The 57,671-nt window shown below is 64.9% G+C and carries 48 protein-coding genes (1 of these 48 running past the window's edge); 23 read left to right on the top strand and 25 right to left on the bottom strand.

Translation table 11 applies throughout. The features are described from left to right. Positions 1-463, top strand: the 3' portion of a protein-coding gene (gene ligA / locus EAX62_RS15815; RefSeq protein WP_121902702.1) for an NAD-dependent DNA ligase LigA. It extends 1,679 nt beyond the left edge of the window; the window shows 463 of its 2,142 coding nt (coding positions 1,680-2,142); its start codon lies off the left edge, out of view; it ends in the stop codon at positions 461-463. Between the two features lie 72 nt (positions 464-535). On the opposite strand, the gene EAX62_RS15810 is transcribed toward ligA, so the two are convergent. Both EAX62_RS15810 and EAX62_RS15805 read right to left on the bottom strand, forming a co-directional pair. Further along, positions 536-1,189 carry a hypothetical protein gene (locus EAX62_RS15810; protein ID WP_147454146.1) on the bottom strand — a complete coding sequence of 218 codons (654 nt, stop codon included), beginning with the start codon at positions 1,187-1,189 and terminating at the stop codon, positions 536-538. Between the two features lie 42 nt (positions 1,190-1,231). Then, the gene (locus EAX62_RS15805; RefSeq protein WP_121902700.1) at positions 1,232-2,461 is read right to left on the bottom strand and encodes a GNAT family N-acetyltransferase; all 1,230 of its coding nucleotides are present in this window, start codon (positions 2,459-2,461) and stop codon (positions 1,232-1,234) included. Positions 2,462-2,526: 65 nt separating this feature from the next. On the opposite strand from EAX62_RS15805, the gene EAX62_RS15800 reads away from it, so the two are divergent. Next, positions 2,527-2,973: a ribose-5-phosphate isomerase gene (locus EAX62_RS15800; protein WP_121902699.1), complete on the top strand. Its 447-nt coding sequence runs from the start codon at positions 2,527-2,529 to the stop codon at positions 2,971-2,973. Positions 2,974-3,002: 29 nt separating this feature from the next. On the opposite strand, the gene EAX62_RS15795 is transcribed toward EAX62_RS15800, so the two are convergent. The 3 genes from EAX62_RS15795 to EAX62_RS15785 all read right to left on the bottom strand — a co-directional run bounded on the left by EAX62_RS15795 (position 3,003) and on the right by EAX62_RS15785 (position 5,090). Continuing rightward, positions 3,003-3,638 (bottom strand): anti-sigma factor, encoded by a 636-nt coding sequence (locus EAX62_RS15795; protein ID WP_121902698.1) that lies wholly within the window; start codon positions 3,636-3,638, stop codon positions 3,003-3,005. Then, positions 3,631-4,194 (bottom strand): RNA polymerase sigma factor, encoded by a 564-nt coding sequence (locus EAX62_RS15790; protein WP_121902697.1) that lies wholly within the window; start codon positions 4,192-4,194, stop codon positions 3,631-3,633. The genes EAX62_RS15795 and EAX62_RS15790 overlap by 8 nt, the downstream gene beginning before the upstream one ends. Positions 4,195-4,277: 83 nt before the next feature. Then, complete coding sequence (locus tag EAX62_RS15785) at positions 4,278-5,090, bottom strand: DUF4397 domain-containing protein (RefSeq protein WP_121902696.1); 813 nt, start codon at positions 5,088-5,090, stop codon at positions 4,278-4,280. Between the two features lie 121 nt (positions 5,091-5,211). On the opposite strand from EAX62_RS15785, the gene EAX62_RS15780 reads away from it, so the two are divergent. The 5 genes from EAX62_RS15780 (at position 5,212) to EAX62_RS15760 (ending at position 11,835) form a co-directional block, all read left to right on the top strand. Further along, on the top strand, positions 5,212-6,039 hold the full coding sequence (locus EAX62_RS15780; RefSeq protein ID WP_121902695.1) for an Fpg/Nei family DNA glycosylase: 828 nt from the start codon (positions 5,212-5,214) through the stop codon (positions 6,037-6,039). Between the two features lie 82 nt (positions 6,040-6,121). Then, entirely contained in the window at positions 6,122-6,838 is a 717-nt protein-coding gene (locus tag EAX62_RS15775) for an HAD family hydrolase (protein ID WP_121902694.1), read from the top strand. 8 nt (positions 6,839-6,846) lie between these two features. Beyond that, positions 6,847-9,342 carry a glycoside hydrolase family 65 protein gene (locus tag EAX62_RS15770; RefSeq protein ID WP_121902717.1) on the top strand — a complete coding sequence of 832 codons (2,496 nt, stop codon included), beginning with the start codon at positions 6,847-6,849 and terminating at the stop codon, positions 9,340-9,342. 5 nt (positions 9,343-9,347) lie between these two features. Then, positions 9,348-10,637: a hypothetical protein gene (locus EAX62_RS15765; RefSeq protein ID WP_121902693.1), complete on the top strand. Its 1,290-nt coding sequence runs from the start codon at positions 9,348-9,350 to the stop codon at positions 10,635-10,637. A 121-nt stretch (positions 10,638-10,758) separates the two neighbouring features. Next, entirely contained in the window at positions 10,759-11,835 is a 1,077-nt protein-coding gene (locus tag EAX62_RS15760; protein WP_121902692.1) for a hypothetical protein, read from the top strand. A gap of 226 nt (positions 11,836-12,061) precedes the next feature. Here EAX62_RS15760 and EAX62_RS15755 read toward each other — a convergent pair whose 3' ends face one another. After that, the gene (locus EAX62_RS15755; RefSeq protein ID WP_147454145.1) at positions 12,062-13,189 is read right to left on the bottom strand and encodes a hypothetical protein; all 1,128 of its coding nucleotides are present in this window, start codon (positions 13,187-13,189) and stop codon (positions 12,062-12,064) included. Positions 13,190-13,522: 333 nt separating this feature from the next. Here EAX62_RS15755 and EAX62_RS15750 point away from each other — a divergent pair, with 333 nt between their 5' ends. Both EAX62_RS15750 and EAX62_RS15745 read left to right on the top strand, forming a co-directional pair. Then, a complete protein-coding gene (locus tag EAX62_RS15750; protein WP_147454144.1) occupies positions 13,523-15,220 on the top strand; it encodes a hypothetical protein in 1,698 nt (565 codons plus the stop codon). A gap of 223 nt (positions 15,221-15,443) precedes the next feature. Then, positions 15,444-16,361, top strand: coding sequence for a proteasome assembly chaperone family protein (locus EAX62_RS15745; RefSeq protein ID WP_121902689.1), 918 nt, complete (start codon positions 15,444-15,446; stop codon positions 16,359-16,361). Positions 16,362-16,511: 150 nt separating this feature from the next. Here the strand turns inward: EAX62_RS15745 and EAX62_RS15740 are convergent, their stop codons facing one another. Both EAX62_RS15740 and EAX62_RS15735 read right to left on the bottom strand, forming a co-directional pair. Continuing rightward, positions 16,512-17,003, bottom strand: a complete 492-nt coding sequence (locus EAX62_RS15740) for a DUF456 domain-containing protein (RefSeq protein WP_199711342.1) — start codon at positions 17,001-17,003, stop codon at positions 16,512-16,514. Between the two features lie 74 nt (positions 17,004-17,077). Continuing rightward, positions 17,078-18,508, bottom strand: coding sequence for a helix-turn-helix domain-containing protein (locus EAX62_RS15735; RefSeq protein WP_121902715.1), 1,431 nt, complete (start codon positions 18,506-18,508; stop codon positions 17,078-17,080). Positions 18,509-18,639: 131 nt separating this feature from the next. On the opposite strand from EAX62_RS15735, the gene EAX62_RS15730 reads away from it, so the two are divergent. After that, a complete protein-coding gene (locus EAX62_RS15730; protein ID WP_121902688.1) occupies positions 18,640-20,457 on the top strand; it encodes a phosphoenolpyruvate carboxykinase (GTP) in 1,818 nt (605 codons plus the stop codon). 121 nt (positions 20,458-20,578) lie between these two features. On the opposite strand, the gene EAX62_RS15725 is transcribed toward EAX62_RS15730, so the two are convergent. The 3 genes from EAX62_RS15725 to glpA are packed head-to-tail and all read right to left on the bottom strand — an operon-like array spanning position 20,579 to position 24,658. After that, positions 20,579-21,808, bottom strand: a complete 1,230-nt coding sequence (locus EAX62_RS15725; protein ID WP_121902687.1) for an anaerobic glycerol-3-phosphate dehydrogenase subunit C — start codon at positions 21,806-21,808, stop codon at positions 20,579-20,581. Next, positions 21,801-23,084, bottom strand: coding sequence for a glycerol-3-phosphate dehydrogenase subunit GlpB (gene glpB, locus EAX62_RS15720; protein ID WP_233558012.1), 1,284 nt, complete (start codon positions 23,082-23,084; stop codon positions 21,801-21,803). Before glpB ends, EAX62_RS15725 begins: the two co-directional genes overlap by 8 nt. Then, positions 23,084-24,658 (bottom strand): anaerobic glycerol-3-phosphate dehydrogenase subunit GlpA, encoded by a 1,575-nt coding sequence (gene glpA / locus EAX62_RS15715; RefSeq protein WP_121902686.1) that lies wholly within the window; start codon positions 24,656-24,658, stop codon positions 23,084-23,086. The genes glpB and glpA overlap by 1 nt, the downstream gene beginning before the upstream one ends. 312 nt (positions 24,659-24,970) lie before the next feature. Here glpA and EAX62_RS16580 point away from each other — a divergent pair, with 312 nt between their 5' ends. Then, complete coding sequence (locus tag EAX62_RS16580) at positions 24,971-25,180, top strand: hypothetical protein (protein ID WP_147454143.1); 210 nt, start codon at positions 24,971-24,973, stop codon at positions 25,178-25,180. Positions 25,181-25,228: 48 nt separating this feature from the next. Here EAX62_RS16580 and EAX62_RS15710 read toward each other — a convergent pair whose 3' ends face one another. The 8 genes from EAX62_RS15710 to EAX62_RS15675 form a co-directional block, all read right to left on the bottom strand. Continuing rightward, positions 25,229-25,894: a response regulator gene (locus EAX62_RS15710; RefSeq protein ID WP_121902685.1), complete on the bottom strand. Its 666-nt coding sequence runs from the start codon at positions 25,892-25,894 to the stop codon at positions 25,229-25,231. Positions 25,895-25,900: 6 nt separating this feature from the next. After that, a complete protein-coding gene (locus EAX62_RS15705) occupies positions 25,901-27,058 on the bottom strand; it encodes a sensor histidine kinase (RefSeq protein ID WP_121902684.1) in 1,158 nt (385 codons plus the stop codon). 104 nt (positions 27,059-27,162) lie between these two features. Beyond that, complete coding sequence (locus EAX62_RS15700) at positions 27,163-28,008, bottom strand: ABC transporter permease subunit (RefSeq protein WP_121902683.1); 846 nt, start codon at positions 28,006-28,008, stop codon at positions 27,163-27,165. Then, positions 28,005-28,934, bottom strand: a complete 930-nt coding sequence (locus tag EAX62_RS15695) for an ABC transporter ATP-binding protein (protein ID WP_121902682.1) — start codon at positions 28,932-28,934, stop codon at positions 28,005-28,007. The genes EAX62_RS15700 and EAX62_RS15695 overlap by 4 nt, the downstream gene beginning before the upstream one ends. Positions 28,935-29,362: 428 nt before the next feature. Continuing rightward, the gene (locus EAX62_RS15690; RefSeq protein WP_121902681.1) at positions 29,363-31,057 is read right to left on the bottom strand and encodes a dipeptide ABC transporter ATP-binding protein; all 1,695 of its coding nucleotides are present in this window, start codon (positions 31,055-31,057) and stop codon (positions 29,363-29,365) included. After that, complete coding sequence (locus tag EAX62_RS15685; protein ID WP_121902680.1) at positions 31,054-32,079, bottom strand: ABC transporter permease; 1,026 nt, start codon at positions 32,077-32,079, stop codon at positions 31,054-31,056. Before EAX62_RS15685 ends, EAX62_RS15690 begins: the two co-directional genes overlap by 4 nt. Then, the gene (locus tag EAX62_RS15680; protein WP_121902679.1) at positions 32,079-33,164 is read right to left on the bottom strand and encodes an ABC transporter permease; all 1,086 of its coding nucleotides are present in this window, start codon (positions 33,162-33,164) and stop codon (positions 32,079-32,081) included. The genes EAX62_RS15685 and EAX62_RS15680 overlap by 1 nt, the downstream gene beginning before the upstream one ends. A 117-nt stretch (positions 33,165-33,281) precedes the next feature. Beyond that, positions 33,282-34,952 carry an ABC transporter substrate-binding protein gene (locus tag EAX62_RS15675; RefSeq protein WP_121902678.1) on the bottom strand — a complete coding sequence of 557 codons (1,671 nt, stop codon included), beginning with the start codon at positions 34,950-34,952 and terminating at the stop codon, positions 33,282-33,284. Between the two features lie 639 nt (positions 34,953-35,591). On the opposite strand from EAX62_RS15675, the gene EAX62_RS15670 reads away from it, so the two are divergent. After that, positions 35,592-36,953 carry an NAD(P)/FAD-dependent oxidoreductase gene (locus tag EAX62_RS15670; RefSeq protein WP_199711341.1) on the top strand — a complete coding sequence of 454 codons (1,362 nt, stop codon included), beginning with the start codon at positions 35,592-35,594 and terminating at the stop codon, positions 36,951-36,953. A gap of 104 nt (positions 36,954-37,057) precedes the next feature. On the opposite strand, the gene EAX62_RS15665 is transcribed toward EAX62_RS15670, so the two are convergent. Together EAX62_RS15665 and EAX62_RS15660 are read right to left on the bottom strand one after the other, a co-directional pair. Further along, a complete protein-coding gene (locus EAX62_RS15665) occupies positions 37,058-37,321 on the bottom strand; it encodes an ATP-binding cassette domain-containing protein (RefSeq protein ID WP_325048841.1) in 264 nt (87 codons plus the stop codon). A gap of 4 nt (positions 37,322-37,325) precedes the next feature. After that, positions 37,326-38,357: a zinc-dependent alcohol dehydrogenase family protein gene (locus EAX62_RS15660; RefSeq protein WP_121902677.1), complete on the bottom strand. Its 1,032-nt coding sequence runs from the start codon at positions 38,355-38,357 to the stop codon at positions 37,326-37,328. A gap of 141 nt (positions 38,358-38,498) precedes the next feature. Between EAX62_RS15660 and EAX62_RS15655 the strand changes: the two genes are divergently transcribed. Beyond that, a complete protein-coding gene (locus tag EAX62_RS15655; RefSeq protein ID WP_121902713.1) occupies positions 38,499-39,497 on the top strand; it encodes an aldo/keto reductase in 999 nt (332 codons plus the stop codon). A 4-nt stretch (positions 39,498-39,501) separates the two neighbouring features. Beyond that, on the top strand, positions 39,502-40,479 hold the full coding sequence (locus EAX62_RS15650) for a LacI family DNA-binding transcriptional regulator (protein WP_121902676.1): 978 nt from the start codon (positions 39,502-39,504) through the stop codon (positions 40,477-40,479). A gap of 57 nt (positions 40,480-40,536) precedes the next feature. Here EAX62_RS15650 and EAX62_RS15645 read toward each other — a convergent pair whose 3' ends face one another. Next, positions 40,537-42,468, bottom strand: coding sequence for a glycoside hydrolase family 127 protein (locus EAX62_RS15645; RefSeq protein WP_121902675.1), 1,932 nt, complete (start codon positions 42,466-42,468; stop codon positions 40,537-40,539). A gap of 188 nt (positions 42,469-42,656) precedes the next feature. Between EAX62_RS15645 and EAX62_RS15640 the strand changes: the two genes are divergently transcribed. The 8 genes from EAX62_RS15640 to EAX62_RS15605 all read left to right on the top strand — a co-directional run bounded on the left by EAX62_RS15640 (position 42,657) and on the right by EAX62_RS15605 (position 53,351). Beyond that, a complete protein-coding gene (locus tag EAX62_RS15640) occupies positions 42,657-43,670 on the top strand; it encodes a LacI family DNA-binding transcriptional regulator (RefSeq protein WP_121902674.1) in 1,014 nt (337 codons plus the stop codon). 407 nt (positions 43,671-44,077) lie between these two features. Further along, positions 44,078-45,337: an ABC transporter substrate-binding protein gene (locus EAX62_RS15635; RefSeq protein ID WP_121902673.1), complete on the top strand. Its 1,260-nt coding sequence runs from the start codon at positions 44,078-44,080 to the stop codon at positions 45,335-45,337. 15 nt (positions 45,338-45,352) lie between these two features. Further along, positions 45,353-46,351, top strand: a complete 999-nt coding sequence (locus EAX62_RS15630) for a carbohydrate ABC transporter permease (protein ID WP_199711339.1) — start codon at positions 45,353-45,355, stop codon at positions 46,349-46,351. Between the two features lies 1 nt (position 46,352). Next, positions 46,353-47,171, top strand: coding sequence for a carbohydrate ABC transporter permease (locus tag EAX62_RS15625; protein ID WP_121902672.1), 819 nt, complete (start codon positions 46,353-46,355; stop codon positions 47,169-47,171). A 191-nt stretch (positions 47,172-47,362) separates the two neighbouring features. Continuing rightward, positions 47,363-49,417 carry a glycoside hydrolase family 31 protein gene (locus EAX62_RS15620; protein WP_121902671.1) on the top strand — a complete coding sequence of 685 codons (2,055 nt, stop codon included), beginning with the start codon at positions 47,363-47,365 and terminating at the stop codon, positions 49,415-49,417. 475 nt (positions 49,418-49,892) lie between these two features. After that, the gene (locus EAX62_RS17575; RefSeq protein WP_407703345.1) at positions 49,893-50,912 is read left to right on the top strand and encodes a tyrosine-type recombinase/integrase; all 1,020 of its coding nucleotides are present in this window, start codon (positions 49,893-49,895) and stop codon (positions 50,910-50,912) included. A gap of 648 nt (positions 50,913-51,560) precedes the next feature. Then, positions 51,561-52,043: a GNAT family N-acetyltransferase gene (locus EAX62_RS15610; protein WP_158600707.1), complete on the top strand. Its 483-nt coding sequence runs from the start codon at positions 51,561-51,563 to the stop codon at positions 52,041-52,043. A gap of 231 nt (positions 52,044-52,274) precedes the next feature. Then, positions 52,275-53,351: a YaaC family protein gene (locus tag EAX62_RS15605; protein ID WP_147454142.1), complete on the top strand. Its 1,077-nt coding sequence runs from the start codon at positions 52,275-52,277 to the stop codon at positions 53,349-53,351. Positions 53,352-53,554: 203 nt separating this feature from the next. Here EAX62_RS15605 and EAX62_RS15600 read toward each other — a convergent pair whose 3' ends face one another. Continuing rightward, the gene (locus EAX62_RS15600; RefSeq protein WP_121902668.1) at positions 53,555-55,192 is read right to left on the bottom strand and encodes a DUF6119 family protein; all 1,638 of its coding nucleotides are present in this window, start codon (positions 55,190-55,192) and stop codon (positions 53,555-53,557) included. Positions 55,193-55,541: 349 nt separating this feature from the next. Between EAX62_RS15600 and EAX62_RS15595 the strand changes: the two genes are divergently transcribed. After that, entirely contained in the window at positions 55,542-56,060 is a 519-nt protein-coding gene (locus EAX62_RS15595; protein WP_121902667.1) for an HNH endonuclease, read from the top strand. Positions 56,061-56,383: 323 nt separating this feature from the next. Here EAX62_RS15595 and EAX62_RS15590 read toward each other — a convergent pair whose 3' ends face one another. Both EAX62_RS15590 and EAX62_RS15585 read right to left on the bottom strand, forming a co-directional pair. Continuing rightward, positions 56,384-57,433 carry an ArdC-like ssDNA-binding domain-containing protein gene (locus EAX62_RS15590; protein ID WP_147454141.1) on the bottom strand — a complete coding sequence of 350 codons (1,050 nt, stop codon included), beginning with the start codon at positions 57,431-57,433 and terminating at the stop codon, positions 56,384-56,386. After that, a complete protein-coding gene (locus EAX62_RS15585) occupies positions 57,430-57,612 on the bottom strand; it encodes a hypothetical protein (RefSeq protein ID WP_121902665.1) in 183 nt (60 codons plus the stop codon). The genes EAX62_RS15590 and EAX62_RS15585 overlap by 4 nt, the downstream gene beginning before the upstream one ends. Positions 57,613-57,671: the final 59 nt, after the last annotated feature.

Raw genomic sequence — 57,671 nt, 5'->3', positions numbered from 1 at the left:
GGCCGCGCGCTTCGGCTCGCTGGACGCCATCCGCGCCGCCAGCCTTGAAGACCTGGCCTACACCGACGGCGTCGGCCAGGTGATCGCCGAATCCGTGAAGGAGTGGTTCGACGTCGACTGGCACGTGGCGATCGTCGACCAGTGGGCCGCCGACGGCGTGCGCATGGCCGACGAGGTGGACGAGTCCTCGCCCCGCACACTCGAGGGTCTGACGGTGGTGGTCACCGGCACCCTGCCCGGCTTCACACGCGACGAGGCCAAGGAGGCCATCCTGTCGCGTGGCGGCAAGGCGGCGGGCTCCGTCAGCAAGAAGACGGACTTCGTGGTGGTGGGGGACAACGCCGGCACCAAGGCCGAGAAGGCCGAACAACTGGGCCGCCCCATCCTCGACGAGGACGGCTTCCGCAAGCTCCTGACCGAGGGCCCGGAGGCGCTCAGGGCCCCCACCGTCGCGGGGGAGTGACCGCGAGGAAAGTGCGGCGCTGTTCTTCGAACCAGGCGGCTGGCCTCGTGAACATCCAGGTGATGTGTCGGGTCAGGTTCTGACGCGAATGCGGGGATCCTGGGCGCGGACGTACTCGGCGATGAGCGGCGCCAGCCGGGCGTAGGACGCAGGGCCGACGTCCAGAGTGAGGTCGAGAAACCCGCTGCGACCGTCGACGAGCTGCACTCGCAGCCATCGTTTGCCGTCGCGCATACCGAGTCCGAGCCCTGCTGCACTGTCGAGGCGCCGCTGAGTGGCCTGTCCGATGCGGTGACCGGCATCGAGTTTCGCCACGGTGCTCGATCGTCGTGCTCGGGGCGCCTGACCGTCGATGGCGAGCGACGTGATCGCGCTCCAGGGGAGGCAACCGTCCACACCCTCCCCGATGAGACCGGTGATGCCATTCGCATCGAGCGAGAGCAGCGGATGGGGCTGTCGGGATGACCGGATGATCCGCGTGAAGATGGCGGCGCTGGTCACCAGCACCATGAGAGAGAGGATGGTGAGCAACATCCCGATCCCGACACCCAGGATCGTCCCCGCCCCCTGCCACGACGCGAGGCTGGCGACGATCGAGACAACGCCGAGGGCTCCGACGCCGAGCATCAGGAGCGCGGCTCCGCCGAAGCCGATGAGTTGGCGAGCCGCCCGACCCGGGTCGTATCCCACGGTCACCGCCGATGGGGATGGGGGTGTGTCGTTCATCGTGGTGGCTTTCTCCGTGTGGTGGTGGCGGGAGGGTGCCTCTCAGAAGATCGACGCCGCGACAGGTGGGCGCACTTTCGCGAACAGCGTGCTCGTACGCTCCAGGTCCTCCGGCGAACCGGAGGCCAGGCCCGCGACCGCCAGTTCGGCGGCGCCCTGCAGGCCGGACAGCACCGTGGCGAAGGCCGCGACGTCGATGGTGACGTCCGGGGTCGCGGTGGTGGGCACGGCGGTGGCGCACCCATCCTCGACGGTGACCTGCCAGGTGCCGTCGCAGTAGCCGTGCGAGTCCTGCACGTGCAACGTGACGGATCCGTCGTGGTCAAAGGCGCGAAGCTCCACGGCCTTCTCGACGTCGAGGACCCGCACCCAGACGGTGTCGAACTCCTCCTTGGTGCGCACCACCCTGGGGTCGACGAGCGCCCACGGCAGCGGGTGGCGGGCGTCGTGGCAGCGCGGCCAGATGACCTTGTCGTGAGCCTCGCCGTGGCCCAGCAGTCGCAGGAGTTCGATCTCGGCGCCGGAGGTGAGGCCCAGCAGGTCGATGATCTCCAGGTGGTTGTCCTCCACGGAGAACACCAACGTGGCGTCCGGTTCGCCCTGTTCGTCGAAGTGCACGGCGGCGCGACGCGCGACCGACTGCTGCTTGCTCCAGTCGAAGCCTGAGGACCAGTAGTGGTGGGCGCGACCCACGGACCAGAACTGGCCGACGTGGAATCGTTCGAACAGACTCTGGCGGAGGTCGCTGATGGCCTCCGGGTCGGCGAAGACGGAATGCCCCACCGGTTCCGTGCGGACCTGGAACCTGGGTCCCGACTCGATCTCCAGTCGCCGAGCCGTGGCGGTGACCCCAAACCCGAACCTGCCATAGAGCCGCGCGTCGGTGGCGGTGAGGACGGCGAAGACGTCGCCGCGCGCCTTGGCCTCGAGGAGGTCGGTGGTCATCAGTGCGTTCATGAGCCCGCGGCGACGGTGCGACGCCTGGACGGTGACGTCGGTGATGAAGTTGGTGGGGGCCAGTCCGTGCCCGGGGTTGATGGTGCCGTTCCAGGAGGCGAATGTGGCCACCGGCTCTTCGGCCTTTCCGAATGGGCGTTCCGTGTCCCGCACCACCCGCAGTCGGGTGCCGTCGGCCAGGACGTGCCGCTGCCAGATCTGCAGCCCCTCCTCGGACATGGGGGATTCGAAGAAGCCGTCCCGCATGGCCGCGGCGTAGGCGCGCAGCTCAGGGGTCGGTGTGTCGGCAAGAGGGATCGTTTCCACGCGGTGCATCTGACCAACCTATATGGCTGTCATGCCTGTCCCGCAGTGCCGTTCCACATGGAATAGTGAGGGCCATGAGAGTTCACATTGCCACCGACCATGCCGCTTTCGAACTGAAGAACTACCTTGTGGAGCAGTTGACCCGGGCCGGCCACGACGTCGTGGACCACGGTGCGGAAACCTACGACGCCGTCGACGACTACCCGATGTTCGTGATTCCCTGCGCCGAGGCCGTCGCCGCCGAGGCCGGCATCGGCGTCGTGCTGGGCGGCTCGGGCAATGGCGAGCAGATCGCCGCCAACAAGGTCAAGGGCATCAGGGCAGCACTGGCCTACAACAGTGACATCGCGCGCCTGGCCCGTGAACACAACGACGCCAACATCATCTCACTGGGCGGCCGCATGCAGTCGCTGGAGGATGCCTGGGAAATGGTGGACGTCTTCCTCAACACCCCGTTCTCGGGGGACGAGCGCCACCAGCGCCGCATCGATCAGATCAGCGAGCACGAGAACAAGGGGTGAGATGAACCTGCGGGCCGGCCGACCGCAGGTCAGGCCCGCAGTTCTCCGCGCATGATGGTGTCGCCGGAGTGCCGTGGCTCATCATCGAACTCCTCGTTGGAGAGGTCCACGATCAGGTAGCCGGCGTCGATGAGTGCGTCGTCGATGAAGAAGTCGCCTGCGGTCCCGGCGGTGAAGATGCCCACCGAGATCATGCGCTTGCCGTCCACGTTGATGAGCCACACCTGGACGTAGCCGCCAGTGTGGGTGACGCCCTTCGGGACGTCCACGACCAGCGTGTAGCCAACCTTTTCGGGCCGCAGCTCGGCGATGCCCAGCTTCTCGTCGGCCTTGTCCAGCGGGGTGAGGACGGCGCGCTTCACGGCTGCGTCGCGTACATCGGCCACAGACCCCGCGAAACGGAAACCTGCCACGCCCAGGGCGGCGCCGACCACCAACCCACCCGCGCCGAAGAAGAGTGCCCGGCGGCCGGGGTTGGCGGGTGCCGAACCCTGCGGCGCAGGGGCGGAGGTCTCAGGAGCGGCGGGGGGAGAGAACGCCAGCTCCTTGGTGATCCTGTCCCACATACCCGGCGACGGGGCGGACCACTCTACGGGGGTGGACGAGGAACGGCGGAAGCGTTCGATGACGTCGTCCATCGACTGGTTGTCATAGATCTCAGGCATGTAGTGAATCCACCTCCTCAAAGATGTTGCGAAGTTTTTCCAGGCCACGTCTCACGTGGCTCTTGACGGTGCCCAACGGTATCCCCAGTTCCCTGGAAACCACATCATGGGTCTTGTCCTCGAGGAAGACCATCCGCAGGACCTGCCCGCGGGGATCTCCCAAACTTTCCAGTGCATCCCGCACCACCACCCGGTCCAGAACGTCATTGACGTGGGTGATGATCTCGGGGGAGGCGTCGAGTTTTGCTGACTCCTCCGCCCTGAAGGTGCGGGTCCGTGCCCGGAGTGCGTCTGTAATTTTGAACTTGGCTATCCCCAGCAGCCAGGCGGGTAATGCCTCATCGCTTGGCCTCAGGGTGGTGCGGGACTTCCAGGCGGCGATGAAAACCTGCTGCGTCACGTCGTCGGCATCAGCAGAGGATCCGAGGGCGGAGCGGGCGATGGTGTGGACCAGGCGTGACCACCTGGTGAACGCCTCGTGAAGGGCTGTTTCGTCGCCCGACGCCAGCCGCGTGGCCAGAGCAGCCACTGGGCTGGGAAACGACTCAACTGTCACAAGCCGCAGTCTGCCACAAGGTGTGCGGGGAAAAGAGAACTCCCGGCCCGCGGGGGGGTGCGGGCCGGGAGTCCGTGAAGATGTCAGGCCTTGGAGCTGGCCCGACGGCGGGTTGCGACCACAGCGGTGCCTGCCAGGGCAAGGGCGCCCAGCAGTGCGGCGGCGATGGGTGCCGAGGAGATCGGGCCCTCAGCGCCGGTGTGAGGCATGCCCGGCTTGGTGTCGCCGGACTTCATGAGGTCGACACTCTGGACCGCGAGGGCCAGGTTCTTGTCGGTGAGGCTGCCCCAGGCGTAGACGATGACGTTCTTGCCAGCGTCGATCTTGACGTCGGCGGGGCCGAGGACGACGGTGTCGGTGCCAGCGGCAACAACATCAACGTTCAGGGTGCCGGCGGCGATGTCCATCATGGCTTCCTTGGGGTTCTCAAGGCCCTTGATGACGGCTGTTCCACCTGCGCGGATGTCGACGGCCGGAGCGGCTGCCACGTGGCGGACCGTGATACGGCCACCGTCCTTGGAGGCGGAGGTGTCGTTGACGAACGCGTTCAGCGCCGGCTTGCCATCTGCGGTGAGGTTGGCCACGACGGTGATGTTGGCACCGGCCGGGACGGTGACGCCCTTGGCCTCGACAACGGCTGCGCCGTCAGCGCCTGCACCGGCTGCAACAACCTTGAGGTCGTAGTCACCTGCGGGGAGCATCTGCGGGTCGGTCAGGGTGCCGGGCTTGAAGTCCTTGAGGAGTTCGTTGCCGTTGGCGTAGACGTCGACGGTGGCGCCGGGGATGGCGTGGAGGATCGACACGGCGGCGGTGTCGTCGGCGTGCGCTGCTGGCACGGCGAGGAGCGAGGCGGACAGGGCAAGTGCGCCGGCTGCAAGAAGTCGCTGCAACTTCATGGGGACGTTCCTTTCGATCTTTTGGTGTGGGTGGTGAACACCACCCTCTGACCAGTACTTCGTCCGGCGGTGCCTGTTTGGATGCAGAGGTTCACAAGTATTTTCTGACTACTGTGGGCAGATGCCTGAAGGACACGTCATCCACCGCCTGGCCACCCACCTCTCTGAGAGGTTCAAGGACGCCCCGGTGCACGTCGATTCACCCCAGGGCAGGTTCGCCGTGGAGGCGCAACACTTCGACGGTGCCGTCCTGGTGGGCGCTGAAGCCCTCGGCAAGCACCTGTTCCTTGAGTTCGACGTCCCGGAGCCGCGCTGGATCCACATCCACCTCGGGCTGATCGGGAAACTGAGGATCGAGCCTGCCTCGGAACTCCGCGGCCAGATCAGGTTGCGGATCACCGACGGCGTCACCGAGGCACTGCTCAGTGGGCCGCAGTGGTGTCGTGGCGTCACCACCGCGGAGCGCGACGAGGTGGTGGCGGCTTCAGGCCCGGACCCGCTGCGTGAGGACGCGGACCCCGAGGTGGGGTTCCGGCGCCTCACCCGCTCCGGCAAGTCGGTGGCGGCACTGCTCATGGACCAGAGGATCGCGGCGGGCGTGGGCAACATCTTTCGTGCAGAGGTGCTGTACCGGCAGCACCTGCGGCCCACCACGCCCGGCCGTGAGATCGACCGACGCACATGGATGGCGGTGTGGGAGGACCTGGTCACGATCATGCACGCTGCGGTGGCCGCCGGCCGCATCGACACCGTCGTCGACGAGCACTCCCCGGCGGCGCAGGACCGCCTGCCCCGGGAGGACCGCCACGGCGGTGAGGTGTACGTCTACCGGCGTGCCGGCCAGCCCTGTCTGGTGTGCGGGCGCGAGGTGCGAACCTCGGTGTTGGAGGGGCGGAATCTGTACTGGTGTCCGGGGTGCCAGAACCGCAAGCGCGTGGCCCGGCGCTGACCCGCAGCACGACGGCGTGTCCCCGTTCTGGGGCGCGTTGGCGCACGAACCGTCGGGGCGCGAACGTTGTTAGGGTTGGGCCATGGACTTGACCTCTTATCGGGCCTGGTTGTTCGACCTTGATGGGGTCATAACTCCCACCGCCGAGATTCACATGCTGGCCTGGGCCGACATGTTCAACGACTTCCTCACGAGCCGGGGCCTCGAGGATCCCTACACCGACGCCGACTACTTCACCCACGTCGACGGCAAGCCCCGCTACGACGGCGTCCGCGATTTCCTCGCCTCCCGCGGCATCTCGGTGCCGGAGGGGACGCCCGGGGATGATCCCGCGCAGGAAACGGTCTGCGGTCTCGGCAACCGCAAGAACGACGCCTTCAACACCATCATCGAGCGCGACGGCGTGGCGCCCTACCCGGGGTCGGTGGCACTTCTGGACCGCCTGCGCGACGTCGGGGCACGGCTGGCCGTTGTCTCGTCGTCGAAGAACGCACCGCAGGTGTTGGCTGCCGCGGGGCTGGCGGATCGGTTCGAGCTCGTCGTGGACGGCACCGTGGCCCGTGATCAGGGGCTCCCCGGCAAACCAGCCCCCGACACCTACGAGTACGCGGCCGACTCCCTGGGCGTGGCCCATGAGCAGTCCGTCGTCATCGAGGACGCCATTTCGGGCGTTGCTGCGGGCGCTGCGGGGGCCTTCGGCCTGGTGGTGGGTGTCAACCGCGGGGTCGGCGAACCCGCCCTGACCCGCGCCGGCGCCGACGTCGTCGTGAGTGACCTCATGGAACTGGTGCGGCCGTGAAGCGCAACATGTCCTCGGACCCCCTCAACAGGTGGCGCTACCCCCTGGAGGAGTGGCGCCTCGTGGAGGTTGAGCCTCCCAGTGCTGATGACCTGGGCACCACGGAGACGCTCTTCTCCGTGGGCAACGGGTACCTCGGCATGCGCGGCAACCCGGAGGAGGGGCGCAAGTCCTACGCGCACGGCACCTTCATCAACGGCTTCCACGAGACGTGGCGGATCCGTCACGCCGAGGAGGCGTTCGGGTTCGCCGACACGGGCCAGACCATCGTCAACGTCCCCGACACCAAGACCATGAAGCTCTACGTCGATGACGAGCCGCTCATGTTGTCGCAGGCGGACCTCGAGGGCTACGAGCGCGCCCTGGATTTCCGCTCCGGCATGCTGACGCGCACCCTGGTGTGGCGGACGCCCTCGGGCAAGCGCGTGAAGGTGGACTCCAGCCGGATGGTGTCGTTCACGGACCGCCACCTGGCGCTGTACGAGCTCACTATCACCATGCTGGAGGGCGACGCCCCCATCGTGGTCAGCTCGCAGATCCTCAACCGGCAGGACGGGTTCGACGACTTCCGGCGACCGGAGGTCAAGCCCGTCGGTAACTTCGACCCGAGGCGCTCCAGCCGGTTCAACGGCCGGGTCCTGCAGCCGCAGGGCCACTGGTCCGTGGGGAATCGCACCGCACTGGGGTACGAGACCACGGACTCCGGCATGACGCTGGCTGTGGGCACGGACCACTACATCGACACCGACAACGAGTTCGAGTCCATCGCGGCTGCTGAGGACGACCTGGGACGTCAGATCTATCGCATCGAGGCCCAGCAGGGGCGCTCCATCGTGGTGCGCAAGGCCGCCGTCTACCACTCGTCGCGCGGCGTGCCCGTACCGGAGCTCTTCGACCGCGTCCGCCGCACCCTGGACCGTGTCCGGGACAAGGGGTTCGGCCACTACTGGAAAGCGCAGCGGGAGTGGCTCGACGACTTCTGGCGCAACACCGACGTGGTCATCGAGGGGCAGCCCCACGTCCAGCAGGCCGCCCGCTGGTGCATGCTGCAGCTGGCGCAGGCAGCCGCCCGCAGCGACCAGCACGGCATCGCCGCGAAGGGCCTGACCGGCTCGGGCTACGAGGGCCACTACTTCTGGGACACCGAGATCTACCTGGTGCCGTTCCTCATCTACACGAGCCCGCGGGTGGCCCGCAACGTGCTGCGGTTCCGCGTCGGTCTCCTCCCGAAGGCACGGGAGAGGGCGCGTGTGCTGTCCCAGGACGGTGCCCTGTTCCCGTGGCGCACCATCAACGGCGAGGAGGCCTCCGCCTACTACGCGGCAGGCACCGCGCAATACCACATTGACGCTGACGTGGCCTTCGCCTTCGCCAAGTACAGGGACACCAGCGGCGACACCGAGTTCATGTACCGCGACGGCGCAGCCGTGCTCGTCGAGACCGCGCGGTTGTGGGCGGACCTGGGGTTCTGGCGGACCGAGCGTGACGGGACGGAAACCTTCCACATCCATGGCGTGACGGGCCCCGACGAGTACACCACCGTCGTCAACAACAACATGTTCACCAACGTGATGGCCCGGGCGAACCTGCTCAACGCCGCCAACCTCATGCGGGAGATGCACGAGGCCGACCCCGTGGCGTACCAGCGAGTGGCGGAGTCGCTGGGGCTGCGGGAGGACGAGATCGACGAGTGGGAGCGTTGCGCCGGCGGCATGGTGGTGCTCTTCGACGACACGCTGGGGATCCATCCGCAGGACGACATCTTCCTGCAGGGGGAGTTGTGGGATCTCGAAAACACCCCCGAGGACAAGTACCCGCTGCTGTTGAACTACCACCCGCTGGTGATCTACCGGTTCCAGGTCATCAAGCAGGCCGACGTGGTGCTGGCGCTGTTCCTGCAGGGTGACCAGTTCTCGTTGGAGCAGAAGCGGGCCGATTTCGAGTACTACGACCCCATCACCACCGGTGACTCCACCCTGTCCGCGGTGGTGCAGTCCATCATCGCCGCCGAGGTGGGGTACCAGGACATGGCCATGGAGTACTTCAGGAGGGGGCTCTTCGTCGATCTGGCGGACCTGCACAGCAACGCCCGCGACGGTGTCCACATCGCCTCCACGGGTGGGGTCTGGAACGCCCTGGTGTACGGCTTCGCCGGCATGCGGGACTACCAGGGCGACATCACCTTCGACCCCCGCCTTCCCGCCGAATGGCCGAGCATGGTGTTCCCGTTGCGCATCAGGGGCGCCCGGATCAGGGTGTCGCTGCAACGCGACAACATCAGCTTCACCCTGGAGGAGGGCGACCCCGTCGAGGTGAGCGTCCGCGGTGAGAAGGTGTGCGTCAACGGGCCGGATCCGGTACGGGTGGAACTCGACGGCCAGGGCATCTGCCTGCCGTCCCTGGACGACACGCACCCCGTCACCGGCAACCGTCGGGCCGACGGGTCGGTCATCACGGCGCTGGTCCCGGAACCCCACCAGAGCGACAGCGTCGGAACGGACTGAGGGACTTGCTCGAGGACGACGGCGACCACGGTCGCATCGATGTTGATCTCTCCGCCACGCACCTGCGGCTGGAGTTCGTCGACAGCACCTGGGAGTTCTCCTTCCCCGAGTCGTGGCGCCGGGTGCCCGCCGACGAGGAGGACGTGTGGGGCTGGGAGCTGCCGGGTTGCGCTGCCGCCCGTGTGCGTCTGCGTCGCCATCCCCGGGTGCAGTGGGAGGTGGACGTGGTGAATGTGGGGGCCGACGCCGCCACCATGCCCACGCCCAGGATCGCCGTGACGAGCACGGGGACGCTCGTGCCATGGTTCGCCGGTTCCGCCGGGGAAGTGGTGGTGGCGCTGCCGGATGCCACCGTGGAGTGGTCGCAGAGGCGCGGATCCTGCTCAGGCGCCCCGGATGCCTTCTCCCCGTTCCCGGAGCCGCTGGTGTTGCGGGCTGGAGCGGCGGCCTCCGCCGCCTGGCGTCGGCAGGTACTGCCCGCCGCCGCGCTCGTCCCGCCGCCACCCTTCGTGCCACGGCGGCGATACCTTCCCGCCGGTGAACCCCTGGAGTTGGAGCACAGCGACGCAGGCCTGCTGGCGCCCGGGCTCCACGTCCTCACCACGGCTGACGGCAGCGACGTCCTGGGCGATGCCGGGCTGCACACCCTGTCATTCCTGGACGCGCGGGGGACCGCGACTCTCGAGGTGGGCTGGTTCTCGGACATGGGGGAGCTGGCAAGCTCTGCACTCGCCGAGCCGCACCTGCCGCCCAACCTCACAGCCTGGTTGCTGGCCTCCGATCCGCGGGGGATCAGCGACCTCGATGCCCTCGACGTCGCGTTGGCCGAGGCACTCGAAGAGCCCGATGCCTGGGGCGTCCTGGCCGGCATGCGCGCCGCCACGCTGACGGACCTGCCGGTGGCCGACGACGTACGTCGCGCCGCCCACCACGTCTGGGCCCACGAGGTGGACGAAGGCCTTCGGCAGTTGCTGGTCACTCACGCCCTCGTGCGCGGCTGGGAACCGGACGTCGTGGCGCAGTGGCTCCTCCCGGGCCCACCGGTCGCGGTCACGGACGCTTTCCGTGTGCTGGGCAGTGTGGGGCTGGGCCGCATCACGTCGGAACCCGTCAGCCACGGCGGGCGCGACGTGGTGCTTGCCCACATGTGGGTGGCAGCCCACGGCGAGTCCGCGGCCGCAGCCGAGTGGGAGTCGGCCGTCGACGGGGCCAGATGGCGGTTGCTGTGCCACCTGTCGCAGCACCCGGATCCTCTTGACGTTGCGTGGTTGTTGGCGGAAGTTCTGCGCGACTGACCCCAGCGAAGGGGATTTCTGGAGGTTTCTTCAGGTGTTATCGCGCCCCGATGAGGAAATCTCAGGAAGAAATGGCACCATGTGGGTGTCAGACCTCCTACCCCCCTATGGAGAAACACCGATGCTGAAGCATGCCCTCACCACCCTGGCCGTCGCGGCAATCGCGGTTGCCGCCGCCGTCGTCGCCCCCGCGCACGCCGAGGCCAAGGTGAACGTGTACATCACCCCCGGCCGCCACGTCGTGGACGGCCGCGAGTGGAAGACCACCTGCGATCCCTACGACGCCAACATCACGCGCTGCCGGGCCGAGATCAAGTCCGGCGGCAAGTTCGTGTTCAACAACCTGGCCTATTTGGCCGCGGACCGGAAGCTCTGGTTCGACAACACTCTGGCCCGTCCCGGCACCTTCACCTCCGGTGGCCGCGAGTGGCTGACCTCCTGCAACGACGACTGGACGGGTGCCTCGGCGTGTCGTTCCTTCATCAAGTCGGGCAGCAAGTGGCTGTTCAACAACATCGTGTACTTCACGCCCGGCACCGTGGACTACCCGAAGTTCGCGTTCAACCAGAGCACGGGGAAGCTGACCGCCACGGGCACGCCCACCACGCGTCGCTGGGCGATGGCGTCCATGCCGCTGTACTACGCGCCCCCCGGCGGCTCCGCCAGCGGGAACCTTGCCAAGGGTGAAGCCACCGTCATCACCCAGCGCACCAACGGACCCCTCAGCGAGGTGTTCCACAAGGGCGCCTTCCGCTGGGTGCAGACCAGCGCGCTCCTCACCGAGGGCGTCGAGCCGCCCAAGGAGGACCCTGTGGACCAGGGTTCGCTGAACCACGGCTCCTCCTCGGGCCTCGACCAGGTCAACGCCAACACCAAGAAGGTGGTGCGCCACATCTGGGCGAACTTCCCGCAGATCAAGACGATGTACGGCTGGCGCCGCGACGTCACCCCGGACCATCCGGCCGGCCGCGCCGTCGACGTCATGCTGCCCAACTACAAGTCGAACAAGGCGCTCGGCCGCGAGATCGCCGATTACTACAGGGCAAATGCCAGCGAGTTCGGCATCAGCTACATCATCTTCGACCAGAAGATCTGGTCCGTGGCCCGCAACAAGGAGGGATGGCGCGCAATGTCCAACCGTGGAGGCGACACCGCCAACCACCTGGACCACGTGCACGTGAACACCTACGACGCCTGACCCGGCCGCACCGGAAACGGTTTCTTGTTCCCTGAGTGCCGCCCGTGAGGAATGAACGGGCGGTGCATCGAAGGGCTCGTGAGGTGCATGCGTTCCTGCTCTGCGCCCTGGAGATTCATCTACATCCCCGGCGCTCACCCGGGTGCCCCACTGCGTATCGACTGAAACAGCTCTGCCCCCACCCAGTACTGGGTGGGGGCAGAGCTTGTCGTGGTGTGGCCCGGCGTCAGTCGGAGAAGTGGACGACGTTGTTGAAGACCCACTTTTCCGTGTCGCGGAAGCGACGGTTGCCCGACGAGTCCAGGTAGGACTCGATCACGGTTGTCCTGATGAACGCGCGGCAGGCGTCGGGGCCCGTCCACGTGTCGGCGCAGGACGTCTTCCAGTCGCGTCCCTGCGAGGAGAATTCGCCGTGCGTGGCCAGGGGGTTGCCCACCCAGTCGGCGCGGGTCGAGGGCAGGTAGGTGAGGTTGTTGAAGTTCCAGGCGTTCGTCTGCACGAACTGGCCGTCGACACGGGAGACCTGGGTGGACCAGATCTTGGCCGTGCACCGGTCGATGGTCTTGGAGTACGGCTCGCAGCGTGTCTGCCACTTGCGGCCGTTGACGGTGTGGTCACCCGCGGTGGTGTAGACGTTCACGGTGCCGACGGTGGTCGGCGTACGGCCTTCCATGAGGGTCACCATCTCCTCGACCACGGGGCGCCAGTACTCGTAGTAGTAGCGGTACTTGGCGGCCGGCACCTGCACGTCGGCGGCCACTTTCCACATTTCGTCGGTGCGCCAGTTCTTCTTCTGGAACACCCCGGGAATGATGTACCCGACGCGACCCGCGGCGCCCGGTGCGGAGATTGCCACACGGTGCCCCTCGATGAAGGTGCGGGTGGCGTAGGGGATGTCGTTGAGGATGCGGATGTTCTCCGCCTGCGTCCTGCCGTCCGCGTACCAGCCCACCAGCGAGCGCTGCTGGAAGGGACCGACGTCGTTGTTGCTGTCGGGCATCTGGGTGCGGGAGTTGGTGAAGAAGGTGGATTCCTGCGCCATGGTCATCAACGAGATGACGATGAGGCGGTCCTTGTCGCGACTGGAGACGCCTGACCAGTTGGTGGCCCGGATGGTGTCGATGACGACGCCGGCGTTGCGCTGCATCTGGGGCGTGATGGTGACCCAGACGCCATTGGATTTCTGGAGGCGCATGGATCCGGCGGCCAGTGGGGCGGCGGCATCGCTGACGGCTCCACCGTCCTGGGAAATGGGGTCGGCCTTCGCAGCGGGGGCAGATGTCATCACTGACAGCGCCGTCAGTGCCGCGAGGGGAAGAATGAGAAGGTTTCGGAGGGGGGAACGTAGCTTCACGCCGACACTGTGGCAGCAAATTCGCCGAAATAAAAATCGCGTTGAATTACATTGTTGTGACTCAGCAGCGGATATTACGGGCGATATGCGAAGAATTCCGACGTCGTGCCGGCGCGCGAAATAGCCACCCATTCGACGCCGTCAAGGGGACACCCACAGGTGCGGTGTCCCACTTTCGTGGGGGCGCCTCCTTCACGGCACAGCCGCTCGAACACCCCAGTGCGGGTGCTTCCCGGATGTCAGGGCTAAGTTCCCCCCAGGGCTGCTGCCGGGGTCGGGCCGCTACGCTTCAGCGGAAATGGCTGTGCTGGTTCCTCGTGGCGGGTAGTGCTCATGCGTAGGTCGCGGATTCTGTTGTCGTTGCTGGCGGCTGTGGTGATGGTGCCATTGATGTTGGTGGCGACACCTGCGAACGCGGAGGTGGACGTCTACACCACGCCGGGCCAGCACACGGTCAATGGCCGTCAGTGGCGTACGGCGTGCGAGCCGTACTCGAAGACGACGCGCTGCAGGACGGAGATCCTGGCCACCGTCGTCTCCCAGGTGAAAGGCCGGTTCGTGCAGACCAACGGGTGGGTGTTCAACAACCTCACCTACGTCGCCTCACCGCGGACCCTGTGGACGACCAACCCGCTGGCCGCCAATGGTGTGGTCGGAGGCAACGTCGCCTGGACCGCTACCGATGGCCGGAAGTGGCGCACCGAGTGTGACACGGCCACCACCGGCAAGAATGGGTGCCGCTCCTACTCGCAGGCCCGTGTCATCGCGTCCTACACGACGTCCTCCGGGGGCCGTGGGTTCCGGTGGGACAGCCAGTGGGTCTTCAACAACATGGTCCGTTTCACGTCGGGCCCGGGTGGTGCCACGGTGATCTACCCCACCGCGCCGCCCATGACGTCAGCACCTGCTTTCCTGAAGGGTCGGAGACACTTCACGCTGGGCACCCTCGTCACGCAGACCAACGCCGGCTCCCAGGCCAGGGGCATCGGGCGACTCTCCAACATCGAACTGGATCCGGGCGGTCAGCTCGGTACCTTCAAGGAGCGCTACTGGGCCTACACCTTCGACATGGCGGTGGAGAAGGACTACGGCCAGTTCCGGGCATCCATCCCGAACCTCCCCAGGGGGTGCCTGTCCAGTGGCAATGAGGCCGCGGACCGCAGGCTCCTCAACCTGTCCCCTCTGCCCTCCGGCGCATGCGACGTCCGCACCGCCCGGTCGTTCCTGGGCCAGCCGACGGTCCGCTCCGGCACCTACGAGGCCATCTCCGGTTCGGGTGGCAATCGCCTCCGGCTCTACTGGAAGAACAGTTCCGTCACGGAGACCTACCTCGATGCCACGCCACAGAACCAGGCGTTCAGCGAGTTGCGCCTCTCGGCCCACAACCACCCGGACGCCGTCAACGCCATCGGGTTCATGTTCGGCTCGACCAAGCCGCGAGGTGCAGGCCGCTCGCTCGCACCGGAGATCTCGAAGCGGCCGTGGCAGGCGCCTCGGTCGGTGAACCCGGTGAACGTGGCGCAGTCCCAGTTCCCGTACAACGCGGGAGGGGGCGACCAAACGCTCTGGACCCAGAGCGTCGGCAGCCCGAAGCTGGAGAGCGCCCGCCAGGCGTTCCAGTTCGGCCACTACGTCACCTCGGGAGCAGGGTGCATCGTCACACCGACGAGCGTCCGGGGCCGGGTCGCCTACGGGTGGCACTCCTACATGTGCCCGCTGGCCAGCGACGGCAAAATGGTGTGGCATCACATGGTCAGCTCACTGGTGGCCGAGGCCCATGGGCTGTGCCCCGCGTTCGTGCCGGGGGCGTCCTTGCCGGAGCACAGGAAGCGCTGCGAAGCAGCGAGCCCCAAGACCGTCAACTACTCGCTTCCCGCTCGTCCCGGTGGACACGTCAATGAGGCGCTGCAGGTCATTGATGACAACAACAACCTGGCCGGCATCGTCGGCCTGGAAAGCAGCCTCTACTCACACAAGTCGTCGTCGCAGTCGCAGCTGAGCCTGTTCGCTGCCATCAGCGGCGACAGCTGAGGGACCTCGGACCCAGTGGCGGTGTTCCGTCGTCGACGACGTCCGTGGCGATACCAGGTCGTGGGGTCCTTCGGTGGGTTCGGTGATCCGCCGATGGCGCCACGGTAGGCTCGGTGAACACCAGTTTTCATCCCCTGTCCCCAGGTGATGCGACCGCTGGGAACCCCCGGGGACCCGGGGTGTTGCCCCAGGATGATTCAACCGTCGTGAAAGGGCTTGTGTCATGCAGAACCCGTCTGACCTCTACCGCTTCGAGACCCACGCCGACCTCAACGAGTCGCGCCCCGGCGTGCTCGTGGTGGCACTGGGTGCCTTCGTCGACGCCGGAGGGATCCAGCGCATGCTCAGTGACCACCTCGTCGAGACCGGTAACCCCGAACTCGTGGCCTCCTTCGACATCGACCAACTCCTCGACTACCGGTCCCGCCGTCCGACGATGGTTTTCGACACCAACCGGTGGGCGGAGTACGAAAATCCATCGATGCTGCTGCAGCGGCTCACCGACCGTGACGGACACAGCTACTACCTCCTCACCGGACCGGAGCCGGACTTCCAGTGGGAGCGGGTGGTCGCGGCGGTCCGTGAGCTCGTCGTGGCTCTTCGAGTGACGCTGGTGGTGACCGCGCACGGCATCCCCATGGGAGTGCCGCACACCAGGCCCGTCGGGATGACCGCCCACGCAACGGACGCCACGCTCATCGGGGAGGTGCATTCACCCTTCGGTCGCGTGCAGGTGCCCGGCTCGATCGGTGCGCTGCTCGAGCTTCGGCTGGGGGAGGCGGGGCACCCGTCGGTCGGCTTCGCCGTTCACGTGCCGCACTACCTGGCCGGTACGGAGTTCGCCGAGGGGTCCCTCGCAGCTCTCAACGCCATCGTCGACGTGACGGGGCTCAACCTGCCCAACGACGCCCTCGTTGCCAGGGCGGGAGTCAACCAGCGCGCCATCGCCTCCGAACTGGAGGGCAACGACGAGGTCCGTGCGGTCGTGACTGCCCTCGAGCAGCAGTACGACGCGTTCCTCGAGGGGCAGGAGCATCCGAACCTCTGGGCCCCGGAGGCCTCCGAGATCCCCTCGGCCGACCAGCTTGGTGCGGAGTTCGAGAACTTCCTGCGCACGGTCTCCGACGACGACACCGACTGAACGCTTCCTGCTGCAGATCACGCCACGTTGTGCCGGTGACACCTCGGTGTACACGCGTGTACACGGTTGAACCATGTCACCATGGTCCGGGCGTGACCTGCCCGGCCGTCCTGCCGCGACGGCGCGCCAGCGGCTGCTGCCCCATCGTGTTCACCAGGCTGTGGCGATGCTCACCGCAAGGATGGAGGTGGCCACCATGGCGCACCCGAACTCCACGAGGATCCCGAGTCCGAGGGCCTTGATGGTCTCCCAGCTCGTGATCGCCGCCTTGCGGAGGTCACGCATCCGGTAGCACTCGGCGAGAAAGAGGCCCACGGCGAAACCGATGGGCAGGCCGAAGCCGGGGAGGAAGAACATTCCGACGATGCCGAGCAGGATGCCGACCGTGACGGGCCATTTCGGCACCTGGCGCTGCTTCAGCGACCGACCGGTGAGAAGCAGGCTGCTCGTGGCGCCGACGATGAGCAGGAACGCGGCCACGCCGAACGCGACCCATCCCCAACCGGAAGCGCCCCAGATGGCCCACACGAGGGCGCCCACGCCCACCAGAATGCTGCCAGGCAGGACAGGGAACACGATGCCGACGAGACCCACCAGGGCCAGGATGCCTGCCGCAACGGCGGCCACGATGTCAACTGTCACACACCCCAGCGTACGGGCCCCGCACGCTGGTGTTCTCCACGCAGGCACCGTCGTCCGGGAAGGCGTTGTCGTGCTCAGTCGTGCGAGTGGGCCTCGAGGAACTCATACATTTCGCGGTCATCCACGCCCGGGTACGTTCCCTGGGGCAGCGGAGCGAAGAGCTGGGTGCGCACCCGGGGTGACGCCCACCCCTGGCCCTTCCACCGCTCCGTGAGTCCGTCCTCTGGTCTGCGGCAGCACCGCGCGTCGGGGCACGTTGATACCTCGCGCTTCTGCGATTCGCGCCCCCGGAACCACTTCGACTCGGCGTAGGGGACGCCAAGGGTGATGGAGAACTCCGCGGTGGCGCCACTGCCGGTCTGTGTCGACTCGAAGAAGGTACCGGCGGGCGTGTCCGTGTACTGGTAGTGCTCGCTCGTGCGGGTGGCACGCGCGAACGCCTGTCGCGCGCTCAGGTGTCGGCAGACCACCTCGCCCTCGGTGGAGCCGGTCGCATCCTGTGGGAGCGGCAACCCGTCGTTCTCGTAGGCGCCCACCACGGTGCCGTCGCCGCTGACGCGCAGGTAGTGCAGGGTGATCCCCAAGTAGTGGGTCGCGAGGTTGGTGAAACGCAGCGCCGCCCCCTCGTGGGTGACGCCGAAGGAGTCGCGGAAGTCCTCGATGGCGATGTTGCGGTCCCTCTTGGCGCGTTCCAGGAACTCCACCGACGCGGTGCGCGGCATCAGGCACGCCGCGGCAAAGTAGCTGGCCTCGAGACGCTGGCGGAGGAAGTCGGCGTAGTCGACCGGTGCCTCATGCTCGAGCACCTTGTTGGCCACGGCCTGCAGCGCCAGTGAGCGCAGCCCGTGGCCGCCTGGAATGGAGGCCGGTGGGATGTAGATGCGGCCGTTCTCGCGGTCGACCACTGCGCGCGCCGAGTGTGGAAGATCATCGGTGTGAACGATGCTCAGCCCCACCCGCTCCGCCATCTCGGCGACGGTGCGGTGGGTCAGGGCGCCGGAGGTGTGCCCCACCGACGTCGTCGCCTGCTCCGCGATCAACTCGATCTCCGGCAGGTGATTGTTCCGCTCGCGCATGCGGGTGCGGTGCTGCGTGTTGGCACGTCGTGCCTGCTCCGGCGTGGCGATCGCCATCCTCGCCCGCCGGTCGAGTTCGCGGTGCAGGCCCACGATTGTTTTCAGCACCGCGTCCGACATGCCGCGGGTGGGGCGCAGCGTCGGGAGCCCCAGCTCCTTGTAGGCGGGTGAGGCCTGCGCCCTCTCCATCTCGATCTCCAGCGCGGCACGTGGCGACGGTGGTTCGGCGGCCAGCAGGTCCGCGGCGGTCACGTCCAGCGCGGTTGCGAGTGCTTCCAGGAGTGACAAGCGGGGTTCACGATGCCCGTTCTCGACCATGGACAACTGGCTGGGGGCAGTTCCCGTGATCTCTCCCAGTTCTTCCAGCGTCAGGCCCGCCTGGGTGCGGAAATGCCGGATGCGGTGCCCGAGCGTGGAGAGATCTGCCATGGACTTCACCATAGAGGAAGAACGGCTGATATTCACAGCCAATGGACTATCACAAGTCCCGAACCTCTACGTATGGTGAATCCAAGAGCACATCCCGCTGCAAAGCACACCCCACAAGGTTGGAGACACTCATGACCGCCACCGCCACATTTGTCCGCCACGCACCTGAAAATGCCGACTCCCGCATCGTCGAATGGGTGGAGGCGATCGCTGAGATGACGCAGCCGGATCGCATCATCTGGTGCGATGGGTCCGCAGAGGAGCGCCAGCGCATGCTGGATGAGTCGGTTGCCGCGGGCACGCTCATCAAGCTCAACCCGGCCAAGCGCCCCAACAGTTACCTTGCCCGCTCCAACCCGAGCGACGTGGCACGGGTGGAGGCGCGCACCTTCATCTGCTCCGAGGATGAGGACGACGCAGGCCCCACCAACAACTGGGCCCCGCCGGCGGAGATGCGCGAGACGCTGGACGCTCTGTTCCAGGGGGCCATGCGGGGGCGCACCATGTACGTGGTTCCGTTCTCGATGGGGCCCGTGGGTAGCCCGCTCGCACGTCTGGGAGTCCAGGTCACGGATTCGCCGTACGTGGTCATCAGCACCGGCATCATGACCCGGATGGGAGCCGACGCACTGGCCCAGATCGGTCCGCATACCGAGTGGGTTCCGGCGGTCCACTCCGTCGGTGCACCCCTTCTGCCCGGCGAGGACGACGTCGTCTGGCCGTGCAACGAGACCAAGTACATCGTCCACTACCCGGAGAGCCGCGAGATCTGGTCCTACGGCTCGGCCTACGGCGGCAACGCCATCCTCGCCAAGAAGGGATTCGCGCTCCGCATCGCCTCCAAGGTTGGTGAGGAGGAGGGATGGCTGGCCGCGCACATGCTCCTGCTGAAGGTGACGAACCCCCGCGGTCGTGCCTTCCACGTGGCCGCCGGGTTCCCCAGCGCCTGCGGCAAGACGAACTTCGCGATGCTGCGGCCCTCCATCCCCGGCTGGAAGGTCGAGACCATTGGGGACGACATCGCATGGATGGCCCAGGGTCCTGATGGCCGCCTGCGTGCCATCAACCCGGAGGCCGGATTCTTCGGCGTGGCACCCGGCACCGGCTACTCCACCAACCCCACGGCCATCGAGATGATTGCGGACGACACGGTCTTCACCAACGTGGCGCTGACCGATGACGGCGACGTCTGGTGGGAGGGGCTGACCAAGGAGGTCCCGGCGCACCTGACCGACTGGCAGGGCCGCGACTGGACGCCCGACTCCGAGAGCCCCGCGGCCCACCCCAACTCGCGCTTCACCGTCGCGGCCCACCAGTGCCACTCCATCGCGGACACGTGGGATGATCCCGCGGGTGTGCCGATCGACGCCATCATCTTCGGCGGACGCCGCGCCACCAACGTGCCGCTCGTGGCGCAGGCCCGGGACTGGGAGCACGGCGTCTACATGGGTGCGACGCTCGCCTCCGAGCGCACGGCCGCTGCAGAGGGAACACTCGGCGAACTGCGCCGCGACCCCTTCGCGATGCTGCCCTTCTCCGGAGTCCACATGGCCGACCACTGGCAGCACTGGCTGAACGTGGGGGAGAAGCTCAACCAGAGCGGCAACGCCCCCCAGATCTTCCAGGTCAACTGGTTCCGCCGCGGTTGTGACGGTCGCTTCCTGTGGCCCGGATTTTCCGAGAACTCCCGCGTCCTCGCCTGGATCACGGAGCGGATCGAGGAACGCGTCGACGCCGTGGAGTCCCCGTTCGGACTGGTGCCGGTGGAGGGTTCCATCGACTACGCCGAAGCCGGCGTGAGTGAGAAGGACTGGGAGGCACTGTTCGAGATCGACCCCGCAGCGCTGAGCGCCGAGGCGGACGACACGGACGTGTTCCTCACCAGGATGGGCCCCAAACTGCCGGATGCCGTGGTTCGTCAGCACGACGAGTTCCGGTCGCGTCTCTGAGTCGCGTGCCCCCGGCGGTCAGTCGCTGGGATCCACTTCGTTCACGACACAGGATGGCACCCGACCACACGGTCGGGTGCCTTCCTGTCTTCTTCGTACTCCGCTGCCTCGCAGCGATGCCTCAGCTGAGGCCGTAGGCCTTGTGGACCAGCCAGATGGGGTGCACGGTTTTGACGCCCGAGCCCTTCTCGATCTGCCAGCGGCAGGTCTCGGTATCGCAGACGGCGATGCCCTCGTTCTTCTCCTTGACCATGTCGAACAGCGGCTGGCCGACGGCCTGGGCAATGTCGTACTTCTCCTTCTTCAGGCCGTACGTGCCGGCGATGCCACAGCAGGCGCGTCCCGACTCGATGACTTTGACCCCGGGGATCAGCTCCATCACGGTGATCGCGGGCATGCCCATGCCCTGGCTCTTCAGCTGGCACGGTGCGTGGTAGGGGACGGTGATGTCGTTGCGGACGAAGTCCGTCGGCAGATCACCGGCCGCGTGGAGCTCCAGCAGGAACTCCGAGATCTCCCGCATCCGCGTGCCGACGTCGTGGAGCTTCTCCTCGTCGACCCCCATGATCTCGTGCGCCTCGTGCTTCAGCATGCCGGCGCACGATCCCGACGCGGAGACGATGGTGAGATCCTTCCCACCGGAGCGCAGCTGGTCGCACAGTTTCAGGACGCTCTTGGTGGCCTCGTCGAACAGCCCGTTGCTCTGCTGGGCAAGGCCGCAGCAGCCCTGTTTGGGCGCGATGACCTCGTAGCCCAGATGTTCCAGTACCTCGACGGTCTTGATGCTGGTCTCCACCTCGAAGTAGCCGCCGGCGCAGCCGGAGAAGAACACCACGGGACCGCGGGTGCGGGGCGAGGCAGGCGGCTGGTGCTTCTTCATCCAGCCCTGGAAGGTGTGGAGGCGTGCCGTTGGCATGGGGGCGTCTCGGTGGACGCCGACGGTCTTCTCCACGACTGTTCGGACGAGCTTGTTGCCCAGCGCGGCGTTGGCGATGGGGGCGAACGGTGTCATGACCTTGCCCATCAGCACGGTCTGGCCGATGAGCTTGTCGCGCAGCGGCATGTTGTCCTCCTTCATCACCGCCCGCGCCTGGCTGTTCAGTTCCGCGATTTGCACGCCCTGTGGGCATGCCAGCGTGCAGGCTCCGCAGGAACTGCAGTAGTCGAGTGAGTGGTCGACGGACTCACCGTCGCGGAACCTCTCGGCCTGCGGCCCCACGAACTTGGGGCCGGGGAACAGCGGGGTCACCGCCGAGACCGGGCAGGCCGTCTCGCAGATGGTGCACTTGATGCAGGCATCCAGCGTGGCCCGCGTCAGCATCGCCTTCGGGTACTCGAGCGGTTCAGGCATTTCTGGCTCCTTCCAGGTTCTGCACGGATTCCAGGATCGCGTCCGCGGCGCGAACGGCACTGGCCAACGCGATCCCGTCCCCCGACTTCTCCTGCCATCGCGACGCGCCGGCCAGGATGCCGCCAGCCACGTGCAGGTTCTCGTGAACAGTGTCGCCAGCGGTGTCGAGCACCCGCATGTCGTGATCGAACCGGACCCCGACGCTGAACAGGGGCTGGGCCGCGTTGTGGTCGGCGACCACCAGGTCGCCCTCAGGTACCCACAGGGGAAGCCCGAGGGTGGGTTCGCTCACCTTCATGTACGAGTCCAGTTCGATGCCGCCGGACTCGAAGCCACCGGGTGCGAACACGAAGTGCTCGCCCGCGTACTCGGTGGGACGGCCGGTGGTGCCCACCGTCAGCGACCTGATGCGCCCGCCGTCGATGTTGGCGCACAGCACCTGGCTGCCCAGCACCACCTTGACGCGGGCGTCCTTGGCCAGCCGGGTGAGGGCGTCGTTGAGGCGCATGCCGGGCACCGACGGGGGGATGGTCGAGATCTCGAAGACCGGCTGGCCCAGCTGGGCGGTGATGTCGGCGAAGGCGCCCCGGTCGGCCAGGCCGAGCACCCCCGGCAGCCCGACGGTCTCCCCGGGCTCCACCACACGTCTCAGGGCGTCGACGAATCGCTTCCTGTAGGCGGGATCATCCATTGCCCTGGCGTAGTACAGCGGTGTGGAGTCCACCTCATTGGCACGGGCGGGCAGGTCCAGCCACGCGGCACGCGTGCTCACGCGCCCACCGCCGGGCAGTTCCGTGCGTGCCACGTTGCCCGCGACGAGTTCGGGCCAGAAGTCCTTGAGCTGGCGCAACCCCACGAAGACCATCTGCTTGCCCGGCGTGCACTCGCCCTCGGCCATGGTGACCTGGGGGAGTGCTGTGGGGCGCAGGGCCCCGATCGCGGTGGGCAGCAGGTAGTTGCGCTCGAGGTCGCCCACGAAGGTGTCCGGCAGCAGCGCCCGCAGGAACTCCACGCCGGCACGCACATCGTCGGCGCTGAGGATGGCGTAGGGGTGGTGGGGGTGTGCGTTGCCGTAGGCGGTGACGGCGGCCAACGGCTGACCCAGGACGCGTTCGGGGACGTAGCCCAGCACGTCGATGGTGCCCTGGCCCAGCTGAATCCCGCCGATGCCCTGGGTCACCAGCGTCACGTCCATGCCCGCCTGACGCAGCCGGATGGCACTGACGAGACCGGCCATGCCGGCCCCCACGACGACTGCTCGGGAATCCATGCTCATCACAGCACTGCCTTCTCTGGTTCGGGGAGGTGCTCGATGTCGAGGGTGCCGGAAAAGATCCACTGGTCCAGGGCGGTTTGCCGTACCTGGGCGCCGTAGAGGATGGGCCACAGCCCGATCCAGCGGTTCTTCAGGAACAGCTCCAGCAGGCCATTGGCGCGTCCGACGTCGATGAGACCGTCGTGGAGGGCCAGACCTGCGGCGCGCGTGGAGCAGAAGCCTCCCTGGCATGGCCCCATCCCGAGGCGGGTCACGCGTCGGATGTCGTCGAGGTTGGCGCTGGGTCGTCCGCGCATCTCCTCAAGAAACATCTTGCGACTCATGAGTTCGCACTCGCAGATGATCTGCTCCTCCATGCGGTCCGCCTCCCGGTCCTCGAGGCGGTGCGTGACCACGTAGGTCTTTCCCGACTCAGACTTCGGGACCGCCTCCTCGGCGGTGCGGCAGGGACGGGTATCGCCGAGTTGCTGGCACATCTCGTCGACGACGTTCTTGGCCATCAGTCGGTAGGTGGTGAGCTTGCCGCCGGTGATGGTCAGCAGCCCCTTCAGGCCGTCGCGGTCGTGGTGGTCCAGGATGCTCATGCCGCGGCTCATGTGCCGGGTGTCGGTGGCCGAGACCCTGGTGTCCTTGACCAGCGGTCGGGCACCCGCCCAGGCGTGCACGGCCCGGGACTGCCGAAAGCCCGGAATCATGGCCTCCCCCGAATCCAGCATTTCCTGCACCTCGTCGGCCGGGATGGTGAGCCGGTCCGCGTCGGAGGCCTTGACGTCGGTGGTGCCGATGATGCTGACGGTGTGCACGGGGACGATGATGTCGCCGTCGGTGGGGTAGATGCAGCGGTTGACCACGGTGTTCACCAGTCGGTGGTTCATCGCGATCATGATGCCGCGCCCGGGCACCACCTCGACGTCGTGGCACCCTGCCAATCCGGCGATCAGGCCGGCCCAGGGTCCGCCGCAGTTGATGACGAAGGTGCAGTCAATGGTGACGTCCTCGCCGTTCTTGTGGTCGTGGGCGCGCACCCGGCGCACCTGGTCGCCGTCGCGCTCGATGCCGGTGACCTCGTGGTACGGGAGGATCTGGGCGCCGTAGGCCTTGGCCGAATTCACGGTGCCCCACGTCATCTGCCACCCGTCGACAGAACCGTCCTCGACGGCGATCGCACGAAAGATTCCGGGATTCAGCCGGGGTTCGCGGCGCAGTGCCTGTCCGACGGAGATCTCCTCGGCCGGTACCTTCGACGCCGTCGCGCCTGCGAGGAAGCGGTCGGGGAACTCCGGGTCGTCGCCCGGGGTGGACACGAACAGTCCGCCGGTGGTCTCGACGGCGTCGGCGTGGATACGGGTGAGGATGATGTTCTCCTCGGCGCATTCCGTCGCGGACCTGGGATCGCTGACCACGTAGCGACCACCCGAGTGCAGCAACCCGTGGTAGCGGCCCGTGGTGCCCTGGGCGAGGTCCGCCCTCTCCAGAAGCACGGCGCGGTAGCCGCGCATGGCGACGTCCCGGACTACTCCGGCGCCCGTGGCGCCACCGCCGATCACGACCACATCGGTGTCGATGGTTCTCACGGGTCCTCCTTGACAACTCCATGGTCCGCGACGTCCTCGTCGCGGATTCTCCACCCAGACTACGAACGAACGAACCCTGCTGTGTTCAAACGCACCAACGTGCAGCGCCGCGTCGCGGTGCAGGTCCGTGCGTGCGGATCCGGTTCCTTCAGCTGAAGGAACCGGACGACTGGAGGATGGGGCCGCCCCAGTGAATTCGGGACCACCCGCATGGCACTGGTGTCGTCAGCGTGGCCCACAGACCACAGGTGGTTTTTTCTTCCTGCACGCGCCGACCTGGGCCACTGAGAGCTCGTCAGCCACCGTCCGGCCGTGGTCCTTCCACCACTCGTCGGCGGCCGGCCTCCACTGGGCACCGTCCTTGCGGACTGCACGATGTCGCTCTGCTCCGCCATCATGATCCCTGCTCGGCCACATCTCGCTGGCCGTGATCCCCACGTCACCGGCACCACCATCGAACTGATCATGATCGCCGTCGGATCAGGAGGGCCGGAAGGCCAACGCCACGTCCCCCTGGACTGACTGCCCGGATGGCCCCCCGGTTCCGTGCGGTTCACGGATCACCGCCGGTCACTGTCCGACGACGCCCAGTTCGTAGGCGCGGATCACGGCCTCGACGCGGTTACGGAGGTCCATCTTGGAGAGAATGCGACCGATGTGCGCCTTGACCGTGGACTCGCTGAGCTGCAGACGCGCTGCGATCTCGTTGTTCGTCTCCCCGCGAGCCACCAGAAGGAAAATCTCGTGCTCCCGCCCAGTCAGCTCGGGCAACGCCGCGTCATCGTCGCGGGGGCGTCGCGTACCGAGGTGCGGGGCTGCTACCGCGATGAGTTTCGCGGTGAGCCGCGGCGAGACAACCGCGTCGCCGGAATGGATGGCGCGAATCGCCGCGATCAGGTCTGCTGGACGGGTGTCCTTCAGGACGAAACCGGAAGCACCGGCGGCGAGCGCCCTGAAGGCGTAGTCGTCCAGGTCGTAGGTGGTCAGGACGAGAACGCGGGTCTCCGGCCGGTCACTGGTGATGCGTTGCGTGGCCGTGATCCCGTCGACACCCGGCATGCGGACATCCATCAACACCACATCGGGCTCGAGCTGCTGCGAAACGCTGATGGCCTCCGCGCCGTCGCCCGCCTCCCCGACGACCACCATTCCCGGCGTGGCCTCGAGCAGGAGACGAAATCCGTGGCGGACAAGCCTTTGGTCGTCCACGAGGAGAATCCGGACACTCTCACCCATGCTCGATCAGCCCTCCCATCGCAGTCGCGCGAAAACGCGCCATCCACCGTCGCCGTGCGGTCCAGCCTGGACGACGCCGTCGTAGAGGGCGACGCGCTCCCGCATCCCGGGGATGCCACGTCCGGTGCTCGACTGCTGGGTCGCCGACGACGTCGTATTGTCCACGACGATGGTGACCTCGCCCATGGTCCACGTCACTGCGACGGTGACCGACTCCGCGTGCCGGGCATGGCGCAGGACGTTGGTGAGTGACTCCTGCACGATGCGGTAGACCGTGAGTTCGAGGGCCGGGTCGGCTGGTGGGGTGCCGGTCACGACGTAACACGCGGGGAGCCCGGCCGCGACGGACTCCGTCACCAGCGTCAGCAACTGCGACGCGTCAGGTTGCGGCCCGTGCTCGGACGTCCGGCCTTCTCCGTCATCGCGCACGGCTCCCAGTAGGCGCCGCACTTCCCCGAGGGTTTTGCGGCCGGTTTCGCTCACGAGGGCGACGGCGTCCCTGGCGTCAGAGGGGCGCTCATCCATGCACGCGTGCGCACCGTCGGACATGGCGATCATGACGGAGAGGCTGTGTGCGATGACGTCGTGCATCTCGCGGGCGATGCGTTCCCGCTCCTGGGATCGGGCGATTTCAGCCTGCTGATCGCGTTCCTTGGCAAGCCGGTCGGCACGGTCCGTCAGTTGCCGGATGTGTCGCCGACGGTGCCCGAGGTTCGTTCCCAGCAGCGTGGCGACGAGAAGGGTGACAGCGATGATGAAGAAACTGTTCGCCCAGTCCAGCACAGTGTCGCGGGGTGCGGTCGATGGGGCCAACCCCAGGATCGGGGGGCCCACGCGACCCCGGAGCGGTAGTACCAACGCCATGAGGGCGCCGGAAGCGAGCGCGACAACGAAGCCAAGCCAGGCCGTCGACGCCGGGCGTCGGACACCCACGACGAAGACCGCAATGACGGGAAGGATGCACTCCGCCGCGGAACCACCCAGCGCCGACAGCACTGACAGGACCATGACGCCGGCGAAAGCCATTCGTGGGTGGCGACGGCGGCCCGCCAGGACAGCCATCCCGCAGAGACCCAGCAGCACCATCGACCACAGGTCAGTGGCGTGGGGCGGTTCACTTGAGAGGTAGCCCATCGTGACGGCAAGAGTTCCGTAGCCCATCATCACCAGGATGGTCTCGATGTCGAGCCGTCTCGCGGGATCGTCAGGACTTGCCGCGACGCGCGGTGCCCCGACAGAGGCACCGCGCGCACCGCCGCGAGGGGAGATCAGGCGTCCTTCCGGACCAGTCGGATGGCCCCCACCACGAGGAAGACTCCGGACCAGGCGACCGCGACCAGCCACCCGGCAGTCGGACTCAGATAGCCGTCCGCCAGATTCATCAACCCGGCGGATGGATCGGCAACGCTCACCATGGCGTCACCGGCCTTGGACATCGTGAGGAGATGCAGCTCCCTGATCAGGGGTGAAACGGGCAGGACCGAGAGGACCAGGGGCAGCAGGAGGATCACCGAGATGACGGTTGCGACGCCAGCGGCCACCGAACGCAGAAGCGTCCCAATACCCAACCCCAGGACGGCGGAGAAGCCGAGGTAGGACGCTCCGGAAAGGAGCGCCAACGCCACTCCGGGGGCTGCCAAGCCGATCCCCAACCCGAACGCGGCATACATCGGGTAGGACGCGGCCCACGAGCCAACCAACGTGACGAGGCCAACAGCGGTCACTGTGACAAACACCACCACGGCCTTGGCGGCGAGCACGGTCACCCGTGAAGGAACAGCCACGAGGGTCGAATGGACTGTTCCGCTGGAGTACTCCCCGGCCATGACGATCACCCCGAGCACACCCGCCAGGAGTTGGCCGAACAGAACGGTTCCCACCGTGACCTGGTCGAGCATGAACGGTATGGATGGCTCGCTGGGCAAGCCGGCGTCCCCCATCGTCAACGCCAGGGCGAGGTTGACAACCATGCCCGAAACCATGATCGCGAGCAGGAGGCCCATGTTCGCGCGAAGGCTGGTGAGCTTGATGAACTCCGAACGCAGGACGCCGGCGAAGCTGATGCGCTTGTCGCCCAGAGTGGCGGTTCCTCGTGATGTGACGGCGGTGTTCATCGGTGTGCTCCTGTTCCTGCTGCGGCCAACGAGCGGTATTCCACTTCTCCGGCGGTGAGGGCGAGGTAGGCCTCTTCCAGTGATCCTGACACCGATGCCACCTCGTACAGCACCACCCCGGACGCGGACGCGGCGAGAGCCACCTCCTCGGCGGTCATTCCTTGAATCTCCACGGCTCCGTCCGGCATGACCGAGGCAACCACTTCCGTTCCGGCAATCGTATCCACGAGGCGTTGCGTGTCCCGTGTGCGGACCCTCGTCACCGATCGTGTGGCTCTCGAGATGACGTTGGTGATGCTGTCATCGGCGAGTATTTTGCCGCGACCAACGACGATGAGCCTGTCGGCGGTTTGCGCCATCTCGCTCATGAGGTGTGAGGACAGCAAGACGGTTCGCCCCTCTGCGGCGAGGTCGCGCATGAGCGTCCTCACCCACCTGATCCCCTCGGGGTCCAGACCGTTCACGGGTTCGTCGAGGATGATCGTCGCCGGATCGCCCAACAGGGCGGTCGCGATTCCCAGCCGCTGCCGCATACCGAGGGAGAACCCACCGACGCGCTTGCGGGCCACAGAATCGAGTCCTGCCATCTGGATGACCTCGTGCACCCGTGTTGCCCCGATGCCGTGGGTGGCCGCGATGGCGAGCAGGTGCTTGTATGCCGTGCGGCCTGAGTGCGCTGCCCTTGCGTCGAGCAGTACCCCGACCTCCTGCAGCGGGGCGCGGTGCCCGCGGTACTGGCGACCGTTCACCTCGACTCGTCCGGAGTTCGGCTTGTCGAGACCGACGATCATTCTCATGGTCGTCGACTTCCCCGCACCGTTGGGTCCAAGGAAGCCGGTCACCTGGCCGGGTTCCACCGTAAAGCTGATTCCGTCGACGGCAACCTTGTTGCCGTAGCGCTTCATCAGCGCTTCTGCTGTGATCATGTGTTGTCCTTTCGCACACTGAGGAGACTAGGAAGAACGCCACGGACAGCACATCGGCCGACGGTCCAGTCGTTTCGGGGTCACCAGTACCTGGGTACTGGGCGGGACCAGGACAGCCGACCATCCTCCCGACCTGCCCGCAATGCACTCCATCCCATCTGACTGCACGGGGACCTGATGGCACGGGGATCCCTGGCCTGCCGGGAACTGTGGCTCGAGCCGTGCTGAGTGTGTGTGCGGCTGGCGTGGCAGAGCGGGAGCATGCGCATCGCCCTCACTGGTTCGACGGCTGCTCGGTTTTCAACCGCAGCACTCCTGGCATGACGAGGTCTGAGCCGGCGGTAAATCGGCCGCTCCCCACTGCAAGAGGTTTGCCAAGTCGCGCTGTACCACCTCAATCCGGGGGCTGTGGTTCCCGGGGGCGGTGTTCACGACACGTCGGCCGCGCGCAGTTCATCCCATCGGGCGCGACGTTTCGCCTGTTCGATGGGGTCAGGCACGGGCAGGGAGGCGAGGAGCCGCTGGGTGTAGGGGTCGCGCGGCGAACCCAGGACCGTCTCACCCGTCCCCTCCTCGACCACCTTGCCGTGGTAGAGCACGACGATCCGGTCGGCCAGCATGTCCACCACCGCGAGGTCGTGGCTGATGAAGAGGGCAGCAAATCCCAGCTCGCGCTGCAACTCGTCGAAGAGATCGAGCACCTTGGCCTGGACGGACACGTCCAGGGCCGAGGTGGGCTCATCGGCAATCAGCAACTCGGGTTGCAGGGCGATGGCGCGGGCGAGGCTGGCTCGTTGACGCTGGCCGCCGGAGAGCTCGTGCGGGAAGCGGTCGCCGAAAGCCTTGGGCAGCTGGACGGCTTCCAGGAGTTCGTCCACCCGGCCGCGCGCCTCAGCCGCAGACCCGGCCTCGCCGTGGACGATGAGGGGCTCGGCGACGCACTCGGCAATCGAGAGCAGCGGGTTGAAGCTCGTTGCCGGGTCCTGGAACACGAAGCCGATACGGGGGCGGACCGGGCGGAAGTGCCGCTCCCGCACGCCGTTCATCTCGACGCCGTGCACGAGGAGGGATCCGCCGGTGACCTTCGTCAGCCCAGCGATGCCACGACCGATGGTCGTCTTCCCGCTCCCGGACTCTCCCACCAGGCCGAGCACCTCGCCGGGGCGGATGCGGAAACTGACGGAGTCCACAGCGACAAAATCGGGCTGGCGAAAACGGCCGGGGTAGACGATCCGCAGGTCCTTCGCCTCGACCACCGGCGTCTGTTCGGCCCAGTCCTCCTGGCGACGCTCAGCACGATCGCGCGCACCGGCCAGGCCCTGGCCGACGCGTGGCACAGCCGCGAGCAGTTGCTTCGTGTACGGCTCGCGCGGGGAGGAGAACAGCGTCTCGACGTCGGCCTGCTCGATGATCCGGCCCTGGAACATCACGGCCACCCTGTCCGCCAGGTCCGCCACGACACCCATGTTGTGGGTGATGAGCACGATGGAGGTGCCGAACTCGTCGCGGCAGCGGCGCAGCAGGTCGAGGATCTCGGCCTGGACTGTGACGTCCAGTGCCGTGGTGGGCTCGTCGGCGATGATCACGCCCGGATCCAGCACGAGTGCCTGGGCGATGACGATGCGCTGCTTCTGGCCGCCGGAGAACTGGTGCGGGTAGTGGTCCACGCGGACCTCGGGGTCGGGGATGCCCACCCTGCGCAGAATGTCGATCGCCTGGGCTCGTGCTTCGGCGCGGGTGTGCTTGCCGTGGGCCCTGAGCCCCTCGATGATCTGCCAGCCGACGGGATAGACGGGGTTGAGTGCCGTCGAGGGCTCCTGGAACACCATTGCGGCGTCCCGTCCGCGCAGATGGCGGAGCTTGGCCCGGGACACCTGGAACACGTCGTTCTCGTCCGAACCGTCCTTGTGACGCAGGATCACCGCGCCGCGGGTGCTCGCCGTCTCTGGCAGCAGACCGAGGATGCTCTTGGCGGTCACTGTCTTGCCACTGCCGGACTCCCCAACGATGGCGAGCACCTCACCGGGATGGACCGACAGGGTGACCCCGTCGACGGCGACGACCGTGCCGGCGTCAGTGGAGAAAGAAATCCCCAGGTCCTGGATGTCAACGACGTCTTTCATCGTGTTGCCCCTCCATCGGTGGGGTAGAAGGTGGTGGCGCCGAGGTCCTCCGGCGGTTCCTGGTCCGCGGCGCGCCGGGTGCGCAGCCGCGGGTCGGCCAGGTCATTGAGGCTCTCCCCGACGAGGGTGAGCCCCAGCACCACCAGCACGATCGCGAGCCCCGGGAACAGGGAGGTCCACCAGATGCCGCTGGTCACGTCGGAGAGTGCCTTGTTGAGGTCGTAGCCCCATTCGGCCGCGGAGGACGGTTCGATGCCGAAGCCAAGGAATCCGAGCCCGGCGAGCGTGAGGATTGCCTCGGACGCGTTGAGGGTGACGATGAGGGGGAGGGTGCGCGTGGAGTTGCGCAGCACGTGGCGACCCATGATGCGGATGGTGGGTGCACCGATCACGCGTGCGGACTCCACGAAGGCCTCCGCCTTGATCCGCACCACCTCGGAGCGCACCACCCGGAAGTACTGGGGGATGAAGATCACGGTGATGGAGATTGCAGCGGCCAACACACCCGGCCACAGACCGGATTGCCCGCCGCTGATGACAATGGCCATGACGATCGCGAGCAGCAGGGAGGGGAACGCGTAGATCGCGTCCGCCAGCACCACCAGCACGCGGTCCAGCCACCCACCCAGGTAGCCGGACACCAGTCCGAGGAGGACGCCCACCACGATCGACAACACGATTGCGGTCACGATCACCAGGAATGCGGTGCGCGAGCCCCAGATCACACGGGAGAGCACGTCGTAGCCGCCAACGGTCGTCCCCAGGAGGTGGGTGGCCGAGGGTGGTTGCTGGGCGCCGAATGTGCCGTCGGCATCCCGAAGCTGGGCGAAGCCGTAGGGCGCAAGGATCGGAGCGAAGAGGGCGGTGAGCAGGAAGATGCCGGAGAGCACGAGCCCGGCGATGAGCATCCCGCGCTGGAGGCCAATGCTCTGGCGCAGCTGCGAGACGACCGGCAGGCGGTGCCAGCGGGGGCCACGCGCAGCGGGTGCGACGGTGGGGGAGTCGGTGCGTGGCGTGGACATCAGTACCTCACCCTTGGGTCGATGAGCGCGGCGAGGATGTCGACCAGGAAGTTCGTCACCGCAACGATCACGGCGAGCACGGCGACTATCCCCTGGACGGCGACGAAGTCCCGTGCCTGCAGGTACGCGGCCAACTGGAACCCGAGGCCCTTCCACTCGAACGTGGTCTCGGTCAGGACGGCGCCGCCGAGCAGCAGGGCGATCTGCAGTCCCATCACCGTGATGATGGGGATGAGGGCGGGACGGTAGGCGTGGGTCTTGAGCAGGCGGCTCTCCTTCACGCCGCGGGAGCGCGCGGCCTCGACGTAGCCGCTGCCCAGGGTGCCGATGACGTTGGTCCGCACGAGCCGGAGGAACACGCCCGCGGTGAGCAGCCCCAGCGTCAGTGCTGGCAGGACGGCGTGCTGCAGGACGTCGATGACCACACCGGGGTCGCCCGTCTGAAGTGCGTCGATGATGTAGATGCCGGTGGGATGGTCCAGGACCTGCATGTTGATTTCCGCGCCGGTACTGGCCCGGCCGGCCACCGGGAGCACCTTCAGCCAGACGGAGAACACCAGCTTGAGGAGGAGTCCAGCGAAGAAGACGGGGGTGGCGTAGGCGAGGATGGCCAGCACCCGCAGCACCGCGTCGGGGGCCTTGTCCCGGTGGTAGGCGGCCAGGCGGCCCAGCGGGATGCCGATCAGCAGCGCCAGGAGCAATGCGTAGAAGGCGAGTTCGAGGGTCGCGGCGCCAAAGGTGGTCAGCACCTCTGTCACGGGTCGACGGTCGCTCAGCGTGGTGCCGAAGTCGCCGCGCACGACGTCGCCCAGGTAGTCGAGGTACTGCGTGATCAGGGGCCGGTCGTAGCCGGCCTGGGCGATCCGCTCCGCCAGCTGGTCAGCGGGCAGACGCCCGCCCTGGGCCGCGGTGATCGGGTCGCCCGTGGCGCGCATCAGCATGAACACGGTGGTGACGAGGATGAAGACGGTGGGGATGATGAGCAGCGCCCGGACGACGATGTAGCGGCCCAGGCTGCCACCACGGTCGCGGCTCTTCTTGGGGACCGGCGTGGTGCCGGTCTCCTGATCAATCGTGGCCGTCATGTGTCCGCCTTCTTGAATCGGTTCCACAGGGGGAACACGGACCGCGGGCCCTTCGCCTGGCGAGGGGCCCGCGGTCCGTGATCCTTGACTGATGTGTTGCTGCCCGACCGGGTGCGATCAGCCCTTGCTGAGCGCTCCGTAGCGGAACTTGAAGGAAGCATCGAGGGTGTCCTCGGCGCCCTTCACGGAGGTTCCCACCACGGCAACCTGTGCTCCCTGCAGGTAGGGGACTGTGGAGAGGTCGGCGGCGACGTCGGCCTGGATCTCCTCGATGAGCGCCGTGCGGGCGTCCTTGTCGGGCGTGCTGGCCTGCTTCAGGATCTTGTCGTTGACTGCACTGTTGTCGTAGTGGTTCCCCAGGAAGTTCTTCGTGAGGAAGAACGGCGTCAGGTAGTTGTCGGCGTCGGAGTAGTCCGGGAACCAGCCCAACTGGAAGAGGGGATACACGTCGGAGGTGCGGTCCTTGGAGTACTGCACCCACTCGGTGGTCTGCAGGTCCACTGAGAACAGCTTGCTGGACTCCAGTTGGTCCTTGATCAGCGCGTACTCGTCACCCGAGGACGGCCCGTAGTGGTCGTTGGAGTACTGGAGCTTGAGCGCGACCGGGGTGGTGACGCCCGCATCCGCGAGCGCCTTGGTTGCCTTGTCGACGTCGGGGCCACCCGAACCGTCGCCGTACAGGTCCTTGAGGACCTCGGTGGCGCCGGTCAGGCCGGCAGGCACGTAGGAGTACAACGGGGTGTAAGTGCCCTTGTAGACCTGGTCCGAGATTTCCTTGCGGTTGATCACGTCCGCCACGGCCTGGCGCACGGCCAGGGCCTTGGCCGGGTCCGCCTCGGTGGTCTTCGTGCCGAAGGGCTGGGTGTCGAAATTGAAGACGATGTAGCGGATCTCGCCGCCGGGGCCATCGACGACCTTCACGGAATCGTTCTTCCGCAGGTCCGCGATGTCGGTGGCCGAGAGGCTCCGGAACGCGACGTCGATGTTGCCCTCCTGGATCTCCAGCTTGAGGTTGGAGGCCTCGGCGTAGTACTTGACGTTGACCTTGGCGCTCTTCGCCGGGCCCAACAGCCCCTGGTAGTCGGGGTTGGCCTCGTAGGAGACGAGATTGTTCTGGTCGAAGCTCGTGATGACGTAGGGTCCGGCGAACGCCTCGCCGGAGACGATGTCCGCGTCGGAGGTCAGCGCATCCGCAGCGAAGACTTCCTCGTCGACGATCGGGCCCGCGGGGCTGGAGAGGATCTGCGGGAAGACCTGGTCGTCCGGGGTCTTGAGGGTGAACACGACGGTGGTGTCGTCCGGGGCGGCGACGCTCGCCAGGTTGTACAGCAGTGAGCCGGGCCCGTTGCCGTCGTCGGCGCCGCTGGCGAAGATGGCGAGCTGACGGTCGAACGTGAACTTGACGTCGGAGGAGGTCAGGTCGTTGCCGTTGGCCCACTTCAGGCCCGGCTTCAGCGTGACCGTGTACTCCGTCGGGCCGGTGAACTCGGCGGAATCGGCGATGTCGGGCTCGACGTCGGGGCTGCCGTACGGGGTGTTCATCAGGAAGGGGAAGACCTGGTTCATGACGACGAACGAGCCGTTGTCGTACGAACCGGCGGGGTCGATCGTGGTGGTCTTGTCGGTGGTGCCGATGATGAGTGAGCCGGAGCTGCCCTTCGCGTTACCGTCGGGCGACTTGCCGTCGGAAGTGTTGGAGCCGGAGCAGGAGGCCAGCGCAAGGGCGGTGACGGTGAAGGCCGAGAGCACGAGCATCGTGCGACGTCGAGACCGTATCGGGGATGCCATGAAAGACCTCTTCTGTGTGTAAAAGGACGCGTGGACGGATCATTCCGGCGGGGAAGTGCGTCGAGCCCTTATGACAGCACAGGCAGGTCGGATTGGATAGGGCTAGTGGAGATACGTTACAAAGACGCAATGTGTGGAGTTCGTGAAGCGATCAACGTTGGGCTTCGGTGAGTGTCACCACTCATGATGCGGACGCCGTGATGCATGTGACTTCGTCCAATGAGTTCCAGCCGTCGCACACCACTCCTCGTTGCTGCGCCCTCATGAAAACGGCGTTGGTCGAAGAAATGATGAATGTCATTCCCTCATGAGGGGACAGGCAAGACGAAACGTCCCCCACATGTGTCGCGTGATCGACGTCACCGATTCTGGCCGTCGGTATCCAGCGACGGAATGTGCTCGGGGTGGCTGCGTCCACGTCATCCCCGTACCGGTCGGGGGTATTCTGCGGATTGAGCACTGGCAAGTGATAGCGGACGCCTTGTCTGGCGCGTATCGGTCCGTAGGTTGTGGGGAGGTCTCAAGCTTCTGGATGGGGTCGCTGACGCCTCGTCACCCACTGAGCGGAAAAGCGCGGAGACTCTGATCGCATCCGGGGATGTCCACGACTGACAAGCGTCTCAGCGATGGAAGAGGGCCATGATCACGGAGACCGGCACATCGGAGACTGTCGTCATTCTGGGCGCCAGTTTCGCGGGGCTGTTCGCGGCGGCGGCGTGCGCCGGTGCCGTTCGCCGTGTCATCGTGGTCGAGCGTGATCGCCTGTCCGTCCAGCCGGGACCTCGACCGGGAGTGCCGCAAGGCAACCAGCCCCACGTATTCCTTCACCGCGGCATGCTGGCACTGGAGGAGCTGCTCCCCGGTGTCGGTGCCGAGCTGGAAAGCTTGGGTGCCATCGCCATCGATACCGGCGACCTCGCGTGGCTCGCCGAAGCAGGGTGGTCGGACTACGGGCTCAAGGCGTTCACGGTGCTGTCGGTGACCCGGCCCTTGCTGGAGGACGTCGTCCGCCGCCGTGTGCGCGATTTGCCCGGCATCGAGATCCGCGATGGAGTCCGGGTGGTGGGCGTGCACCGCCACGGGGAGGCGCCGATGTGGAAGGTGAGCCTCGCCGATGGGAGCGTGTTGGAGGCAGGTCTCGTGGTCGACGCCTCCGGCCGCTCCTCGCGCTTGCCGATCTGGCTGAAGGACGAAGGTCTGGGGGACGTCCAGATCTCCGAGGTGGACGCCCACGTGGGGTATGCGACCCGCACCTATTCCGTGCCGCCGGACGCGGTGCGGCCCGCGGGCGTTGTCCTCCAACTGGCGCCTGCGATGCTCACTGGTGGCCTTGCGCTGCCCGTGGAGGGTGGGCGATGGCTTGTCACGGCGGTGGGAGTAGGTGACCAGCGTCCGCCGCGGGATCATGCCGGTTTCGAGCAATTTCTTGAAGGACTGACGGACCCCGCCGTGGCCGAGGTGGCGGAGGCCGGCGAACCCCACGGAGACGTGCATCTGCATCGCCAAACGGGCAACCGTCGGCACCACTACGAACGACTGCGTCGATGGCCTCCCGGCCTGCTGGTTGTGGGGGATGCGCTGTGCGCATTCAACCCCGTCTACGGCCAGGGCATCACGGTGGCGGCATGCCAGGCCGTGGTGCTGCGCGACAGCCTGAGAAGTGGTGCTAGCCCAATGGTTTTTCGTCGGCTGCAACGCCGCTTCGCGCGCGTCGCGGCCCTGCCGTGGGCCATCGCCACGGGACAGGATCTGCGCCTGCTCTCCTCCGAAGGCCGACAGTCGGCTGCCCAGATGCTGTTCGGAGCCTGGGCCGGCGAGGTCGGACGGCTGGCCGCACACGGTGACGCTCGTGCGACGCTGGCGATGGCTCGCGTCTACCACCTCATGGCGTCGCCGGTGGTGATGTTCCACCCGGCTTTGCTGCTTGCCAGCATCCGGACGCGCTGGCGGGGCGCCGGCCCGGCGAACCCCCGGCCACCTAGACGCCACGCACCTGCCTGAGCTCACCTACAGGCCCGCTGCAACCGTCGCAGCGTGTCCGCCGTGAACGGCAAATGTTCTGGGAACGACGGGGATGAACTCATGAGGCCTTGGTTGGACAATGCTCATGACACAAACCGTGCACGCGAAGACAAGAGGAGGACGCCCTCCAGCCAGATCTCGCCTCCAGGATCGGCTGAATAGATGCCCGTCAAGATCTTCATGAGGGTGGACTTGCCGGCGCCGTTCTCCCCGCACAGCCCCAGCACCTCACCCGCTTCCAGATCCAGGTCCACGTCCTGCAATGCCCTGACCCCCGGGAACGTCTTGCTGATGGTCTTCAGTTCCAGGAGTTTTGCCGTGCGTGGGCCGTCGTGTGCTGGGGACATGGTCCTAGTCCTTCCACACGATGGACACCTTGCCGGTCTGGGCCGCGTCGGCCGCAGCGTAAGCCTCGGCGACTTGCTCCAGCGGGAACGTCTCGGTGACGACCTGTTCGGGATGAAGATCCCAACGATCGAGCTGGCGCAGCAACTCGGCCATGTGTCCAGTGGAGGTGACCCAGGAACCGTGGATGGTCAGCTGCTTGTGGATGATCGCGTGGCTGACGTCGAGTCCATCAATGACTCCGCCTTCGCCGACCAGCGCGACACGTCCCCAGGGACGGGTGCCGTCGATGGTGGCGAGCTGACCCTGGCCACTTCCGGAGCAGTCGATGGCCGTGTCGGCGCCGCCGGGCATCAGCGTGGAGAGTTCGCCAGAGCCGGGGACGGTGGCGGCGTCAACGGCCCCGAGTTTGAGCGCCAACTCGCGGCGCGCCGCGCTCGGATCGACACCTACGACCAAGGGTGAGCCCAGCTTGCGTCCCATCAATCCAGCGGCCAGTCCGACCGGGCCGAGACCCGTGATGAGCAGGGAGTCATGGCCAGAGACGTCGATGCGGCGCAGCGCCTCGTAGGCCGTACCGAAACCGCAGGCGACGCAGGCGCCGTCGACGAAGGTCAGTGAGTCGGGCAGGACGAGACAATCGCGCTCGTCGGCGATCATGTAGGTGGCGTGGCCGCCGTCACGTTGCCATCCGTAGGCGGCGCGTTGCGGCGAAAGACACGAGATCTGGTATCCCTTGCGGCATTCGTCGCACTGGCCACAGCCGCTGATGTGGTAGACGACGACGCGGTCTCCGGCCTTGATTCGGCCGACGCCCCCGCCGATGGACTCCACGCGTCCGGCCGGCTCGTGGCCACCCACCACGCCTTGGTACGCCTCGGGGCCCGAGCCCAGGTGCTCACGGTAGATGGCGCGCAGATCGCTGCCACAGATGGTCGAGGCGCGCATCGCGATGCGGACCTGTCCGTAACCCGGCTCTGGGTCCGGTACTTCTTTGAGTTCCACTCGGCTGCCGCCGGGCAAATAGGCTGCGAACATCGGACGATCCTCCTTGATACGAAACGATTCGTGTTCACCGTACACACGTTTACAAGCGCTGGCAACAGGTTGCCTCGGTTTCAGTCTCAGGATAACGTTGATGAAAACGAATCGTTTCGCTTCAGGGAGGCAACTGTGAAGATGTGGGAGCGCACACTGCGAGACGGGACCCGGATCCCAGCCATAGGTATCGGAACGTTCGGATCCGACCGCTACTCCGCATCCGATGTGGCTGCGGGGGTGGAGACTGCCCTGCAGGTCGGATACCGGCTCGTTGACTGCGCCGCCATCTATGGAAACGAGGACGCCGTCGGAAGAACGCTCACCTCAGCTTTCTCGGGTGGGATGGCTCGGGACGAGGTCTTCGTTATGTCAAAGGTGTGGAACGATCACCATGCGCCGGACCGTGTTCGCGTGTCTGTGGAGCAGTCATTGACTGACCTGCAGCTCGACCACCTGGATGCCTGTTTCATCCACTGGCCGTTCCCCAACACACACGGTCAGCACGCGCGCGTTGAGGACCGGGACCCCGATGCACGGCCCTACGTCCATCCCGACTTCATGCGTTCCTGGGCTGCCCTTGAGGATTTGGTGGATGAAGGACTGGTTCGTCATGCAGGCCTGTCCAACGTCACAGTGCCCAAGCTCAAGCTCATTCTCCCTGAATGCCGGATCCAGCCGTCGCTGGCCGAAATGGAGCATCATCCGACGCTCCAGCAGGGAGAGCTCTTCCAGCATTTGGTAGACCACGACATCCAGGTGGTGGGCTACTCGCCGCTGGGGTCCCCGTCGAGACCGGAGCGGGACCGTACCGAGGATGACGTCGCCGACATGGACTCCCCTGCGGTCATCGAGATTGCTGAGCGCCGGGGCATTTCCCGTGCCCAGGTGTGTGTGGCGTGGGCGATCAATCGGGGAGCCGTACCCATCCCGTTTTCCGTGAAGGAACACCAATTGCGCGAGCTCTACGAAGCCACCTCGGTGCGGCTGACCCCCGGGGAGATGAACGCACTCCGCGGCTCGGACCGCAACAACCGACTTGTCAAGGGCCACGTCTTCCTGTGGGAGGGGGCCGACTCGTGGCTGGACCTGTGGGACGTTGACGGGACCATTCCGGGTTGGCAGGGATACGCTTCGTAAACACATGCCGACTTACAAAGACATCCAGCGCCTCACCGGTCTGTCGCTGTCGACCATCTCGAAGTACTTCAATGATCTTCCCGTGCGCGAGGCCAACCGTCTTGCCATCGAGGAGGCTTCGGCTGCGCTGGGATTTCGTCGCAACGCTTTCGCCAGGGGGCTTCGGACCAAACGCTCACGAGTCGTTGGCATTCTCCTCCCGGAGTTGGACAACGCCTTTCACATGTCCATCATCGCTGGGGTCGAGTCGGCGTTGTGGAAGGAGGGCGTGGGGATCCTCGTCCGCGCCGCGCATGACGACCTCGTGACGGGCATCGGGTCCCTTCGTGAACAGATGGTGGACGGCATCATTGCCGTACCCACCAATGCTGTGGACCCGGAGACCTTGACCACTGTGTTGGGGGACGTACCCCTGGTGCTGCTGGATCGCCGTATTGACGGCGTCGTCGCGGACACCGTCACCATCGACAACGAGGCCGCGGGCGCCAGGGCGGCCGAGTGTCTCTCGGCATTTGGGCACCGTAGCGTCGTAGCCCTTGTTGGGCCGGACTCCGTCTGGACCATGCGGGGCCGTGCACGCGGATTCGTCGACACCGGCGGTCATGGCGACGTCACAATCCTGACGACCACCAACCTCACGGTCGCCGCCGGACACCTGGCGATGGCTCAGGCGCTCGCGTCACGGCGACGCCCTACAGCGCTCTTCTGTGCCAACTACGAGCTCACGCTGGGTGCTCTTCTGGCAATCACCAACGCCGGCCTCAGCATCCCCGAGGACATCTCTTTCGTTGGCTTCGACGGTGAAGAGTTGGCGGAAATCACGAAACCTCGGCTGTGGATGATTGTGCAGCCCATCGAGGACTTGGCAGCCCGGACAGCAGAGCTCATGCTGGCGAGACTGGCAGGTGACACATCCCCCGCCCGGAAAGTGGTCCTGCCAACCAGACTTGTCCCGGGCGACTCGATCAGCCCGCCTGCATGACGCATGGCTCAGCCAGCGCCCTCAGTCTGTGTCCTGCCGACGGATCGGCGAGGGAGGTCAGGCCTCCACTTCCGCCGCCTCCTGCACGCGCGAGTAGCCAGTGCTGGCCGCCGATTGCGATAGTGGTAGGAAGATCCGCATCGCTGCTGGTCCGCGCTCGGCCCACTGGTGGTAGGGCACGAGGGCTACGTCCTCAGTGCTGACCGGTTCCACCGGTTGACTCCCCGAGTATGGCCACGCGGCGGGTGAGAGCGTGACACGTTGGAGTGCCACGTACACAGAATTGTCCCTCTCCGTGACGGCGACAGAGGCAAGATGCCCTTCTTCGAGGAGCCAGCCCGCCGGTAGGTCGTGTGACTCGAGTGCGAGTACCTCCGGCCCCTTTTCGAAGGCAACTGTGCCACGGACCGCGTCAATCCTTGGATCAGGGTATGTCGCGCGCACAGTCAGTGGAATCGTCAATGAGATGGATTGGCCCTTGCGGACGCCGACTGCGGCGACGTATTCGCCAGCGACGGTCGAAACCACGGTCCCGCCAGGGAGAGTCAGGGTTGCTCCATCTGCCCACGATGGCACCCGGATCCTGAGGGTGGTGCCAGCGGCGGGAGCCGTCTCGACTCGGATTGTCACCGAGCCGTGTTCGGGGTAACGGGTTTCGACAGACAACGCGACTGGGCCAGCACCTGTGTCGGCGTGGATACTCCCAGCGACGTACTGGTGGATCATCACGCCGTCCTCGACTGCGGTGGCTGCATAGGCGCCAAGGCTGGCCAACAAGCGTGCAACATTGGGCGGGCAGCAGGACACTTCGAACCATGGCTGTCGTTGCGCCGCACCCCCGCGGATGGCAACCCCCAAGGCGCTCGTCGCAGGTAGTTGGTCGGCAGAGCGCTGATGCAACGTGTTGGCGTAGAAGAACTTGGTGCCATCGGAGGAAAGGGCAGTCGCCACGACGTTGTACAACGTTCGCTCCATCAGGTCTGCATAGCGGGCCTCACCCGTTGCGAGCAGTAGACGCCATGACAGCATGATGGACGCCACGCCGGCGCAGGTTTCATAGTAGGAGCGGTCGGGGGGAAGTACGTAGTCCTCGCCGAACGCTTCGTCCATGTGGTGGGAGCCCATACCACCGGTGATGTATGTTCGGCGGGCTGTCGTGGCGTCCCATTGGCTGCGCATGATCGCGAGTAATCCAGTGTCGTTCTTCTCGACGGCGGCGTCCACAGCGCCAGCTGCAAGGTAGAGGGCTCTGACGGCATGCCCGTGCATGACTGTCGTTCGGCGCACGGAGATGGCGTCCTGCCAGTACCCTGCCCCGAGCTCCGTGACTGGAAGTGTTCCGGACCCCCGCCGGTCGATGAAAATCATCGCTTGGTCCAGGTAGCGTTCTTCGCCTGTGGTGCGGTACAACTCGACAAGCGCAGTCTCAATTCCCGGGTGTCCACACACCCGGTTCATCCCTTGACTGCCGAACATGATGCACACATGGTCAGCAGTGCGCCGGGCGACATCGAGCAATTCCGTTGAAGCCGTTGCCCGGTGGTGCGCTACTGCAGCGTGGATCAAATGTCCGAAGCAGTACAGCTCATGGCCCCATGCCATGTCGGAGTATCGCGGTTTCTGCCAAGGACGTCCGAACAGGGTGTGGAGGTAGCCGTCCGGTTCCTGCGCTGCCACGATCACCCCGACCAACTCGTCGACACGCGCCAGCATCCCTTCGTCGGGCGCTCGGACCAGATCCCAACACATCGCCTCAACGATTTTGTACACCTCGGAGTCCGCGAACTGATACCCAGCGTGATCAAACGGCTTCCCTGCGGCTGCATCACGCAAGTTGTCGACCCATCCGAGCCGCTCCATCCACTCCAGCGCATGCGGAATCAGTGCATCACGCATCAGCTGCTGACGTTTGCCCCAGAAACCGCCGTGGATCTTCACCTGTCGAATGCTGAGAGGGTGCGACGTTGAGCTCGACGGGACAGCGGGCATCGCTGTGTGGGGAGGTAGGTGGGCGTCTGAGGTGGTCGTCGTCGTCACGGCTTCGCTTCCCTTCGTCTGAGTCATGAAGCAGCCACTATATCTAAAGTTTTCGAAGCCGGTTTCGAAATGCTGTCATTGCGTCGCACACGGTGGGATCGACTTCGCTAGGATGATGCCGAATTGCCAAGGAGGCCGTGATGTCGACCGTAAGCGAACGCCCACCGAGTCTCGCGGATGTGGCGCGGGTGGCAGGGGTATCGCCCTCGACAGCTTCCAAAGCGCTGAACGACAGGACTGACGTCAAGAGGGCCACCAAAGAGCGGGTGGTGCGAATCGCCAGAGAATTGGGTTACTCGCCCAATCCTGTGGCACGCGCACTCAGCCAAGGGCCCACCGGCACTGTCGGTGTCGTGACAAGCGACCTGGAAGGCCGATTCGCGCTGCCAATGCTCATGGGTGTGGAGGACGCCTTGGGAGCTGATCGTGTACTGACATTCCTGTGCGACGCCCGTGGCGACGACATGCGGGAGGCGCGGCTGGTCCAAACACTGCTCGAACGCCGCGTCGACGGCATCATCATCGTTGGACGCCAACCCGATCCAAGGCCATCGCTCGGACGTCTGTCGGTCCCTGTCGTCTACGCGTACAGCGAGTCGGACGATCCACTCGATACGTCCATTACGGTTGATAACACGGACGTCGGCAGGCGCGCTGCAGAGCATCTCCTGTCGCTGGGTCGCACCCGAATTGCCCATATTTCCGGCGAACCTGACCACAGCGCCTCGGTTCGCCGACTGGAAGGGTTCCAAGCAGCCCTGGACGCTGCGAGCGTAGAGATGGCAGGGCCGCCTCTCTTCGGCAACTGGTCGGAAGGGTGGGGTCGAGCTGCGATGGGGCGAGCGCTGAGCGAAGCGCCGGACCTTGACGCGGTGTTCTGCGCCAGCGACCAAATTGCGCGAGGGGCCATCGATGCCCTCCATGACCGCGGCATAGGCATACCCGATCAGATCGCGGTGATCGGGGTGGACAACTGGCAGGTGCTTGCGGAGAATGCTCGCGTCCCGCTGTCCACCGTGGATCTGCAGCTGAAGCGACTGGGTCGCGTTGCCGCAGCGAGGTTGATGGCGGCAATGGCGGGACGCCCTGCCCCCGGCCTTGAGCAACTGGGCAGTCGTGTCTGCGCCAGGCAGTCGACCATCCCCCTTCGCTAGCGGTCGTTTCGACTAAAAGCTAGTATTTCGAACGCGCTTTCGGTAGCCTTGTCGCAACGCAAACCAGACAAGGAAGTCTCGCTATGCGGCCAGCTCACACAACCATGGAGAGACGCTCGGACGCTCGCGCTTCCCTGCCGCGATGGCACTGCTCCCACTCGAGTGCTGTCGGTGACCGGAATGCGCGGGGAAGGAACTCGTGGCCTCCACCGGGACCACCCTGACGAAGAAGTGGCTTCACGCCGAACACGTCCATCGGCCGTATCGGTGACTCCGGGGAGACAGCGCCCGCGTCGTGCAATTCATCCCCCGGCAGCACCTGCTGATCGCCACACGTGTACATGCAACCCAGGACGCAGGTCGAAACCGTTGTATCCGAAAATCCACAATGATGTGAAAGGACAACAATGAACCCCACACTGAAGAAGTCGGCGCTGCTGCTAGTCGCAGTCAGCGTCGCGACGACAGCCTCCGCGTGCGGCTCGTCGGACAAGCCGGCGGACAAGCCGTCGGAATCTTCGTCGAGCGTGTCGACGATCAGCTTCTGGGATCCATACCCTCAGTATGACGACAGCTCCGACTGGGGGATGTACGTGAAGGGGTGCGCACCAGAGGGTGCCACCATCAACCGCACATCTGCCCCCAACACCGACCTCATCAACAACCTGACCACCGCCGTGCGCGAGGACAACGCTCCCGATGTTGTGTTCCTGGACAATCCCGCAGTGCCGGAAGCCGCCGCATCGGGGTTGCTCGTTTCCCTCGACGAGGTGGGCATCGAGACGTCCGGCGCCGATGAGAACCTGGCTGGACCGGGCACCGTGGACGGCAAGACCTACGGCGTCCCGATCGGCGCCAACACACTCGGTCTGTACTACAACGAGACGATCCTCAAGGCTGCCGGGGTGGATCCAGCGGGAATCACCGACTGGGACAGCTTGAACAAGGCGTTGGAAAGTACTACCAGCGCCGGCCACAAGGGCATCACCTTCGCGGGGGTGCCAGGCGAGGAAGGTACTTTCCAGTTCCTCCCGTGGTTCTGGGGTGCCGGCGCAGATCTGAAACAACTTGACTCCCCTGAAGCAGTCGAGGCAGGGCAGTTGGTGTCGGACTGGATCGGCAAGGATTACGCACCGAAGTCGGCCATCACAGACAACCAGTCGGCGTCATGGGATCTGTTCCTGACCGGTGAGTACGCCTTTGCGGAGAACGGCTCGTGGTTCGCCAAGTCGGCGACCGACGAGAAGTTCCCCATCAAGATGATGCCCATCCCCGCCAAGGACGGCGGAGCGGCGCCCGTGCCCACCGGCGGCGAGTTCGGAGTGGTCCCGTTGCACAAGGACAACAGTGAGGGCCACTACGCAGCGGCCAAGTCCGTCATCGACTGCCTGCTCTCGACGGACAAGCAAGTGGACACCGACAACATGCTCGGCTACTTCACCGCCAACTCCGAGACACGCGCCAAGCAGATTGCGGCGGAACCGGTGTACAAGACGTGGGCCGATGCCATCAACAACGCCCAGGGCCGCACCACGGACCTGGGAACGGGCTACCTGCAGACCTCAGCCGCGCTCTCCAAGGCCGAGCAAGCCGCACTCAACGCCGCCGGGGACGCGGGCCAGGTCAAGGCCGCATTCACGACTGCCGCAGAAGAATCCCAAGGCTGAGTTCAGGGGTCGGACATGAACACGACCATGGGCAGAGACCCCCGGGCCGTGACCTCCTCGGCGCCTCGGCAGCGGACGGACTCTGCCCAGAAGAAGAAGGAGGAGGCAACCGGAGCGACGCCGCCGCGTCGCAGGCATCGACGTCAATGGGTGGGGCTGGCGTTCGTGGCGCCGCTGGTGACCTACCTGGTGCTGTTCTACGCCTTCCCGCTCGTGGAGAACGTGTCGATGAGTCTGCACCGCTTCACGCGGGCGACTTACGTGACGGGTGAGGCCCCGTTCGTCGGGGCGGAGATCTACCGCGAGGTACTGACCGCCCCGCAGTTTTTGCCGACGGTGTGGCAGACGGCGTTCTTCGTTGTCGCATCGCTGGTGCTGCAGTACGCAATCGGACTGGCCCTCGCCGTGTTCTTCCACCGCAACTTCCCATTGTCCGTGGTACTGCGCGGACTCTTCCTGGTCCCGTGGTTGGTGCCCATCATCGTCTCAGCCACGACGTGGCAGTGGATGATGGACGCCGATGTGGGCATCCTGAACCGCATCCTGGGTGTCTTCGGTGTCGACCCCGTCTGGTGGCTGGGCGCCGAGAACGCGCTGTGGGCGGTGACCATCGCCAACATATGGCTCGGGATCCCGTTCAACCTCGTCATTTTGTACTCAGGGCTGCAGAACATTTCAGCCGACCTGTACGAGGCAGCGGCCCTCGACGGTGCCGGGGCATGGCGCCTGTTCTGGTCCATCACCTTTCCCCTGCTTCGCCCCGTCAGCGCCATCACGCTTCTGTTGGGCTTCGTCTACACCCTCAAGGTGGTCGACATCATCTGGATCATGACCACGGGGACGGGTAGGTCCCAGACGTTGGCGACGTGGGCCTACGGCATGGCGTTCGGCAAGGGAACCTCAGCCGTCATCCAGTACTCGCAGGCGTCGGTGGTCGGCACGATTCTTTTGGTCATCGCCCTCTTCATGGGAGTGGTGTACCTCGTGGTGCAGCGCAGCGAGAGGGTTGCCTGACATGGAGGCCACATCGAGGACCTGGTGGAAGACAATCGTTGGCGTCATACTCACCGCGGTGATGCTGTTCCCGCTGTACTGGATGGTCAACGTATCCCTGACGCAGCGCAACGCCATCCGAGCGGGGGACCTGTTCCCCACAGCATTCACCCTCGCCAACTACCAGGTGGTGCTCCGGGATCAGTTGCCCTACCTGGGCACGAGCTTGCTGGTAGGGCTCGGCACCGTGGCTCTCACCCTGGTCATATCGGCGCCAGCGGGATACGCCATCTCGTCGCTGTTCATCCCGGGCCGTCGAGTACTCAACTTCTGTCTCATCGTTGCCCAAATGATCCCGGCGGTGGTCATGGCCCTGGGGTTCTACACCGTCTACATCAAGCTCGGGATCCTCGACACGATCCCCGGGCTCATCCTCGCGGACTCGACCATCGCGGTCCCTTTCGCTGTCATGTTGTTCTCCGCATTCATGTCCGGCATCTCCCGGGATCTCCTGAACGCGGCGGCCGTCGACGGTGCCAACACATGGGTGACCTTCACCCGGATCGTCCTTCCCATCTCCCGCAACTCCGCTGTCACCGTTGCGCTGTTCGCCTTCTTGTGGGCTTGGTCGGACTTCATCTTCGCCTCGACCCTCAACCGTGAGGGCGGCAAGCTTCGGCCCATCACCATGGGGCTGTACGACTACATCGGTTCCCAGAACCAGGAATGGGGCGCCCTCATGGCGACCGCAGTGGTGGCCTCCATACCCACCGCCGTCCTGCTCGTCGTCGCACAACGCTACGTGGCCGCCGGCGTCACCGCCGGCGCCGTCAAGGACTGACAAGGAGCCCCGATTGACACGTCGCCATCCACGGCTCGGCCACCAATCTTTGGTGACGCACACTCACGGTGCGAACCACTGGCATCCGGGCCGGATCACACCCCTTGAGCCGTACCTTTTGTCGGCGACCGAGCAACGTTCACATTTGTGCAGTCAAGTTCGAGATCAACCTGCTGGATCGGAGAGCGAACATGAGACCTTTTATTGAGACCGCGACAGGCCTGCAATGGACGGGCCAGGGGGAGACGCTCCTGGTGGAACCATGGGGGAGTGATGCGGTCAGGGTTCGAAGCCGCATCAAAGGAGACATTGAGTCCCCGAATTGGGCCTTGCTCGATCCGGGCACTCCACGCTTCGATGTTCGTTTCGTTGACGACAGCGCCGAGCTGACCGTTGGCAGACTGCGCGTGATCCTGACGGAGACCAGCTACTGGGACCACCGGAACCAGTACCACGTCTGCCATTGCCACATCCGATTCGAGAACTCCGCCGGAAAGCTTCTGTTCGAGGAACGCGCACGGGGTGGCTCACTGGATTTGGAAGCGCGGGACTTCACACCGCTCACCGGGGACGGATTCAGCCTGACGCTTTCTCTGGATACGCCGCCGGAGGAGGCAATCTGGGGCATGGGGCAGTACCAGAACGACATCGGCGACCTCAAGGGAGCATCGATAGAACTGGCACACCGCAACTCACAGGCAAGTGTCCCGTTCTTCATCTCCAGTGCGGGATATGGTCTGTTGTGGCACAACCCGGCCATCGGCAGGGCCACATTCGGCCGCAACGGAACCCAGTTCGAGGCCAAGTCCACCCACCAGCTGGACTATTGGGTGGTGGCGGGTGAGTCTCCTGCCGAACTTGTGGCTGCGTACGCGGACGCGACGGGGCATCCACCCGTCATGCCGGAGTACGGACTCGGCATCTGGCAATGCAAGCTCCGATACTGGAACCAACAACAACTCCTCGACGTCGCTCGCGAATATCAACGTCGCGGTCTCCCGCTCGACGTCATTGTCGCCGACTTCTTCCACTGGCCGAAATTGGGCGACTACCGTTTCGAGGACGAGTTCTGGCCGGACCCTGCTGCGATGACCAAAGAGCTCTCCAGCATGGGTGTGGAGCTCATGGTGTCCGTGTGGCCCCAGGTGTCCCACGAGTCGGAGAACTTCGTCGAGCTGAACAAGAAAAACATGCTGGTCAGGGCAGAACGCGGGCCCCAGGTGCACATGGCATTCCAAGGTCCGAGCATGTTCCTCGATGTTACCTACCCAGCCGCGCGCCAGTGGCTGTGGGACATCCTCAAGCGCAACTACGCCGACATAGGGGTGAAGTTGTTCTGGTTGGACGAGGCCGAGCCGGAGTACGGCTCGTACCATTTCGACAACTACCGCTACCACGCAGGCCCGAATCTGTCCGTTGGAAATCTCTACCCCCAGCACTACGCCAAGGCGGTGTACGACGGTCAGATCGCTTCAGGACAGCACCAGGTCGTCAATCTCCTGCGCTGCGCATGGGCTGGCTCCCAGCGATACGGCGCCTTGGTGTGGTCGGGCGACATCGACTCGACCTTCACAGCGCTGCGGGAGCAGGTGGTGGCAGGGATCCACATGGGTGTCGCAGGCATCCCCTGGTGGACCACGGACATCGGGGGCTTCCACGACGGTCACGTCGAGGACGAGTCCTTCCGCGAGCTCCTGATCCGGTGGATGCAGTTCGGAGTGTTCTGCCCCGTCATGAGGTTGCACGGGGACCGCAAGCCTTCGGAGACGGTAGCGACCGCCGACGGCGAAATCCGACTCCCCAGCGGAGCTGCGAACGAACCGTGGAGCTACGGTGCAACGGTCTACGACCTCGTGCGACCGCTGCTCCACCTTCGAGAGGCGTTGCGCGACTACGTCCGACTGCTGATGCGCCAGGCGCATGAGCGAGGACTCCCTCTCATCCGCGGCCTGTTCTTCGAGTTTCCCGAGGACAGGACGTGCTGGACCATCCAAGACAGCTACATGTTTGGGCCAGACCTCTTGCTGGCGCCGGTGATGCGATTGGGTGCACGGACACGCGAGCTCTACTTGCCTGAAGGCGCGCGCTGGCGTGACGCCTGGAGCGGGGATATTCATGAAGGCGGACAGACGATCACGGTTCCAGCTCCGCTGCATCAAATTCCGACCTTTATCCGTGACGGTGAAACCAGCGAAGAACTGGACGGAGCGCTCTCCTGGTTCGCTTCTCAGCGGACACGCAATTGAACCCGAATACGTGTCGAGCGGACTCGCCAGAGACATGCCTACCCTTGGGTCCCAACAGGTGGCGGGCAGGTCATGACGCTGCCACCGTCATGGTCGGGGCGACAGTACTCGAAGTTGTGTACAGGGTGCTGCCCAGCCTGGCCTTGACATGGGCTTTTGCTGATAACAAGGGTCTGACAACTAGTTTTGGTATTTAGATCGCATGCCTGGCATGGACTCAGGTGTACTCTAAAGCGCAGTGCATCTGGCACGAATCTGGCACGAGGAGGCAACAGTGGACGAGATTGTTGCCTGGACCGAGAATAACTCGTCCGTCCGCGGCGGGGGTAACCGACGCGGGACGCGCGCAAACTTTGGCAGCGTGCGCAAGCTACCGTCGAGGCGATATCAAGCGCGCTTCGCCGGGCCAGACGGCGATGAGCATCGCGCTCCAACCACATTCGAAACCAAGGCAGATGCTCTTGCGTGGTTGGCGATGCAATCCGCCGCGATAACCGAGCGCCGCTGGAAGCCTGCACCGGCAGACGAGCCCCCAGAGCTGCCAATGTTCCGAGACTATGCAGCCGGCTGGCTCGAGCGCAGAGAACTGAAGCCTCGCACGCGGAACGAGTACGGCAAGCTGCTTGGGCTGACGCAGGAGGGTCCGATTAACAGTCGCAGACCTAGGTCGGCAACTACGCTGTTGAGTGCTTTCGGAGATACGAGGCTGGACGCGATCACCGCGAAGGATGTTCGGACGTGGCATCAACGTATGGGCGCGGGGACACCGACACGTCGGGCCCACCTGTACGCCTTATTGCGCACAATCCTGGGCAGCGCCGTTGAAGAAGAACTGATCTTGAGCAATCCGTGTCAAGTTAAAGGAGCTGGCAAGGCCAAGCGTGCACGGAGGATCGAACCAGCGAGCCTGGCAGAACTCGCAACCATCGTCGACAGTGTCCCGGAGCGATGGAGAATGCTCGTCACGTTGTCTGCATGGTGCGCCCTACGCTTCGGCGAGGCCACCGAGCTACGTCGCAAAGACGTAGCCGCAGACGGCACGGTATTGAGGGTACGGCGTGGTGTCACTTGGGTCGCGGGTCAAGCTATCGTTGGGCCACCAAAATCCGAGGCTGGGTCACGAGACGTGACAATCCCCCCTCACCTAGTCGAACCGCTAAGGAAGCATGTCGCGGCCTGGGCCGAGCCTGGCCTCAATGGCTTGATCTTCCCCGCAGTGGGAGGAGGACACCTAAACCACGGAACCTTCCATAAGCACTACCGCAGAGCCAGAGACGCCGCTGGACGATCTGACCTGCGACTCCATGATCTACGCCACACCGGCGCGGTGTTCGCGGCCCAAGCGGGCGCGACCACGCGTGAACTGATGGATCGGCTCGGGCATTCAACAGCAGAAATGGCGATGCGATACCAACACGTCGCTGACGGACGGCAAGTCGAGATCGCACGCCGACTCTCGCAGTTCGCAGCACATATCGACGAGAGAAGTAGTTAGCTTGCGTGTCGTTGAACCGAATGGCGGTCCGTACGAAAGAGTCATCGAAAGACTCGTTGGAGTCCTCCCAGGGCGAGGTCAGAGTGCGTTGCGGATGCGGTAGCACCGAATCTGTGCATCGCCTAGTGTTGCTTCGGGCAGCTTCGGGCAGCTTCGGGCAGCTTCGGGCAGCTCCGGGGCAACTTGAGCCTTCACTCGGCGGAATGATCCATGGTTCGCAGAGGGAAGGCTTTGGTCGACCCTCTGAATGGTTGTTATCGCCAACACCAGCGGCAGGAGTGGGCGCCTAGCAATGCGTGATGCTGGAACACGTTGACCAAACTGCACGCCAAACGCGGCAGAAGCGTGCGTTTCGGTGACGGGTTACTCGTGGCGGGTCCACCCGAGAAGATATGCGCGACGCGGCGTTTGGGGAGCACCTCATGCAAGTCGACGCTGGCTGCTGACGCGGCGTAGCTTGTGAGATGCAGCTCGCGGGTCGCTCCCTGACTTGTTGTACTTCGACGATCAGGTCCAAGGGTTATGGACCCCCATCACTGGCGACGCCCGGGATACTGGCGACTTGCGGTGCGGATTCAGACTCTGCCATCGAAAGCCGCTCTGCACCACACCAATAACTTTCCTTCACCCATCGCTCATACTTGGGCGATGGACATTACCTTCCGTCCGGCCTTGGCAGCGGATACGCCGTTCTTGACCGAGATGCTGGCGGCAGCCGCCTCCTGGCGTCCCGAGGGCCCGACCGCGTCGATCGATACCGTGTCCAACACACTGGCATTGGCACGCTACGTCTCAGATTGGCCACAGTCGGGTGACCTCGGGGTGATAGCCGAGATCGAGGAGCCGATCGGTGCGGCGTGGCTGCGATATTTCACCGACATGGACCCGAGCTATGGGTTCATCGACGCCGCCACTCCGGAACTGTCGATGGGTGTCGTGGCTCGGTGTCGGAGCCGTGGTGTGGGCCGCCGCTTGCTGCAGGTGCTGCTGTCCGCGGCGCGCTCCCAGGGCATTCAGGCCGTCAGCCTGAGCGTCGATCCCGACAACTACGCCCGCCAGCTCTATCAAGGCCTCGGCTTCGAATCAGTTTGTCAACCCACAAGCTCCATCACCATGCGGCTACAACTGTAATAATCACCCTCGCCAGCGGACTGTTACTGAACCCGACGCGGCATGAGCGAGCGTTCGTGGCGTGCTAGCAGCACCAGCGTTACGCAGCCCTCAACTGCGCGATCGAGATACCCGACCAACAGATCCGTGTGACGTGAGCTCGTGCACTTGCAGCTTGTTCTGGGATCAGAGACAAAGTGCTATGGAGCTGTGTGTCGGGGCGTGAATCCCGTGGCGTCTACGCTCGGCCTCATGCCGACGACGTATTACGAGATGGGCCTGATGACCGCTGCGGAATCCTGGCGAGCAATACGCACGCTCAGAGCGGAACCGCATGAGTCCCTTGATCACGTACTGGGCACCGAAAGCGCGCGGCGCCGTGAGTTTCACATGGCCCTCGAGCAAGCGCAGCAACAGTTCGCTGCTGCAGAACGCATCGGCTATGAGAGCCGCCCCCTCAACCTCTTCTACGGATTGTCCCAAGCTGGGCGGGCCATAGCCGCCGGCTCCCACGCGCTCGGCGGGAATACCGGTAGACAGTGGCAAGCGATGGGCCACGGACTTAAGTACGACGTCGCCATCCCACGCGGTGTCTGGGGAACTCCCATCCGGCAGGACGGGGGGTCACGATCCCTCTTCGCAACCGTTTCGCTGGTGGTGGACTCGCCGCTCGATTTCAAGGAGGTCCAGTTCGGCGCGGCTGTCAATCAACTACTTGACTACACCATGGCCTTTCGTGAGCCCGAAGAGTACGCACGTCCGATCACAGATGTAAGCGTATCCATCGGGAACTCGTTGTCGTTTCCCGTCGAAATTCCAGTTCCTATGCCGTGGTTGGAAGCCGGGCAACCAACACCTCCTGCCGACTTGCGCAAGTTCGTCGCGCAGTATCCCGCACTTCAGGAACTCGAGATCGCGGTCGATGCCGACGGGAATGACCGCTGGAATCCCACGGACGGCTACTTCGTCGCGCTCGTGAACAGCCCTGAGCAATTGAAGATCAGCCGAACTGGTGTCCGGCACTATCTCGAAGATGACCCTAGGCAGCCGCGTCATCTCCAGAGAACAAGCTACTACCGACGCGTGCCCGTCCTGCTTCCTCGGGCGGGTGAGAGCGCGGCTTCTCTTCATCCGCTCATGTCGTGGTGGACTGTCCTTTTCGCACTCTCGATGCTTGCTCGTTACGCTCCCAGCAAGTGGACCGAGACTCTCGCCCTCAGTGAGCACCGATACGCATCGAGAATAGAGTTCCTCCTCGACTCTGCGCTCGATGCCGTCCCCGAGCTTCTGTGGCAAGCGCTGTCAGAGATCAACGAAGGGTCACTCTGAGGTTCCGACAGGTCGAGCACTCTAGAGCAGCGCTATTGTGCGCTCGGAAGATTCGGGACTCGCAGCTGTGATGAGCAAGCACTCCTCGACCCCGCCGTTGCGGATCGCGGCAAATGCGTGCGTTCGACTACAACGATCGGGAGGGGCATGGCTATCCGCGTCAAGGCCGCCATCGCACCTATCCAGGATATTGGTGAACTCGGTCAAAGCTTGGGCGTTTGTTCCTTAGCCCTCCGCTTCTTCCTGCGACCAGCTCGATCGGTTTTGTCCTGAACAAACTGTACCGTGGCACTGATGCCCATCGCCCGCAGGTTCCGCAGGGCGCGGCGAAGGGAAATCCTGGAGAAGATGGGCAGGCCCTCGGACTTGAGGTCAGTGGTGCGCTTGTGTGTGACGATGACAAATGACACGGAACAGCGACCTTTACTGATCGCCTCAGTAACCCTGCTTGATGCGTCCTCATCGGTCCTGTCTTGAAGGAGTGCATTAAGGCGAGACACAGCTTCATCTTCGGTGCGGAGCATTTGCATAGAATTGACGCCCTGATTAAAAAGGTGACTCAAGGTGTCGGAGCTAGTACCCACTTTGACATGTAGAAGTTCTGGGAGTTCGTCATCGGATATCCGGAGTAAATCGCAGGGCTCTAAAGAAGTCTGCCCCTTCATACTGATATTAGTTTGATCTAGGCAGACCATTCCGGGAAGGCAACCAACGTCCTCATTATAAGCTGCCTCTCCGCTATGATCATAGGGAGGCAAATGAGTTGCAATCCAGAATGGGTCAAGATAATCTCGAAGCTGGTCCACCAACGCATCTGCAACTCGATACCAGGTTCCGTCACTGAGGTGGTAGGAGTAGCCGTCCTTTTCCAACGACGCTTCGAACACCAGGCTCTTATAGATTGACCATTTCCGTCTCGGTTGCTCATTTCCGTCGAGAAGGATGAGCGCATGTCGCCTTAAGTCCTCAGACGACATCCGAGTCGATGAAAGCCCATGGCTCGTGAGATATTCTCGATAGTGTTTGATGTAAACATCCTCGAACACCTCACATGGGCCCGCTCCCGAAAAGGAAACGTATGACTCATCACTGTAGTCGAGGACGTCAGGGACGGTGAGAGTGATCTTTGCGCTGGTGTCAAATAGTGCAGGGATGACTTGCTGGTCCAGCTGTGTAAGGGTATCCGGGTCGGTAACCGGACGAATCTGAGCCACCTCGGGGAATGTGGCCAAGTATGCGTCGGATCCCCCCAATGTTATTACCTTGGACAGGACTTCAGTGAGCCCTGCAAAATCGGCCGGCGTTGAAAGCCGGAGACTGGTCGCGCCTGTTACGCTTCGAACCAAGTCCTGATACTCCGCCTTCGCCTTTCCGGTGATGCTTTTAAGCACCGAGCTATCTCCGCTATAGCTAAGAAGAGAAAGATCTCCATCAAACGGTATCTGAGTGCGGCGGCGCTGTGACGATTCAGGGTCGAGCGTGTCGGTGCTCTTCAGCTTTGCCGGATCTACTGCATTCAGAACTACCTTGGTCCCAAATTCGTGATCGAATGCTTCGTCCCTGATTAGGTGGTGGCCATAGCCGAATGCAAGAGCAACAATCCTCTCTTGGATTGGAATGAAGATTACGGCGGAGCTACTCTGCACGGCGAGGTCTGAGTCTAGCTCGAAGTAGTCTCGCCACCAAGGCTGCTTGGCAGCGCCTTGGAAAACGAACGCCCTCGTGCCCGATGGGGCCGAATTCGCCGCCGCTACTTCTTGGTAAGTGTGACTTTCTTCTACGGCGCTGTCGATCGGCATTCCATTTTTGAGTAGGTAGACCGAAATTGACCTCGTTGCCATGCATGACCTCCAGTCGGTTCTAGCGCAGACTAGCGAAGTTATGTACCGAGTGTTCGAGGCGCGAAAAGCAGGGAACCGAAACTATGGCCTCGGCCAACGCCCCGAAGAGTGGTGGCAGTAGGTGACTGCTTGGAACAGACCCTTCACACGACGGATCCAAGAACCCCGGTGGCGACGTGTGCGCTGGCGTCGGAGCTGCGCGGCAAGGTAGTGCGTTCAGATGACGTCTGCTGGCACCTCAAGTGAATCGCGAAGGTTCCCGTGAGTAGACGCCCACCATGCTCGCGTCAGATTGTGACGGTACTTTGCGTTCGCTCGCGAGACCTTTGAGTCGTGAGAGAATCGGACTATGGGCGATCCTGACGACATGCCAGTGCGCAAGCGACCGACGATTACACCGAAGACACGGTTGCGGATCTTCGGGCGAGATAACTTCAAATGCACCGTCTGTGGAGCGTCCCCGGCACTCGACACCGCTGTCAGCCTGGAGATTGATCACCACGTGCCGTTCTCACTTGGCGGTGCCGACGAGGACGGGAACTACCGCACCCTTTGTCGTCGGTGCAATCGCGGTAAGGGCAATGACGAGGTACTAAACAAGGCCGTCGACAGCGATCTACTTAACTGGCTCAGCAGAGTGAACCCCGAAATTTTGGAGGCGATGGCTCGAGACGGTGAGGCGGTAGCGGTCGCCAACGCGGAGGAGTTTGCAGAGATTCAGAAGCTCAACCGGGTGTTCGATGGCTACGAGATCACTCTGATACCGAACACGATTATCGGGTTTCACGCTGGCTATAACTTGGGCATCTACACGCTCGAAGATAACGGCGGGCCGAAGACGAACTTCCGCATCGCCCCGCGTGGATAGGCCTGAAGTATGGCGTCATCGTCAGTATCCGAAGGAACCGGGCGGTAGCGCCAGACCTGCTGCGCACCACTCCGAATCGGCGATCCCACCACATCCGTCAGCGACTTCGTTCTCTCTTTGAACATCCGCAGATCGGCATGTCCGGTTGATTGCTTCCGTCAGGACCTCCCTCCGGCTCTCAGGTGAGTGGTCATCCGCGCTCCGGCTAAGGGCCGTGTCGTCCGGTGCCAGAGATACCAGGTGCCCTTCGGAGCGTGGTGGGGTGTGGCCTTGTGCCGTGGCACGGCGGTCCGCAGGTCGGCACGCAACTTGATTGTCAATGGTCAGGGTGTGCGGGCGGCTGAGTGTGTCGGCGAGTGATTCAGTTCGTGTAAACCCCGCGCTCGGTGGGTGAGCGTTGGGTTCTCTAGCTGGGTGGTGTCGTGGTTCACCGCGTCTGCCAGCGTGGTGACCGGGTGTGTTTGGGGGTGGTGGCGGTAGTCGAGGTAGCGGGTGGTGGCGTCGCGGACTCGCGTGGCGGTGGCGGTCAGGATCTCCAAGGGGGTGGTTTTTGTTTCTTTGGCGGCGGAGGCGGTCCATCCGGCGAGGTAGTGGAAGGAGTCGGGGGTGGAGTCCAGACCCCAGTCGTTGTTGACGAGCCAGGCGAAGGATTCGGCTTCTACTTCCACTAGCCCCCTGCAAGCGATGGTTGTCCGCTGCTCTGCGGTGTCGGGGTCGGGGTCGTGCATGGTGGCGTGTCCTACCTCGTGGGCGAGCACGGATGCTGCGTGGGCGGGGTCGAAGCCGTGGAGGATGGTGATGTCTCGTCTCAGGAAGTGGGTGAGTCCTTCGGCTGGGCAGTCGCCGATGTGGACGGTGAATCCCAGTTGGGAGGCGTAGTGTTCCAGGTTGTTCCACATCCCCTCTGGTGCCTGTCCTTGCAGAAGCGTGTGCGGCTCGGTGTCGGGGTGGGGCAGGGGTGGGCCATCGGTTTGGGAGATGTCGAAGACGGTGGCTGGTTTCACTCCGACGATTCCTCTGAGTTGTGTGCCTTTGGCATCGAGTAGGGGCTGCCCATCAGGAGTGTGGCGGGGTGCGGTGACGGGGGCCAGGATGCTGATTCCTTTTTCGCCTTTGCGGACCTGGTGACCAGTTGCTTTCCAGGTCCGGTAGCCGGCGACCTGTGTGGCTGAGGGGTTCTGGATTGCGATGAGGATCTGGTTGTTCAACGAGTAGGTGTGGAAGTGGTGAGCGACTTTGAGCCAGGTCATCCAGCCGGTTGCTTCCATCAGCTGTTGTAGCCCGTCGGCTAGTTGTCCTTGCAGCGCGGTGAGCTTCTCCTGCCGTTGGGCGGCCCATTTGTCCTTATCCTGGGGTGTGGGTGGCCGGGTCATGACAGCTTGGCCCTCAACTCGGTGGCGTAGGCCAGGAGGGTCTTGATCTCGGTGGTGTCTGGTCGCTGCTGGTGGAGCTCATCGATATGCAGCAGGACGTCCTCCAGCAGGACGAGGAGATCGGTGTCTGGTTCCGTGTGGTCGGGGTTGGGGTCGGGGGTGGTGTGTGGTTGGTTCATACCCAGGTATGGCCCGGTGGATGCTCCCGGTGGCGCACACCATGCTTCGACACGCGGGA

Origin of the sequence: Tessaracoccus antarcticus (assembly GCF_003688855.1) — a bacterium.
Lineage (GTDB): Bacteria > Actinomycetota > Actinomycetes > Propionibacteriales > Propionibacteriaceae > Arachnia > Arachnia antarctica.
The sequence above is the reverse complement of the archived record's forward strand: the minus strand, read 5'-3'. Positions and strand labels throughout refer to the sequence as shown.

What these genes read in the sequence shown, in the direction of transcription:
- EAX62_RS15810 (WP_147454146.1), bottom strand. Translation starts at nt 1,189, where the DNA reads ATGAACGACACACCCCCATCCCCATCGGCGGTGACCGTGGGATACGAC.
- EAX62_RS15805 (WP_121902700.1), bottom strand. Translation starts at nt 2,461, where the DNA reads ATGCACCGCGTGGAAACGATCCCTCTTGCCGACACACCGACCCCTGAG.
- EAX62_RS15800 (WP_121902699.1), top strand. Translation starts at nt 2,527, where the DNA reads ATGAGAGTTCACATTGCCACCGACCATGCCGCTTTCGAACTGAAGAAC.
- EAX62_RS15795 (WP_121902698.1), bottom strand. Translation starts at nt 3,638, where the DNA reads ATGCCTGAGATCTATGACAACCAGTCGATGGACGACGTCATCGAACGC.
- EAX62_RS15785 (WP_121902696.1), bottom strand. Translation starts at nt 5,090, where the DNA reads ATGAAGTTGCAGCGACTTCTTGCAGCCGGCGCACTTGCCCTGTCCGCC.
- EAX62_RS15780 (WP_121902695.1), top strand. Translation starts at nt 5,212, where the DNA reads ATGCCTGAAGGACACGTCATCCACCGCCTGGCCACCCACCTCTCTGAG.
- EAX62_RS15775 (WP_121902694.1), top strand. Translation starts at nt 6,122, where the DNA reads ATGGACTTGACCTCTTATCGGGCCTGGTTGTTCGACCTTGATGGGGTC.
- EAX62_RS15770 (WP_121902717.1), top strand. Translation starts at nt 6,847, where the DNA reads ATGTCCTCGGACCCCCTCAACAGGTGGCGCTACCCCCTGGAGGAGTGG.
- EAX62_RS15760 (WP_121902692.1), top strand. Translation starts at nt 10,759, where the DNA reads ATGCTGAAGCATGCCCTCACCACCCTGGCCGTCGCGGCAATCGCGGTT.
- EAX62_RS15750 (WP_147454144.1), top strand. Translation starts at nt 13,523, where the DNA reads ATGCGTAGGTCGCGGATTCTGTTGTCGTTGCTGGCGGCTGTGGTGATG.
- EAX62_RS15745 (WP_121902689.1), top strand. Translation starts at nt 15,444, where the DNA reads ATGCAGAACCCGTCTGACCTCTACCGCTTCGAGACCCACGCCGACCTC.
- EAX62_RS15735 (WP_121902715.1), bottom strand. Translation starts at nt 18,508, where the DNA reads ATGGCAGATCTCTCCACGCTCGGGCACCGCATCCGGCATTTCCGCACC.
- EAX62_RS15730 (WP_121902688.1), top strand. Translation starts at nt 18,640, where the DNA reads ATGACCGCCACCGCCACATTTGTCCGCCACGCACCTGAAAATGCCGAC.
- EAX62_RS15725 (WP_121902687.1), bottom strand. Translation starts at nt 21,808, where the DNA reads ATGCCTGAACCGCTCGAGTACCCGAAGGCGATGCTGACGCGGGCCACG.
- glpB (WP_233558012.1), bottom strand. Translation starts at nt 23,084, where the DNA reads ATGAGCATGGATTCCCGAGCAGTCGTCGTGGGGGCCGGCATGGCCGGT.
- EAX62_RS15710 (WP_121902685.1), bottom strand. Translation starts at nt 25,894, where the DNA reads ATGGGTGAGAGTGTCCGGATTCTCCTCGTGGACGACCAAAGGCTTGTC.
- EAX62_RS15705 (WP_121902684.1), bottom strand. Translation starts at nt 27,058, where the DNA reads ATGATGGGCTACGGAACTCTTGCCGTCACGATGGGCTACCTCTCAAGT.
- EAX62_RS15700 (WP_121902683.1), bottom strand. Translation starts at nt 28,008, where the DNA reads ATGAACACCGCCGTCACATCACGAGGAACCGCCACTCTGGGCGACAAG.
- EAX62_RS15695 (WP_121902682.1), bottom strand. Translation starts at nt 28,934, where the DNA reads ATGATCACAGCAGAAGCGCTGATGAAGCGCTACGGCAACAAGGTTGCC.
- EAX62_RS15690 (WP_121902681.1), bottom strand. Translation starts at nt 31,057, where the DNA reads ATGAAAGACGTCGTTGACATCCAGGACCTGGGGATTTCTTTCTCCACT.
- EAX62_RS15685 (WP_121902680.1), bottom strand. Translation starts at nt 32,079, where the DNA reads ATGTCCACGCCACGCACCGACTCCCCCACCGTCGCACCCGCTGCGCGT.
- EAX62_RS15680 (WP_121902679.1), bottom strand. Translation starts at nt 33,164, where the DNA reads ATGACGGCCACGATTGATCAGGAGACCGGCACCACGCCGGTCCCCAAG.
- EAX62_RS15675 (WP_121902678.1), bottom strand. Translation starts at nt 34,952, where the DNA reads ATGGCATCCCCGATACGGTCTCGACGTCGCACGATGCTCGTGCTCTCG.
- EAX62_RS15670 (WP_199711341.1), top strand. Translation starts at nt 35,592, where the DNA reads ATGATCACGGAGACCGGCACATCGGAGACTGTCGTCATTCTGGGCGCC.
- EAX62_RS15665 (WP_325048841.1), bottom strand. Translation starts at nt 37,321, where the DNA reads ATGTCCCCAGCACACGACGGCCCACGCACGGCAAAACTCCTGGAACTG.
- EAX62_RS15660 (WP_121902677.1), bottom strand. Translation starts at nt 38,357, where the DNA reads ATGTTCGCAGCCTATTTGCCCGGCGGCAGCCGAGTGGAACTCAAAGAA.
- EAX62_RS15655 (WP_121902713.1), top strand. Translation starts at nt 38,499, where the DNA reads ATGTGGGAGCGCACACTGCGAGACGGGACCCGGATCCCAGCCATAGGT.
- EAX62_RS15650 (WP_121902676.1), top strand. Translation starts at nt 39,502, where the DNA reads ATGCCGACTTACAAAGACATCCAGCGCCTCACCGGTCTGTCGCTGTCG.
- EAX62_RS15645 (WP_121902675.1), bottom strand. Translation starts at nt 42,468, where the DNA reads ATGCCCGCTGTCCCGTCGAGCTCAACGTCGCACCCTCTCAGCATTCGA.
- EAX62_RS15640 (WP_121902674.1), top strand. Translation starts at nt 42,657, where the DNA reads ATGTCGACCGTAAGCGAACGCCCACCGAGTCTCGCGGATGTGGCGCGG.
- EAX62_RS15635 (WP_121902673.1), top strand. Translation starts at nt 44,078, where the DNA reads ATGAACCCCACACTGAAGAAGTCGGCGCTGCTGCTAGTCGCAGTCAGC.
- EAX62_RS15630 (WP_199711339.1), top strand. Translation starts at nt 45,353, where the DNA reads ATGAACACGACCATGGGCAGAGACCCCCGGGCCGTGACCTCCTCGGCG.
- EAX62_RS15625 (WP_121902672.1), top strand. Translation starts at nt 46,353, where the DNA reads ATGGAGGCCACATCGAGGACCTGGTGGAAGACAATCGTTGGCGTCATA.
- EAX62_RS15620 (WP_121902671.1), top strand. Translation starts at nt 47,363, where the DNA reads ATGAGACCTTTTATTGAGACCGCGACAGGCCTGCAATGGACGGGCCAG.
- EAX62_RS17575 (WP_407703345.1), top strand. Translation starts at nt 49,893, where the DNA reads ATGCAATCCGCCGCGATAACCGAGCGCCGCTGGAAGCCTGCACCGGCA.
- EAX62_RS15610 (WP_158600707.1), top strand. Translation starts at nt 51,561, where the DNA reads ATGGACATTACCTTCCGTCCGGCCTTGGCAGCGGATACGCCGTTCTTG.
- EAX62_RS15605 (WP_147454142.1), top strand. Translation starts at nt 52,275, where the DNA reads ATGCCGACGACGTATTACGAGATGGGCCTGATGACCGCTGCGGAATCC.
- EAX62_RS15600 (WP_121902668.1), bottom strand. Translation starts at nt 55,192, where the DNA reads ATGGCAACGAGGTCAATTTCGGTCTACCTACTCAAAAATGGAATGCCG.
- EAX62_RS15595 (WP_121902667.1), top strand. Translation starts at nt 55,542, where the DNA reads ATGGGCGATCCTGACGACATGCCAGTGCGCAAGCGACCGACGATTACA.
- EAX62_RS15590 (WP_147454141.1), bottom strand. Translation starts at nt 57,433, where the DNA reads ATGACCCGGCCACCCACACCCCAGGATAAGGACAAATGGGCCGCCCAA.
- EAX62_RS15585 (WP_121902665.1), bottom strand. Translation starts at nt 57,612, where the DNA reads ATGAACCAACCACACACCACCCCCGACCCCAACCCCGACCACACGGAA.